The sequence below is a fragment of the Chloracidobacterium sp. genome, assembly GCA_016720705.1.
Classification (GTDB): Bacteria; Acidobacteriota; Blastocatellia; order Pyrinomonadales; family Pyrinomonadaceae; genus OLB17.
In genome coordinates, this window is sequence record JADKKB010000001.1 from 403,701 (window position 1) to 461,371 (window position 57,671).

Below are 57,671 nucleotides of genomic sequence, written 5' to 3' on the forward strand. Positions count from 1 at the left end.
GACTTCGCCGTCCTTTTCGGAGGCAGTGATCTGATAATTTTTCGCTCCGGGCAGGTTTTCTGCCAGTTCCGTTAGTTCGTGATAATGAGTCGCGAACAGGGTTTTGGCGGAGTGCTCAGGAGAGTTGTGCAGATACTCGGCAACCGCCCACGCTATCGATAATCCGTCGAAAGTCGATGTACCGCGGCCGATCTCGTCCAATAGGATCAGGCTCCGCGATGTCGCGTTATGGAGGATCGCTGCTGTTTCGGTCATCTCGACCATAAAAGTCGAACGGCCCGACGCGAGATCGTCCGAGGCACCGACGCGCGTCCAGACCCGATCAATGATCGGCAGCTTTGCTGATGCCGCAGGAACGAACGAGCCGATCTGAGCAAGGATCTGAATGAGGGCGATCTGACGCAGGATCGTCGATTTGCCGCCCATATTGGCACCGGTTATGATCAAAAGTCGATCGGTCGAGTTATTCATCAACACATCATTCGGGATGAACGACTCCTTGATAAAAGCCTCGACAACAGGATGACGGCCGTTCTTGATCTCGATGTGATCGCCATCGTGCAGTACGGGTTCGACATAATTTAGTCGGTCGGCCGTCTCAGCCAGCGAACCGAGAGCATCGAGCGTCGCGAGGGCTCGGGCGGTCGATTGTAATTTGCGTGTTTCCGAACAAACTCTTGTTCGAACATCCTGAAACAGCTCGGCCTCGAGCCTGATGATACGCTCATCGGCACCGAGCACCTTTCGCTCCCATTCCTTTAGTTGCTCCGTCGTATAACGCTCGGCATTGGCCAGCGTCTGGCGTCGCTCATAATCGTCGGGAACGCGATCAAGATTAGCCTTGGATATCTCGATGTAATAACCAAAGACATTGTTAAAACGCACTTTAAGGGTCGATATACCGCTTCGGACGCGTTCCCGCTCTTCAAAGCCGGCGATAGTCTGCTTGGCCGATGTCGACACTGACCGGAGATCATCAAGTTCGGCGTTAAAGCCGGAACGTATAACACCGCCGTCATTTAGATTGACCGGCGGTTCGTCGCTGATCGATGTTGAGATCAGTTGGCGGACCTCCGGCAGTTCGAAGATATTCTCCGCCAAAACCTGCAACAGCAATGAACGGGCATCGCCCAAGACCTCATTTATCCTCGGAGCTTGAGTAATAGAGCGGTTCAATGCGATCAGGTCGCGCGGTGACGCGGTGCCGAGATTAAGTCGCCCGATCAGGCGCTCAAGGTCGCTTACATCCTTTAGCAAAAAGCGCAGTTTGTCCCGAAAGATCGGGTCACGCAGTTCGCTCACCGCGGCTAGACGAGTTTGTATCTCACTTCGCTTGAGGGACGGCCGCAAAAGCCATTGACGCAAGAGCCGCGAGCCCATTCCGGTAATGTTTTGGTCGATCACATCAAATAGCGTGCGTTTGTCTTTTTCGCCACGAGTGTCGACGATCTCAAGATTTCGCAAGGTAACGGCGTCAAGCACCATCGAGTCGGATGCCTCGAAATAACTGATCTCAGTGATGTGTCCGGCCGTCGCCCGCTGTGTGTCGTGTGCATATTTTAGACAGGCACCGGCCGCCCTTATCGCCTCAATTCGATCGGCAAGCCCATACCCGGTGAGCTCTTTGACACCGAATTGCTCTTTCAAAAGCCGTTCGGACTCGACCGCGTCAAAATCGAGATCGTTGACGGCCGTCAGCGTAAATTGCGTACCACCGATCGGTCGTGTTCGATCATCTGAAAAGAGTGAGGTCTCCGCATTTGCGTCGAATGCCGCCGTCACGCTCGATCTGAGCGACGCCGGAAAGATCAGCTCTCGCGGTGAAATTGAATTGATCTCGTCACAGACCTTTTGCCAACTGTCGTGGGCGGTGATCTGGGTTACGGTAAAGTGCCCGGCGGAAAGCTCTAAAAAGGCCGCTGCAAACGAATCACCGCTGCCGCACACTGAGGCAAGATAGACGGTCTCTTTTGATTCGACAAGCTGTGGATCGATCGCCGTGCCCGGCGTGATAACGCGGACGACCTCACGCTTGACCAGTTTTACACCTTTTCCGGCCTCTTCCGTTTGGTCGCAGATCGCCACTCGGTAGCCGCGGCGGACAAGTCGGGCAATGTAGTTTGATGCCGCGTGATGCGGAACACCGCACATCGGAACAGGGTTTGGGGAATCCTTGTGACGGGCAGTCAGCGTGATCTCGAGTTCGCGGGAGGCAAGTATCGCATCCTCGTTGAACATCTCGTAGAAATCGCCGAGCCGAAAGAACAAAATAGTTCCCGGATAGAGTTTCTTGATATCCAGATATTGCCGAAGCATCGGCGTCACATTTTCCATGGTAAATAAGAGTAAAAGTTTATCGAAAAGACCCCGGAAATCAAAACGATTGTTTCCAAACAGTTCATTTTTTGGTATTATTTGCGTTTGCATTATGGCGGAGTATTCGCAAAAATATTAGGTACTTGTGCGGATCGTTCACCGCTATAGCCTGTAAAGCCTTTCTACAGCAGTTTTTTGGAAGGCACACATCATGTTGCATAAAATATCGATCATTTCGATCCTATTGATCATAACTGGCGTGACGGCCGTGTTCGCACAAACGCCGTCGGCACAGACCGTTGCGGCAGTCTCAGCGGACGCTCGTGACGACCGTTATCGCATCGGTTATCAGGATGTTTTGAATATTCAGGTCTTCAGGCATCCGGAACTCGGGATCGAAGCTACGGTCAATCCTAACGGAATGATCTATCTCTTTCGATTAGAAGAGCCGATCGTCGCGGTCTGCAAGACCGAGCGTGAATTGGCACGCGATATCGAAAACGCTTATAAGGTCAAATACCTTAAGAACCCGCAGGTAAATGTCATTGTTCGCGAGCAGAAATCTCAGGCAATGTCTGTGATCGGTGCGGTCGAGAAGCCGGGCAAATACTTTGTCAGCAAGCGCGTGCATTTACTTGAGTTGATCGCTCTGGCCGGTGGCCCGAATAAAGAGTCCGGCACTCGCGTAATGGTCGCCCGCACCGGCAGCACATCCAACTGTCGTATGCCCGACTCTGTCGTAAGCGATGACGTTACGGTGCTCGGTTTTAAGATGCGTGAGATCCAAGAGGGCAAACGTATGCTCTGGATGCAGCCTGGAGATATCGTATCGGTGCTCGATGCGGATATGGTCTATGTTTACGGCAATGTGATCAAACCCGGCGAGGTCAAATTTCGTGAACCTATTACCCTGAGGCAGGCGATCGCGTCTTCACAGGGACTAAAACCGGCGACCGACAAGAGCGTTGTTAGAGTGCTGCGGCAGATCCCTGACAGCATCGAGCGCAAAGAGCTAATATACAATCTTTCCGAGATCGACAAAGGACGGGGCTCGGACCCTTACCTCGAACCGAACGACATCGTGGCTGTTTCAAAGGACAGCACCAAAGCGATCTTGAACGGAGTCGTAACAACATTTACTAACGGGCTCCCGACGATCCTCTCACGGGGAATTCCGATCCCCTAAAAATCATATGAAAGAACCACGCGGGATAATGAAGTCACCGTCAGGCGAAACCACTGACCTCGAACGATCGTTCGAGGTCCCGATCGCGCCCGCCGGTCGTTACCCGGCATACCGTGACGGCGGCGGGTCTGAAGGCTTCCAATTGATGGACTATTGGCGGGCGATCAGAAAACGATTGTGGCTGATCATCGGCATTACGGTTCTGATCACGACGCTGACGGCGATCTATATGGCCCGCAAGCCTAATATCTATCAGGCGCGTGCGGTCGTGCAGGTCGATATGGAACAGACCAACCCTGATCTGGTGACAGCCGACCGAGCCCGGCCGATGGCTGCGAGCGACCCGTCGTATTTCAACACCCAGCTTCAGTTGTTAGGCAGCGAGGGCTTGCTCCGACGTGTGATCAAGGAGCACAACCTAGACGCTAATAAGGAGTTTCAGCAGGCTAAGAATGATGGATCGGTGTCGCCCTGGAGGTCCTTGCTGCGTTCCGTGGGACTTGCGAGTGACGATACGAAAAAGGACACCGGCACACCGGAATTATCCGCCAATTCGACGCTGGCGACCTCAGATGAGATCGCCGAAGCAGTTCGGCTTACGCCATTTGTGGAACTTGTGCGAAAGAATCTCGGTGTAGAACCGGTTCGTGAGGCCCGTGCCACCGTTAAGGACACGCGACTGATCGAGATATCGTTTCGTGGTACCAATCCTGAACTCGCTGCATTTGTAGTAAATGCTATTGCCGAAACATTTACGAATCAGAACCAGGAAAAGCGTTCGGGCACGAGTCGAAAGACCAACGATTTTCTGCAGGAGCGGATCGCGAACCTGCAATCGGACATTAAATCGGATGAGGAAAAGTTAGTTCAAATGACCCAGCAAGAGGGAATTTTGAAAACTGATGGCGAAACCACACTCGTTCTCGATAGATTGTCCGGACTAAATAAACAACTGCTCGATGCAGAGAATGAACGCAAAAATGCCGAGGCAAATTATGTAACTGTCAGCAATAACCCGGAACGGGTGAAGGCTTTGGCGGAGCAGGAAATGACCCGGTTTATCACTGAGCAGGAAAACACAATTCGACTTCAGCAGTCGGACCTTCAAAAGAAGATCGCGGACCTCCGCCAGACTCGTGAGTTGAGATTGCAGGAGTATCAAGAGGGAGCGGCGGAGATCAAGGAGATCGACGTTCAGATCCGGAGTTACGAAGACTCGATCGACAAGTTACTCGGCCGATTTCGCGGCGATCTCGACGCATTCAGACAACGAACGACGAAGACGATCCTAGAGAATCTTAAAACCACATATTTGCGGGCACGCGACCGCGAGGAAAAGATCCGCATTGACTTCAACCGTCAGTACAATGAAGCTCAGGGACAAAACCAAGGTGCCGTAAGCCTCAAGATCCTGCAGCAAACCATCGACACCAACAAGGGTTTTCTGGAAAATCTGCGAAAGCAGATGAGCGGAAATGACGTCGCGGCGCAGGGAACTGACAATAATATCAGCGTTACCGAGATCGCCATTCCGCCGGACATCGCTGTTTCGCCACGCCGAATGACGACGGTTGCTGCTGCACTTTTCCTTTCCACTTTATTCGGTATGGGGTTGGCATTGTTCCTGGAGTACCTGGACGACACGATCCGGACTACCGAAGAGATCGAAAATTACCTACAACTGCCGGCACTGGCAGCGATCCCGACATTCGAGCCTTCGACAAAACGGCGTCTGGCACTTGTCGGATCCGAAGAAGCGGAACAGGAGAGGGCCAATTCGGAGCTCTTGATCTACGCCGACTCGCGCTCAGCTTTGGCTGAGGCATATCGACAATTGCGAACGTCGATCCTATTGTCGACGGCGGGTCACGCTCCAAAATCGCTGCTTATCACATCGAGTCTGCCGTCTGAGGGTAAGACAACAACGGCGACCAACACCGCGATCAGCCTTGCCCAGACCGGCGGCAAAGTGCTCATAATCGACGCCGATATGCGTCGCCCGAGACTGCACGCGGTCTTTAATATCAGCAACGGCGAAGGACTTAGTACTTTGCTTTCGAGCGAATTGAGCGATGCTGAAACGCTTGCGGTCATTAAGCAAGACCCGAACACCAAACTGCATCTTCTGACGTCCGGCCCGATACCGCCAAATCCGGCTGAGTTGATCGGATCCGACCAGATGTCGAATCTGTTGAAATTCCTGTCTAAGGAATTTACCCACGTTGTTATCGATTCGCCGCCGATCGCGTCGTTTACTGACGGCGTATTGATCGCGTCGATGGTCGATGGAGTGATACTCGTCGTACACGCCGGCAAGAGCTCCAGGCAGGTTATCCGCAGATCGAGGCAGTTGCTGAATGATATCGGAGCGAAGATTTTTGGCGTAGTTCTAAACAACGCTAATTTGCGTTCGCAGGACAATTATTATTACTCGCAGAGCTATTATCGCTCGAATACTGAAAGCACTGACGACGAAGACGCGTAAGGGCACTTTGAAGCGTTAGACCACTAATGAGCAATATCACGAGAGTATTGGTAACGGGTGCAGGCGGATTTATCGGCAGCCACCTCGTAAAATATCTTAAGGAAAAGGGTTACTGGGTTCGCGGCGTTGATATTAAGCGTCCGGAGTTTGCGGAGACGGCCGCGGACGAATTCCTTGACCTCGATCTGCGGCGTTGGGAAAACTGTCTTGCTGCCACAGAGGGAATCGACGAGGTATATGCACTCGCAGCGGATATGGGCGGTATGGGCTTTATTTCCGCTCATCACGCTCAGATCCTTTACAACAATTCGCTTATAAATCTCCACACGCTCGAAGCCGCGCGCGAAAATGGTGCATCACGATACCTGTACACCAGTTCCGCTTGCGTCTATCCGGAACATTTGCAGGAAGATGCCAACGTCGTGCCGTTGAAAGAGACAGATGTTTACCCTGCGTATCCGCAAGACGCGTACGGCTGGGAAAAGCTTATCTCCGAGCGTTTGTGTATGCACTATCGTGATGACTACGGTATCGAGACCAGAACCGTGCGTTTTCATAATATTTTTGGCGAAGACGGCACGTGGGACGGCGGTCGTGAAAAGGTCCCGGCGGCAATGTGCCGTAAGATCGCACGGGCAAAACTGCTCGGTGACCCAAATGTCGAGATCTGGGGCGACGGCGAACAAACACGCTCGTTCTGCTACATTGCAGATTGTGTCGAAGGAATCTATCGTCTAATGCGTTCGGATCACTTTGAGCCGATAAATCTCGGTCAGGACCGAATGGTGTCGATCAATGAGTTGGCGGACATTGTCTCGGCAATTGCAGGTGTCGAAATTACCAAAAAGCACATAGACGGTCCCCAAGGCGTGCGCGGACGAAATTCGGATAATACGACCCTGCGTGAAGTGCTTCAATGGGAACCACAGATAACGCTCGAGGACGGACTGGCTATAACATACCGTTGGATCGAGGATCAGGTCAGGGCAGACCTCACTGAAAAAGGGCAACTCGGTTCGTCAACAGCCAATTAAGCTTAAATTTACGAGCTGACGAGCCACAGTTTTCAACTGCTACTAGGGTTTTGATTTGGCGAGTGACTAATGACCGTCGGGGCAGTGTATCGCATTGGCCCGGCTTTTGATATAGATGAACCTTTCGGATAAAAGGATATTTGTCGCGGGTTCGACCGGAATGGTCGGTAGTGCCGTGTGTCGTGAACTCGACCGTCGGGGATACGGCCACGTTCTAAAAACAAATTCGTCCGAACTCGACCTGATCGCGCAATCCGCAGTAAACGACTATTTTTTCCGTGAACGACCGCAGGTCGTAATACTGGCAGCCGCAAAAGTTGGGGGAATACTCGCCAATAACACCTTTCGAGCCGAATTTATTTACAACAACTTGATGATCGAGGCGAATATCATCAATGCCGCATTTAGACACGGGGCGGAAAAGTTGATCTTTCTCGGCAGCTCTTGCATTTATCCGAAAATGGCCGACCAGCCAATGACTGAGGAAGCATTGCTGACAGGCCCGCTCGAATTTACAAACGAGCCATACGCGATCGCCAAGATAGCCGGAATCAAGTTATGCGAGAGCTATTATCGGCAATACGGCTGTAATTTCATTTCCGCTATGCCTACCAATCTTTACGGCGAGCGGGACAATTTCGATCTGAATACCTCGCACGTCATTCCCGCATTGATACGTAAGTTTCACGAGGCAAAAATGAGCGGTGCGGCCGATGTGACGGCATGGGGAACCGGAGAGCCGATGCGCGAGTTTTTGTACGTCGACGACCTCGCTGAGGCGGTCGTGTTTATGATGGAGAATGTCGGCGCGGTGGACCTTTATGATAAAGGCATTTCGCACTTAAATGTTGGGTCGGGCCAAGACCTCCGGATCAGTGACCTCGCCGAAAGGATCCGCACGGTTGTCGGATTTGAGGGAGTTATCAAATTCGATACATCAAAGCCGGACGGCACGCCGCGTAAGCTGATGAGTGTCGACCGGATCGAAAAGCTTGGATGGAAGCATACTACTACCATCGGCGATGGGCTTGAGCGAACATATCGTTGGTTTATCGAAAATTGTTGTAAATGATCAAATTCGCGATACTTAGATCAGATGAAAAAAGCACTAATTACAGGAATAACCGGCCAAGACGGCAGCTATCTAACCGAGATTCTGCTCGCGAAGGGCTATGAGGTTCACGGCATCATCCGTAAATCCAGTTCGTTCAACACGGCACGCATAGACCACCTGTATCGGGATCCTGAGATCCTCGACAAAACGCTATTCTTGCATTATGGCGATCTGATCGATCCGAGTAGCCTTAATCGGCTACTTGAAAAGATCGAACCCGACGAGATCTATAATCTCGCGGCTCAGAGTCACGTAAAGGTTTCATTCGACGTGCCGGACTACACCGCGCAGGTCGATGCTCTTGGAACGCTGAGATTTCTTGACGCGATCCGGGAGACCGGTCTTCGCCGCGTGAAATTCTACCAAGCATCGACTTCGGAACTATTCGGAAAGGTACAGGAAGTTCCGCAAAAGGAGACAACGCCATTTTATCCACGGTCACCGTATGGCGTCGCAAAGCTCTTTGCGTACTGGACGATCGTCAATTATCGCGAGGCATACGGTATCTTTGCCAGCAACGGAATTCTTTTTAACCACGAATCGCCACGTCGCGGTAACACCTTTGTTACCAAAAAGATAACGCGTGAGATCTCACGTATTATCTCAGGTAATAGCGATCGCCTCATACTTGGAAATCTAGAAGCGAAACGCGATTGGGGATTTGCTCCGGAATATTGCGAGGGAATGTGGCAGATCCTGCAACAAGACGATCCCGATGATTTTGTTCTAGCAACCGGTGAGACTCATTCGGTGCGTGAATTTGTCGAAATGGCATTTTCGTGCGCCGGTATCGAGATCGGATGGAGCGGAACCGGTGCTGATGAAAAGGGTATTGTGCGTCACGTGGATAAGGCAAAAGTAAGTGAGCAACTTGGTTCGGACAATATCACGATCAAGACAGATGACGTGTTGGTGTGTCTTAGCGATTCGTATCTTCGCCCGACCGAGGTCGACCTTTTGATCGGTGATGCCTCAAAGGCCCGTGAAGCATTCGGATGGATACCGCAAACGGACTTTCAACATCTGGTTAAGATAATGGTCGACGCAGATTGTGCTGAGATGCGCGGCCCGGGATCGCATTTTTAGGCCGAAAATGGGTAATGTCAGGGTCGAGATCATCACTCCCGTATTCAATCGCTGCGAAGACACACTGAGGTGCCTCCGCAGTATTGCCAATTGTGATCTCGAGGGCATAGATGCTCACATGATAATTGTTGACGATGGGTCTACCGACGCTACGGCAGAACGCGTTAAAGAGGCATTTCCGGACGTGGAGATCGTTAGGGGCGACGGAACGCTTTGGTACACCGGCGGCACCAATCTTGGCCTTGAATCGGCCCTACGGCATAACCCGGACTATATCCTCGCAATCAACAATGATCAAGTATTTGACGGAAATTGCATTCGACGAATGGTGGAATGTGCGGAGCGGTATCCTCGGTCCGTGGTAGGCTCTCTGCTGTGTGAGTGGGATGTACCGCACAAGATCTTTCAGGTCTCGCCGCGTTGGGAACTGATGTCGGGTGGGTATCGACATTGGTTCAGGCAAACGGTCTGGACCGTGCCGCAGAAACCCTGGGAGGTTGAGATCATTGTCGGCAACTGCGTCTTGTACCCTGCTCAGGCAGTTCGCGAAGTAGGTTTGATGAACGCTTTGAGATTTCCTCAATATGGGGATGCGGAATACACTCCGAGGATGAAGCGACGGGGCTGGAAACTGATAATTGAACCGCGCGCAAGGGTCTTTTGTAAACCAAACGATGAGGTTAGCGGATTTCGCGGATTGAGTCTTAGATCCAAGATGACGCATCTATTTTTGAAAACGACGGGGCCATATAGCCTAAAGCGTAGATTTAATATGACAATGGCCGGAGCTCCCAATACGCTTTACGGGCTAATGGCCCTCCCGATCTTTTTCATACGACTATTTATCGGCCGTAATGCGGAAGGCTCGTGGGCTCTGACTCAGCAAGAACCGCCGCTCGCCGAGACATTTGCCTCCGCAGTTCTCGATGACTAAACCGAAAACTCAGTTGATCTTTCTCTGGAACTACGTCGAATGGGGCGGAGCTCAGATATTCCTGCTCGCAATTATGAAGGAGGCGAAGAAGAATTACGATATTCTCGTCGTCCTGCCTCGAAACTCAATGCCGACGATCCTCATTTTTCTCGATGATCTTGGTATCAAATACACGTTTTTAGACATTGCAATACAGGTTGCCGAAGCTCCGGGGATCGGCGACAAGATCCGCCGGCAATGGCGACGCATCCACGCCGAGGCGGTTAGCTTCAAGTATCTGATGAGATTTGATCTAAAAAGTGCGATCCTCCACATCGAAACCGCTCCCTGGCAATCGTGGATGCTGCTGACCGCACTTGCATTGAGGCGGGCAAACGTCTTTGTGACGATGCATAATTTTATGCCGCGGTCTTCAAAAATGAGGGAAATGCTATGGCGCGTGCGCCTCCAGTTTGTCTCCAGACTGCCTAAATTCCACATTGTCGCGTCAAATCAGGATACAAAGGATAAGTTGAAGGGCTGGGTTGAGGAAGATTTCTGGGAAAAAATGGTTGTAGCCCATACTGCGGTCAACCCGCCTGAGATCGAAGCAGCACTGAGATCTGAATTCGACAAGAGTGAGACGCGGGAACGCTTCGGGATACGCCCGGATAAATTTGTCGTGCTTTGCGTCGGCCAGTTTATTGATCGAAAGGGCCGTTGGGTATTTCTTGAGGCCGCCAAACGTGTTGTGGAAATGGCTCCGAATGTCGCGTTTGTCTGGTTGACACCAAAGCTCCCGGATCAAGCAGAAACCGCACGGATCAACGACTTTGGTCTCGGTGAGGCTTTTCGGGTGATCCTTTCTGAGAGTGTCGGTACGGCGCGCGAAGACGTTTTGCGATTCTTCCGTATTGCGGATGTTTTTGCACTGCCGAGCTTTGTTGAGGGCCTGCCTATTGCGTTGTTAGAGGCAATGGCGTTGAATATTCCGAGTATCTCGACCCGCGTCTACGCGATACCTGAGGCGGTAAAGGATATGGATACCGGCATCCTGATCGAGGCGGGCGACAGCGAAGCACTGGCAGGTGCGATACTAAAGCTTAAGAATGACCCCGAACTAGCAGATCGGCTGGCGGACAACGGCCGTCGCATCGTCCTCGAACAATTTGATGAGCGTGCAGTCGCCCGCAAGGTCATCGACAACTACGAAACATCGTTGAAAGGGAAATGAGCAGCGAAATCAAGCGCCAAAATGTCGGCAGTGTTGTGCGAAACGTGATCTACGGTTCGATGACGTGGCTATTGCCGCTTGGACTGAGCTTCGCGGCGACGCCGATAATAGTTAAGTCGCTTGGAAACAATGATTACGGCATTTACGCCCTCGTCCTTGGTTTTATTGGTTACTCATTCACTTTCAGCCTCGGGCGGCCGATAACCAAATATATTGCGGAGTACCGTGTCTCTGGCGAAAGCGAAAAGATCCGCGAAGTGATATCGGCGAGTTTGTTCTTAAACTTCGTTTTCGGGATTTTCGCGGTAGCCGTAATTTGCGGCCTCGCGAATTGGCTGGTGCATTCGGTATTTCGGATCGAAGAGGCAGCTCAAGAGCGTACGATCCACGCTTTTTATATAGCTTCGGCGATCATCTTTATGTCGATGCTCAATCAGGTGTTGGGCTCTGTCATACAAGGCGTTCAGCGATTTGATGTCTATTCCAAGGTAACCACTGCGAGCAGCTTTTCGCTTATTGCCGGCAATTTGTTGCTGGCTTACTTCGGCTTTGGGTTGACGGCCCTTTTGTATTGGAATCTAGGTACTTTGACATTGTTTTGCCTTGTACTCGCGGTCGCGGCCAAACGCCTCTTGCCCGAATTTGGCTTGAGCATTCGATTTTCGCGTTCGACCTTGAAAATGGTTTTGGGCTACAGCACGTGGAATATTGTCTATCAATTATTTGCAAATGTACTACTTTTATTCGAACGAGGTTGGATAACGCAGCGTCTTGGCGCCGACGAATTAACACATTATGTAGTGCCGATGGCTCTCGCAATGCAGCTACAGGCCTTTATTTCGAGCCTGGTACTGGTGATATTTCCGCTCGCGAGCGAGCTAAAGGATGAAAACGACAAACTTTTGGCACTCTACCTAAAGGCGACTAAGGCCATCAGCTTTATCGTGGTCTTTGCCGTTGCGAGTGCGGTCGTGCAAAGCAGAGTATTTCTCGAACTATGGATGGGTACCGAGTTCGCAGCAAGGTCATCGACAATCATGATCACGCAAATGGCGTGTTTTGGCCTGATCTCTATAATGTCGATAGCGTGGCAGATGACCGAGGGGCTCGGACACCCGCGCTTCAATGCTTTTTCGATCGCGCTCAGCACGACTATTGGTGTCACTCTGATGATCGTTTTCATCGGAGAATACGGGGCAGTTGGTGTTGCGGTCGCACGATTCACCGGATTTGTTGTCGTGTCACTCTCGGTTTTTTATGTTGAGAAGTGGTTTTTCGGTCGTATTCAAACTAGGTTTTGGCTTCGTTTGACCGGAAGTTTGGGATTTGCCGCAATTGTCGCCGTGGCAATAGAATACGGAATAAGCACGGCTCTTCCGGAAAAATGGCCCGCATTGGTCTTGTCAGTCGCGGCAGGCGGCATTGCGTATTGTATCGTGCTTTGGTTTTTGGAATTTATATCGGCGGATGAGAAACTGCTAGTTAAACGTTTGGTCGGGCGGTAGACGAGTCGGATAAGAGATGAAACTGGTTCAGCGAGTCGAATTTATTAAGCACGCGTGTGCCGGCAAAAATGTGTTGCATTTAGGCTGCACCAATTGGCCGTATACTCAGGACGCGATCGACAACAATATGCTGCTCCACTATGATCTGGCGGCTACCGCGACCTCTCTTTACGGTTTTGACTACGACCAGGAAGGTCTGGACCTGTTAGGGGCGGCCGGAACTGAAAACCTGTTTAGGGCGGACCTTGAGAACCTCAATGACGTTGCTCTCGACAAAACTTTTGACGTGATCGTTGCCGGTGAGATGGTCGAGCATCTTAATAATCCGGGGCTCTTTCTGCAAGGGATCCGCCGGTTTATGAATGCCGATACTAAACTGTTGATCACTACGATCAACGCTTATTCGGCTTTACGGTTCGCCATTTATGGTCTACGAGGCAAAGGAGGTTTGAATGAACCCGTGCACCCCGACCACGTAGCATATTATTCTTATAAAACGTTGACGCTGCTAATCGAACGGGCTAGCCTCAAGGTTTCAGAATTTTGTTTTTACGATATCGGTAGCGATCATCGAAAATTTCAGCCTTGGTATTACAATCTGATCAACGACATCAGTGTCAGCATCTCGCCGCAACTTAGTGACGGTGTCATAGCGGTTTGCGGGCTCGGAAATACCGAGCAGACTTAATAGATTATGACCCCGGAGGAAATTAAGGACCAAACTAATTGCTCGACCTCACCGGCTTCGATGGCGGCTCCCGGCACGCACGAGGCGGTCTACGAAATGGTCGGACGATATTTGCCAACAGGTTCACTTGTTGCGGACCTGGCAGCAGGTGAGGGCGCATTTTCGATCAAATTGCGCGAGCTCGGGCAAAATGTCATCGCGGTTGACGCGTCAAGTGACCATTGGAAGGTTTCGGATATCGAGCATCGCGTGATCGATCTCGACACCGAGTTTGCGGCAAACCTCGCAGGCAACGAAGGCAGATTTGATGCCGTTGTCGCGATCGAGATCATCGAACACCTTGAAAATCCGTTCAGCTTTGTCCGCGAATGTGCCAAACTATTGCGGCCCGGCGGGATGCTGTTTGTCACTACGCCAAATGTTGAAGCCGTACATTCGCGTTTGATATTTTTATATACCGGGCGATTGAACGCCTTTGGTGCTTACGAAACGGTTCGCCCGGCTCATATTACGCCGATCTTTAAGTGGAAGCTTGATATGATATTGGGCGAGGCAAAGTTTGAGACCGTCGAAGAGGTATTTACGCCACAAGCATTTGCAGCCGGTACTAACCTAAAGGTCAAGCTGACCGTCAGGTTTGCCAAGTTGCTAGAACGATTCGTAAAAGGTTCGAAAGGCGACGCCGGACGCATAATCGCCGCACGATTGAACGATAGATAATGTCATCACAAAGAATAGACAATCTGGGGCTCCAACCCTCAGGACGAGGCAACAAACTGATCCCGATCTTATTGATCTGGGGCGTGGCGTTGTTGCTGCTTGTGACATTTGTCTGGTATGAAAACGGCCTCAGTGATTCGATCAAAGGGTTTTATTTGGTCCCGTGGATCTTATTCGCGGGCATCGCAGTGCTGGCACCAACCGCGTGGCTGACCTACAAGGGCAAGTTCGATCCGTTTCATCCACTGATCTTTGCTGCGTGGTCATATGTGTTTCCGGCGTTTGTACTGGGCGGAGTTATTATTGCGTTCGATTGGGTCAACCCGTTCTTTATGTCTTTCATCGATGACCCGAAAAGCCAGCTTCCTCTCAGTTTGGTCTACGTCGGCGTTGGCTTCATCGGATTGACGGTTGGTTTTGCTCTACCGATCGGACGCTATATCGCTGAGAAATGTGAACCGCGGTTACCTAATTGGGACTGGGAGGCAAATCAAGTATGGGTTCCGGGAATTATACTTCTTTTTGCCGGGATCGGCGTAAACTTGGTCGGCTTTGTTCAGGGAATTATGGGATTCCAACGACTGACCGAAGTCGGAATATTTGATGCCTCGCTCTACTTCCTGTTGACGCTGCTTTCCGAAGGCACAATGCTTTTGTGGCTGGCAGTTTTCAGCACTAAAGAAAAGAAGGGGATCTACTACCTCGTTTTTGCGTTGTTGCTGTTGATGCTCCCGCTCCGAATGGCACTGCTCGGAAGTCGGAGCAGTCTGCTGATCAGTATCTTTCCGATCGCGATGGCATTTCAATATTCCGGCCGCAAATTGAAATGGCAATACACGGCAGTGCTTGGTGTCGTTCTACTATTTGCGGTCGCGATCGGTGTAACTTACGGGACATCATTTCGAAACATCAAGGGCTCAGAGTCGAGAATGGACGCTGGCGATTATATAGGTCAGATCGGAGCTACTATCGATTATTTATCGAACGAAGACCCCGAGATCCTGCTCAGGAACAGTGCTCAGGCGTTGGCCGATCGTGTTGAAAACCTCAGTTCTTTGGCAGTGGTCGTTGCAAACTACGAACGCCTTGCTCCATATGAAGAGAGCTACGGCCTTGAAAATAACATCATTAATGACACACTGACTTCATTTATCCCTAGAGTTGTCTGGAACGATAAACCGCCGACCTCGGACGCTCGGGCATATAGTGATCTATATTTCAATTACGGTGAAAACTCGTTTGCTATCTCGCCGTTCGGTGATCTGGTAAGAAACTTTGGACCAGTCGGTGTGCCCTTGGGGATGCTTCTATTGGGGATCTATTTGCGTGTGATCCACGCCGGCTTGATCGATACGCCACATCCGGCATTATGGAAGAAAGTCGCATATTTTCCGCTTTTGACACTTGTATCCTATGAGGCATTCTACGCCACGATCTTTCCGTCGATCGTTCGAACGGTGTTTATACTTGCGGTGAGTTTGTTTTTGGTAAATTTGATCGCGAAACAGATCAGGAAGAGTAGGGCATAATGGACGATAACGAAAGTGTTTGGGAATATTTTGGCGAGAATGACCCTTATTTTGGGGTTAATACCATCGCTGAAATGCGGTCGGACAAACTGGACGACGTTGCCCGCAACGTATTCTTCAAAAGCGGCGAAGATTACATTGACCGTATCTGGAACGAGATCGAGGACAATTTCGAACGTGGATTCAAGCCTGATCGTGCTCTCGATTTTGGATGTGGCGTTGCCCGGATCACGTTACCGATCGCCAAGCGAAGTGGGGCGGTCGTAGGCGTCGACATTTCGACCGGGATGTTGGAACTTGCGCGCAAGAACGCTGCTGAATTCAATATTGAAAACACGACATTCATAAAGGGCGACGACGAACTCTCGAACGTTCCGGGCAAATTCGATCTCGTCCATTCATTTGTAGTTTTCCAACATATCGAACCGAAAAAGGGTGAGCGAATATTCACCCGAATAGTTGAAATGCTTGATGAGGGCGGGATCGGCGTACTCCACGTCGAATATGCCAACACGGTCTCGACACCGATCCAGAAACTGCGGTTTTGGGCATATCGTGATCTGCCTCTTGTTTACAGATTTCGCAATTTATTGCTCGGAAAGCGTAAGGAACCGCTTATTCCAATGTACCTTTACGATCTAAACCGCCTGTTACTGATCCTACAGCAAAATGATTGTCACAAGGTGCAAGTCCGTTTTAGCAAACACGGAGTCGATGGAGTAGTACTCATTTTTAAGAAAGAAAAGTCCGAATTGTATTAGGAACTCACTCTGATGCAGAATATGCCAAAAGTTGTCTTTACCAATGGATGCTTCGACATCATTCACCCGGGCCACGTTGACCTTTTGCGCCGAGCCCGAGAGCTTGGTGATAAGTTGATCGTCGGAATAAACAGCGATGCTTCAGTTCGAAGGATAAAGGGTGATGGCCGGCCATTTATGGATCAGGAATCACGCCGGGCGGTGTTGCTCGGGCTCGATTCAGTCGATGAGGTAGTCGTGTTTGACGAATCGACACCGGCGGAGATCGTAAAGCGTATAATGCCGGATGTGCTGGTAAAAGGCGGTGATTGGGCTCCGGATGAGATCATTGGGGCAGATATTGTTAACGCCAATGGCGGGGAAGTTCATTCTCTCCCGTTGGCCGGCGGATATTCGTCAAGCTCGATAGTTGAATCAATTCGGCTTGAACGACCGGAGGCTGATATAGTCGATCCGATCGACAATATTGGCCGTTCGCTGCAAGAACATTTGGAGTTGTTCGAAGACATTCTACGCTCCCAAACCGCTGTCATTCGTGAATGTGCGGAACTGCTTTTCCAGACATTCGCCGCCGGGAAAAAGGTTTTGGTTTGCGGAAACGGCGGAAGCGCCGCCGATGCCCAGCACATTGCCGCCGAGTTTGTCGGGAGATATGAGACGGAGCGAATCGCACTGCCGTCGATCGCACTTACGACCGATACTTCGGCCTTGACAGCGATCTCAAACGATTACGGATTTGAAAGCGTATTCTCAAGGCAAGTTGAAGCCCTCGCTGTCGAAGGTGATTGTCTGATCGCGATCACGACCAGTGGAAATTCGCCAAATGTTATCGCCGCCGTGCTTGCCGCCCGCGGTCGCGGCTGTACGGTGATCGGTCTGACCGGAAAGAACGGGAAAAAGCTCGCAGGGCTCTCGGACGCGTGTGTGCTGGTCCCATCCACTCGAACGGCGCGAATACAGGAAGCACATATAACAATTAGCCATATCTGGTGTGAGGCCGTAGACCGTGCCTATGCCGAACGTGAGTCGACGGGAGAATAATTCTGGATCTGAAAGACGTAAAAATAATGGTCGTCGGTGATCTGATGCTGGATCGCTATTGGTGGGGTTCGGTCGAACGTATCTCGCCGGAGGCTCCGGTGCCGATCGTCAAACTACAGAGGACGAGCGCCGCCGCGGGTGGCGCCGCCAACGTTGCCGCAAATATCGCTGGATTGGGCAGTAGGGCCGTGTTGATCGGTGTTACCGGATCGGACACTGAAGGCAATTTGTTGCGAAACGTCCTTGCCGAGATTCCAAATGTTGAACTGCGGGCGATAGCACTCGAATCACGTCCGACCACCGTTAAAACTAGAATAATCGCTCACAGTCAACAGGTAACGCGGCTTGATCACGAAGATTCGGCTCCGATCTCCGGCGGCGAGGAAGCGGCCGTTCTCGAACAGATACTGGGACTTATCGACGCAGTAGATGTACTCGTAGTTTCGGACTATGCCAAGGGCTTGCTTACAGATAACGTTCTCAACGGCTTGATCGCGTCCGCACGTCTAAAAGGGAAATTGGTCTTTATCGATCCGAAAGGTAAGGATTATTCGAAATACCGCGGAGCGACGATGGTCACGCCAAACCATCACGAAGCGGCAGACGCCTGCGGCCTCAGCTTCGACGACCCCGAACTTGTCGCCCACGCCGGTCGCCGTTTGATCAAAGAGCTGGAACTTGAAGCTTCGCTGATCACCGAAGGGGCAAATGGAATGACACTTTTTGAGTCAAACGGTCCAAGCACCCATCTCAACGCGCGTGCCAGAAAGGTATTTGACGTCACGGGTGCCGGCGATACCGTCATCGCAACTCTCGCTGTAGCAGCTGCAGCCGGAAATTCGTTGGCCGATTCGGCGCAATTGGCGAATATCGCTGCCGGTATTGCAGTCGGACAGGTCGGAACCGCCATCGTTTCAAGCAATGAGGTACTCGCCGCTTATAATTTGCTCGTCAATTGAGTTTAGGCAGGGTAAGCTCCGAATATGATGACCCGAATCTTGTTTGTCGAACGAAAGCGATCCCATTTCGTGAGCCTCGAAAATGTTTTTCGACAGATAGCACGCGGACTCGATAGCGAGGAGTTTGAAACGGAGTTTCAGCAGGTATCGTTCTCAAATGATCTGCTGAGTATGATCAAGAATCTACTTCTATTCAGACCGAAAGCGGCGGACATATTTCACATCACCGGACACATACACTACATCACTATGCTGCTACCGCCTGCATGCACCGTTTTGACGATCCACGATGTCGCATTTCTGTATACTCGGAGCGGAATCAGGCGATTTGTTCTGAAGAAATTGCTACTTGATTGGCCATTGAAGAGACTCAGATATGTCACGGTGATCTCACAATTTACGAAAGACGAGATCGTTCGGCAAACGGCAGTCGATCCACGAAAGATCACTGTAATTGAAAACCCATTAGGCGAGCATCTTAAGCCGCGGCCGAAAATGGAATTCAACGCTGAGTGTCCGACCATTTTACAGATCGGAACGATGGACAACAAGAATATTCCGCGGCTCGCGGAATCACTCGCGGGTGTCACCTGCAAGTTGCGTGTGATCGGGCCGATGACCGATCACCAGATCGAGTGTCTTAATAATCACGGCGTTGACTATGAAAATTTGTCCGGACTGGACGACAACCAGATGGTAGAGGAATATCAAAAGGCGGATATGCTTGTCTTTTGTTCGACCTACGAGGGCTTTGGCCTTCCTATCATCGAGGCTCAACGAATGGGAACGCCCGTGATAACCAGCAATTTGAGCCCTATGAAAGAGGTCGCGGGTGACGGTGCATTACTCGTCGATCCGACTGATAGCGACAGTATTCGAGATGGAATCATCACGCTGATCGAAAATGCTGGATTGCGATCGTCGCTTGTAATAAAGGGGACTGCAAACGTGAATAGATTTGATGCCGAGACGATTTCAGGACAGTTTGCCGAATATTACCGCCGAGTACGCAACTAACTCGATGTTAGCCCGCCTTTCAGGTAACATCTCTTAATAGGATACATTAATTACGTGGCACTATTGTTCTGATGAAACAGGACTTAGTTGCATTATTGGGAATACGGGAGCTTTATGAGAATTCTTATTTTTGGGGCCGGCGGAATGCTTGGCCACAAGTTGATCCAACAGCTTTCGCCGAAATTTGATACCTGGGGGACGATCCGCGGCGATTACTCATCAGTTGAGCGATACAACATTTTCGACAAAGAAAGGATAGTTGAAAGCGTTGACGTCGAAAACGCCGAATCGGTCGAAAATGCGATCAGTCGGGTACATCCAAATGTTGTTATCAACGCCGTCGGTGTGATCAAGCAGCTCCCGACATCCAATGACGTCGTCAAGACCTTGATGACCAACGCGATATTTCCGCATCGCGTCGCCACACTCACCGGCAAATATGGCTTTAGATTGATTACCGTTAGCACCGACTGTGTATTCGATGGCGCAAAAGGCGGATATACTGACGGCGACGTTTCAAATGCAACTGATCTATACGGCAAAAGCAAGTCGCTTGGCGAGGTCAACCTCGAAAACTGCCTGACGATCCGCACATCGATAATTGGTCGTGAGCTTGGGACACAACATAGTCTGGTCGAATGGATTCTATCGAACCGGGGAAAGCAGATCAAGGGTTTCACAAATGCAATATATAGCGGCTTTCCAACGATCATCTTTGCCGATATAATTGCAAATTTGATCGTAAACCAGACGAATTTGACCGGTATATATAATGTTGCGTCTGAACCGATCAATAAGTTTGATCTGGTTAGCCTTATAAATAAACAGTATAACGCTGGTATTGAGGTGATCCCGGACGGCGAATTGAAGATCGACCGTAGCCTCGACGCTACGCGATTTAATCAACTTACGGGGTTTCGGCCTCAACCGTGGAGTGAGATGATCTGGAAAATGGCATCGGACACAACGCCATACGACAATTGGAAATAATGAACGAACTTGAAGGAAAACGAATTCTTGTCACCGGCGGAACCGGTTCGCTCGGCCAAACGCTGGTAAAGCGCATCTTGTCCGGCGAAATGGGAAAGCCCGCCTCGATCACGGTCTTTTCGCGAGACGAAGCCAAGCAGCATTATATGCGGCTCGATTTCTTGGATCAAAACGCCGCTACAGATGACATCATCTACCAAAACTCTCAGGACCTCTTAAAATTTCGGATCGGTGATGTTCGCGATTATTCGGCCTTGCTGGCGGCAATGCGTGAATCAGACGTCGTTTTTCACGCAGCGGCATTAAAACAAGTGCCGTCGTGTGAATATTTCCCTTACGAAGCCGTTCTGACGAATATCGGCGGAGCCGGCAACATTGTCCGCGCAATTCGTGAAAATGACTTACCGACGACCAAGATCATCGGTATTTCAACCGATAAGGCGTGCAAACCGATCAACGTGATGGGTATGACCAAAGCCTTGCAGGAACGCGTCCTGCTCGAGGCCAATCGTGACTCCAAGGTTTCGATCAGTTGCGTCAGATACGGGAACGTCATCGCTTCGCGCGGGTCTATCATCCCGCTTTTCGTCGAACAGATCGAAAAGGGACAGACCGTTACTGTCACTTTACCGGAAATGACAAGATTCCTGCTCAGTCTCGATCGCGCGGTAGACACCGTTTTCGAAGCCATACGAAGTCAGAGGCGTGGTGCCACTTTTGTCCCAAAGGTTCCGGCGGCACTGATCACCGATGTTGCCAAAGCCTTGATGGGCGACAAAAATGTGCCGATCAAATTTACCGGCATCAGGCCCGGCGAAAAGATACACGAGATAATGGTCTCTGAAGAAGAGTGCTTCCGAACCATCGACGAAAATGGTTACTATGTGATCCTGCCGGTTCTGCCCGAGATCCGAAATGATCATAACCTTACGCCGGCGTTAACCAGCGAATATTCATCGAAAGACGACACGATATCGGTAGACGATCTAAAGATGCTGCTCGGCGGAGCCAGTACCGAGATCGACAGATTTATCAACGGCGACAAATAGCAACCCGCGCAAAAAAAGTTTATGAAGGTAATGACCATTTTCGGCACCCGTCCGGAGATCATCAGGCTCAGTCTGGTGATGAAGGTGCTAGACCAACATTGTGACCACGTCACCGTGCATACCGGGCAGAACTACCACGAATCACTCAGCGATATATTTATTCGTGACCTCGGCGTCCGCACTCCGGACGAACATCTCGGTATCAGGTCGGCGTCGTTTGCCGAACAGATCGGGCAGATCGTGTCAAAGTGTGACGAGGCTATTGAGCGGCACGCTCCGGATCGCATCCTGATACTGGGCGATACGAACAGCGCTCTGTCAGCGATCACTGCAGCGCGTCGTCAAATTCCTGTTTTTCATATGGAAGCAGGGAATCGCTGCTACGACGATCGTGTTCCCGAAGAGGTCAATCGCCGGATAATCGACCATTCGAGTGCGGTATTGCTACCGTACACTGAACGTAGCAAAGAAAATCTCGTTCGCGAAGGCATTGAGCGCGACAGGATATTTGTCACCGGGAATCCAATAAAGGAAGTTTTAGACTTTTTCTCGCCGCAGATCGAGGAGAGTGAGATCCTCAAGACCTTGAATGTAAGGCCGTTCGACTACTTTTTGGTGACGCTCCACCGAGCGGAGAATGTAGATATTCACGAGCGATTGGTTGGAATATTTAAGGCGTTTACTGCCATCAGTGAAAAATTTGGAAAAGAGATATTGATCAGCGTGCATCCGCGAACGGCGGAAAAGATCAACCAGTTCGGCATTGCTCCGGGTTCCAGTAAGGTCAGACTGCTTGATGCATTCGGATTTTTCGACTTTGTGAAGTTGGAAAAGAACTCTTTGGCCGTAATGACCGATAGCGGCACAGTGCAGGAAGAATGTGCGATATTCGGCATTCCAAATGTCACACTCCGTGACGTGACCGAGCGGCCCGAAACGATCGAGTGCGGTAGCAATATTCTTAGTGGCGCAGATCCGGACACTATCGTCCGGGCGGTCGAATTGGCGATGTCGCAACCGGCGTCGTGGACCGCACCGCGCGAGTATTTGGCTGAAAACGTGTCTCAAGTGGTAAGCAAGATAATGCTCGGATATTCGAGTCTCCGGCGACATCGATAGATCGACAAAATACGTTCCCCCCAGCTAATGAAGAAGATACTGGTCTTTTGCGATTACTATCGTCCGAGCCTCAACGCCGGCGGCGGTATGTGGACGGTCGCAAATCTGGTCGATAGATTTTGCGACCGTTATGAGTTTCATATTGTCACGCGTAACTACGACAGCCCCGGCGACACGACGCCGTACACGAGCGTTAATACCGGCGAATGGAATGATCTCGGCAATGCAAAGGTCTATTATGCTGCGAGCAGCGACCTGACATCTGCAAAGTGTGCGGCACTGGCCAACGATATTCGTCCGGATGTAGTTTATCTGAATTCTGTTTTCAGCACTCCGGTCGTGAAATTTCTGATCGCACGCCAAAAGCATCTGACTCCGGACGTCGCCGTCATACTTGCTCCGTGTGGCGAACTATCTGAAGGTGCTTTGCAAAGCAAGAGCCTAAAGAAGAAACTCTACCTTACCTATGCAAAGTCCAAAGGGCTTTATCAGAACGTAATGTGGAAGGCTACGACCGAGCTTGAGGCAAATGAGATCAAGCGAGTATTTGGATCGCACCTTAGTCCGATGCTCGCTCCGGACCTGACCCCTTTAACGATCTTGCCCGAGTTTGACGTTGCCCAAAAGCCTTCGAAACGGCACGGTGCGGCACATTTCATATTTCTTTCCCGGATCGTCCCGAAAAAAAACCTTGCATATATTTTGCGAGTGTTCGGTCAGGTAAAGGTGGGCGAAATCGTCTTGGACATTGTGGGCCCGATCGAGGACAAAACATATTGGAGAGAGTGCAAAAGGTTGATCAAGATGCTGCCATCGAACGTGACCGTGAATGTCGTTGGCGGGATAGATTATGCAACAGGACTCCGGAAACTGGTCGAGAGTCACTTTTTTGTGCTGCCGACCCTTAATGAGAATTTTGGATACGTCTTTATTGAGAGCCTTGCCGCCGGGACACCGATCTTGATCAGTGACCAAACGGTTTGGGGAGCCGTAGCGGACGAAAAAGCCGGATGGGTCATCAGCCTCGCCGAAGAGGATCGATGGCTCGATACTATAAATGAGTGTTTAGATATGAATCAATCCGAGTTTAGCCAGACTTCAAATCGGGCGAGGTCATTCGCTGTCAATTGGTTGGCAAATAGCGAGTATGAGAATGCGACGGCGAAAGTGCTCGATTCGGCGATCCATACAAATTCAGTTACCTAGATGAATGGTCAATCCGACATTTCAACTAAGTCCGAGAGCGTGGCCGTTCGCCCGACGCTATGGGTCGTAAGTGAATTGTACTATCCGGAAGAAACCTCGACCGGCTACTATATGACCCGAATCGCCGAAGGACTGACGGATACCTTTACGGTTAAGGCTCTATGTGGGCAGCCGAATTACTCGTCCCGCGGAACCAAAGCCCCGAAACACGAATTTCGCCGAGACGTTGAGGTCTTTAGAGCGGCGGGAACTACGCTCAACAAAAACATTATATTGTTTCGATTGATCAATATGATGACGCTCAGCCTGTCTACGTTTTTAAAGGGAATGATCAGGTTCAAGTCCCGAGATCAAGTCCTGGTCGTTACGACCCCGCCGTCGCTGCCGTTCGTAGTTGCCCTCGCCGCACTTATAAAAGGGGCGACGTACACACTCGTAATTCACGACAACTATCCCGAGATCTTGTTTGCGGTCGGCAAAATGCGTGAAGATTCCGCATTTGCGACGATACTGAACTTCAGCAATCGCTGGCTCTACAAACACGCTCGTAAGCTGATCGCTGTTGGCCGCGATATGGAGAAATTGCTTGAGCGGAAATCCGAAGGCTTAGATATTCCGGTTGCGGTAATTCCGAATTGGGCCGAACTCGAGGCCGTGCATCCGGAACCACGCGGATCGAACCAATTGCTCAAGGAGCTAGGAATTGAGGATAAATTCGTATTCCTCTATGCCGGCAATATGGGACACCCGAACGATGTCGAGTCAATCATCGAAAGTGCCCGCCGGCTGAAGGACAGGCCGGAAATTCATTTTGTGTTTTTAGGTACGGGCGTTAAAGAAAGCTGGATCAGGTCGGCTGTCGAGGAGCACGGGTTGGCAAATGTGGATGTTATCAGTCCAAAACCGAGGTCCGAACAGGTCGTATTCCTCAATGCGTGTGACGTCGCACTCGTATCGCTGGTTGATAAAATGCTTGGAGTATCGATGCCGAGCAGGACGTACAATATCCTTGCGGCCGGTAAACCAATGCTCGCTCTGACCGATCCTGACAGCGAACTCGCAATGGTGATAGATGAGGATCGGGCGGGTTGGCACGTAAGGCCGGGAAATGTCGATGAACTCACTTCGACAATAGTTGAGATATACGAGTCTCGGGCGAAATTGCCGTCCTTCGGCGAGCGTGCCCGGACATCTGCATTAAATAAATATTCGCTTGATGCGGCGATCAAGATGTATCGTCGCGAGCTTGGAATGTAGGATCACAAAGTGCTGGAATTGACGCTTTTTTTCGGATGTTTTCTGGTGACATATTTTGGGGTCCGGGCATTTCGCGCGTGGACACTAAGACGCGGCGTGCTTGACCACCCTAACGAACGCAGCTCACACACGGACCCGACGCCCCGCGGAGGCGGTCTGGTGGTCGCTGTCGTCGTATTGGCCGCTTATGTGATCGCTGCCGGTCTCGTGGGATTCGAGATCTCTTGGGGGTTTCTCGCAGGCTCAGTCATCGTGGTCGCAATCAGTTGGTTGGACGACATTTACTCGGTCTCCTTCATTTGGCGATTGTTAGCCCATTCTGTTGCGGCTATCTGTCTTTTGTTGGATTTGGGCTACTTGTCGACGATCGTGATGTATGACACTACAACACCATTGAGTATCGGCATAATCGGTGCCGTTGTCTCGTTTGTATGGATAATTTGGCTGATCAACGCTTATAACTTTATGGATGGTATCGACGGTATCGCCGGTACTCAGGCAGTTGCGGCGGCGATAGGCTGGCTGCTTGCGGGATTGGCAAACGGTTCGCCGGCGACGATGGTGCTTGGCGGATCTGTCCTCTTCGCGGCATTGGCGTTTCTACTTCACAATTGGTCACCGGCACGGATATTTATGGGCGATGCCGGAAGTGCGTTCCTCGGGTTCACATTTGCATCCTTACCGTTTATTTTCCGGGGAAGTCTGACATCGGATTCTGGAATTTCAGCGACTATCGGTGTGTTATTTGTCTGGATGTTTGTTTTCGACTCGGTCTTTACACTTATTCGGCGGATCCTGAATGGTGAAAAGATATGGACGGCACACCGCCAACACTTATACCAAAGGCTGGTGATCTCGGGATATTCGCACCAAAAGACCACGTTGATCTACGGTACGTTCTCATTGCCGATCGCGATCCTAGCCGGACTGTCGGCCGGAGAAGATACGAGAGTGCCGATATATGTGCCGATCATTGCCGCGGTCGGTTGCTCAATAGTCTTACTGGTCATTTGTCAGAGCCGAAAATGCCTTTTCGGGGGAACCGAACAAAATGCTTGAATATAATTTTACATTTGAGTCGTTCGGCGTTCGCGTCACCGTCGAAAGCAACCGGCAAACGGTCGTCGATCGCGTTCGCGATATTGCAAACTATGCGTTACTTGGCCGCTTGACCGAGATCGACCCGTTGCTTGCAGAACATCGATTGCAGATCATCGAGATCGACAACATTTATCGAGCTGCTCTCGGAGACGAAGATTTTGGCGACAATCCCGATCTCAATTCGCTGCTTAAGTACATCGGCTCACGGATCCGAATACTTGTTGCCGAGTACACTCGAGAATTCGTATTTGTACACGCCGGGGTCGTTGAGTGGAATGGGAAGGCGATCGTTTTGCCCGGACAGAGCTTTAGCGGAAAAACTACGCTTGTCGCCGAACTCGTCAAACTAGGAGCAACTTATTTCTCCGATGAGTACGCACTATTTGATGAAGACGGCAACGTACACCCGTTTCCGAGACCCTTGGCTATCAGGGATAGCTTCGATTCCGCCATCCGCGAAGACGTCAATGTCGAAGCACTCGGCGGCGTCCCGGCGACCCGATCTGCACGCGTCGGAATGATGTTTTTTGGCAAATATCGCAGTAAAGCTCGTTGGAAACCAATTTTTATCAGTCCCGGTGTCGGAATTATTGAATTAATTACGCATACTATTCCGATGAGAGTAAATAGTGAGTTTGCGATCAAGGCCCTGACCAATGCCGTTCGCGGCGCCAAGATCGCTAAGTCCGCAAGGGGCGAGGCGGATATTAGTGCAGAAAAACTTTTACATTTCGTTGACATTAACAACAACTAATGTACAATTATCAGGTCGCTCTGGTGTTTTTTTACTTTGGAGGAGAAGATGAATAATTCGCAGAAACCAGTAGCCCGAAATTCTGGACTTGTAGTCCAGGAAATGCCGGGTGAGGTATTGGTTTATGATATGGATAGCAACAAGGCTCACTGTTTGAATGAAACAGCGGCGCTAGTATGGCGATCTTGTGACGGTGTGAACACTGTCGAAGACATCGTCAAGTCGTTTGAGCAAAATGGTGGAACGAAAGTTTCCGAGGATTTTGTATGGCTTGCTATCGATCAACTTAATTCCAACGGATTATTGGTCGGAGCGATCGATTCGAAGTTTGCGGGCCAAACGCGTCGAGATGTTCTGAAAAAGATCGGCTTTGCGTCCGTCGTCGCCCTACCGGTGATTGCATCGCTCGTCGCCCCCCAGAGTGTTTTGGCGTTTACATCGTGCACGTGTAGCTCAAAGCCCAATTGTGTAGCTCAGCCTACGTGTCCTCAAGGCAACTGCACTGGAAATACTTGCGTCGCGTAATAGTTCCGAGTCTGGAAGCAAACAAAATTTTGGCGGACAAAGGACAATGTCTCCTTTGTCCGCTTTATTTATGATTGACCTCCCGGTTCCCAGATTTGACTCCGATCTCGAGGAAGATCCCTGTAAATGGGGATTGCTCCAAAATGCCGCTCAACGCAAAATTGCGGCATTGGTAATCGAAACGTTCCTACAAAACGGCATTAAACCCATCATCATCAAAGGCATTGCGGTAGCCCGCTATTACCCTGAAGGTCAATGGCGAAAGTTCACGGATATAGATCTCGCAGTGTCCAGTAGTGATTTTGGTCGTGCTGATGCGGTCAAGATCGAAGCCTCGAATAGCTTTCAACCCGTTGACCTGCATTGCGAACTTCGGCATCTTGACACTGTCCACTGGGCCGATCTCTTTGAGCACTCCACAGTTGAGAACATCGAAGGAACCAATATTCGCTTCCTGTGCCCGGAAGACCACCTTCGGGTCATCTGTGCACACTGGCTCACCGATGGCGGAGCGTATAAGCATCGACTTTGGGATATCTACTGGTCGGTACAAAATAGACCGAAAGACTTCGATTGGGAACGATGCCTGAATATTGTTAGCCCGAATAGACGTAAGTGGGTCATATATACGATCGGACTGGCAAATAGATATCTCGACCTCAGGATCAACGATCTGCCGTTTGCCGATGAAGCACGTGAGATCCCCCAATGGCTGATCCGCAGTCTGGAAAGGGAATGGCGGAGCACGACACGCCTCCAACCGCTTGTACTGTTTACGCGTGACCCGTTCGGACTTTTCAGGCAAATATTGAAGCGTTTGCCGCCAAATGCCATACAAGCGACGATCGATATGGACGGTAGTCTCGACGCTCGGACTCGTTTACACTATCAAATTGGTGATATTTACACGCGCTTTGTACGTGCGGTGAGGCTCCGCTTTCACCGTTGACGATAGCTTTATGGTCCAAGGTTCACAGAATATGCTAGCCATCGAATCCGCCATCGGCGGCGGAAGTATTGCTCTGTACTCCAATGGAGAGCGGATTGACGGGATGATCGGCTCGACCGCGATGTCACGGGCCGAAGATCTACTCCCCAATATTGATCTGCTCTTAAAACGTAACGCGCTGTCGATTTCGGATGTCAATGAAATCGTGGTATCTAATGGGCCGGGGAGTTTCACGGGGATCAGGATCGGGCTTGCAACAGCGATGGGTTTGGCCGCCGCCGGAAAGCTCAGGCTACGCCGAGTTTCGGCACTCGAGGCGATTGCGTGGATCGACGGTCCTCAAGGTGAATTTTCCGTAGTATTGCCCGTCGGGCGAGAAACGGTTTGCATACAGACGTTTGTTAGGTCGAATGACGGTCTGACTAGCGTCACGGGCCCGGAACCATTGGGCATCGCAGAACTCATCGAAACAACAAATGACGACGTTATTCTTTTAGTTCACCCGTTGGTCCAGAATATGCTGCCGAAAGGGAACTCAGACAAGCTATTTCGCATAGAAAGTGATATTTCTAACTATCTGGCGCAGGCGGCGACCAAACACCCGATCCGCGAATCAAACGAACCGCTTTTTGTCGGCAAACGCAAATAGTAGATAATTGGCTTAATGGCTCAATCGCTGATACGCCCGATCGACACCTCGCACATTGCCGACCTGATCTCAATCGCAAATGAGACCAACCTGAACCATTGGTCCGCTACCGGTTATCTTGACGAATTAAAAAACCCGCTTTCGATAATGCTCAGGCTTGCTGATGACGAAAATCAAACTATTGGTTTTATTGTCGGGCGCATCGTCGCTGCGAGCGATAATGACACCTCAGTTGACGGCGAGATCTATAACATTGGTGTCCGCGAGTCGCGTCACGGTCACGGATTCGGGCAGATGCTTTTAGATTCATTCACCGCCAAATGCCGGGAACACGTAGCTCGTTCTATCTGGCTCGAGGTTCGGTGCTCCAACTCGCGGGCCATCCGGCTTTACGCTAGAAACGGTTTTGAAAATGTTTCCATCCGCACTGATCTGTATTCTGATCCGCGCGAAGACGGCATTTTAATGCGTCGTATGCTGTGAGAACAAAAGTGGATCGTTTAATCTACCGTTCGCTTGATAATCCCCATAACTTTCGGCTAATATTAGGTTACACCCGTTATGAAAATAACAAGTTTTCGGCGACGGGTGGATATCATTGAAAAGTGAGGAAAAAAACGCCATGGACATGTCAATAGCTGATCCGGTTAGAGACGAATTGATCAAGAGCAATTCGGCATTTAGAGAACTGGTGCATCAGCACGAAGATTACGAAAAACGTTTAGTTGAATTAGCCCATCTTACATATCCCAATGACGACGAGCAGTTAGAAGAGGTAACCCTCAAGAAAAAGAAGTTATTGATCAAAGACGAGATCTACGCGATTTTGAATGAGCATATTACATCTCACTAGGTGAGTGACCCGCTTTATTGAATTTTTTTTTGATGGCCCGGATGCTACATTCCCGGGCCATTTTGCTTTACCGTTGGGCATCCGCCGACTGCATAGCCGTAGATTATGCCCCCCGTTGACACTACTATCCTATTCGAGTCAATAACCGCCGAATCGATAACGCTTTCACCGTCGGTGAATGGTATTTGACCGGCAATGCGGCCGTTTTTCGTATTTATCAGCACGATATTTCCATCGCCCAACGGTTGCACGAGCAAAAGGTCCTGACCGACCATTCGCAATGCTGACACGCGGCCCGCAACGCGGCGTTTCCAGAGGCGGGCACCGTTGTAAGGTGCGAATGCGTAGACGAAATTATCATTTGACGAGGTGATGATCTGGTGGTCCGCGACCAGAATATCCGAAATGGCTCCACCACTCTTAAATTGCCAAATTATTTTTGAGCTTGTGCCGTCTAGCCGAACCAAAATGCCGCGATCGTTGCCGTAATACAGCTCATCATCTCCGTTCGACCGGAGTGCCGTGATTGCAAAATCTGAACGCCCGCGAACCATCGGAGTTTGGCTACCCTCGATCGATATTATCTCCCGTTCATTGGTCGCTCCGATCGTGTTTACCCCAAGGACAGACGTACCCAATCTTACCGGCGAAATCAACTTTCGGCTTGACGTAACTGTTCCATCAGAACTTGATACGACCCAAAGACTTCCGCTATCCGAGAGTGCGACTATGCCCGTCTTGGTTATCGCAAGTCGGTGATCACCGTCCGCGCCAAGAGATCGTTGCCAGCGGGTGATACCCGAGTTTGCACTAATTGCGATCAGATCAGCTTCGGGCTCCGCACCTTTTGCTCCGCCGGCACGACGGACAAAGTACACGCTGACTCCATCTGACACGAGATCAGACACGACCGTACCGCCCACGTCATTTGACCAGAGCAATTTTCCGGAGTCTCCCGCGATCGCTTCGACAACTGAGCCTTCGCGTATAGAAAATATGGTTTCGCCGAATACCCGCAGATTCGACAGACTGTCAGAACCCGCACTATGTTCCCAGCATTTCTGAACCTGGACCTCACCATCCGAGGCACGCTGTGTGAAAACGGTACTTGTCGTGACAAAAAACACACAAAACAACAAGCGGACCATCGGCCCGCGTAGCTTCGTGAGGAATTTTAATTTACCGCTTGTCATTAACCCCGGTGTCCATCGAGCGACATACCTTGCCGAAGAGAAAAGAGGATTTTATCACAGCACAAAGGCCGTGTTATATTGATGACTGTTCTAAACATTTAGTTCGAATAAATTACACAAAACGCGAGGATACATCCATGTCATTTAACAAGATCATTATCGTCGGCAACTTAGGCCGCGATCCGGAATTGCGGTACACCCCACAGGGAGCGGCGGTTTGCAGTTTTACAATGGCCACCAACGAAAAGCGACGCGACAAGTCGGGCGAGCTTCAGGACATTACGACATGGTTCAAGATCACGCTCTGGCGTCAGCAAGCTGAGAATGCCGCGAAATATCTGACCAAAGGCTCACCTGTTTATATCGAAGGGCGGTTAAAGATCGAAGAATGGACTGACCGCGACAACAATAAGCGATATACGCTGGATGTTCAGGCTACCGATATGCAGTTCATTGGCTCCCGCGGCGAAGGCGGCGGTGGTGGCGAATACAGCGGCGGACACGACGACCACGACTCCGGCTATACGGGTGGCTCCTCGGCTCCATCTAGCGGTGGAGGCGGTGGCAGTAGCAGTCCGACGCCACCCGTTTCGACGCCTGCGGCGGACGACGATATACCGTTTTAACCGGTAATAAAGATCGCGCATATTAAAAGGGCAAACAACGGATTTTAAGCCGTCGTTTGCCCTTTTTTAGGTATTTGGTTGGGATGGTCAGACTCTCAACAATTTAGTTAGACCCATTCACCCATTTGTCGAAATTTCTCGTATCTTTCCCGCACGAGTGTTTTGGGGTCTTTAGCGATCAATTCTGTAAGCGAGGCCGTTATCCGCCCTTTCAACGATTCAGCGATCTTGGTAAAAGCTTCGCCACGTTTATCATTGCTATCGTCGGTGATCGTCCACGAAACAGGTTCCGGAATGATCTCGTCGATGATATTAAATTGTTTCAGATTATCGGCCGTGAGCTTTAGGCCTTCGGCCGCATCCGGAGCTCTGCCCGCATCTTTCCAGAGGATCGCGGCGCATCCCTCAGGCGTGATGACCGAATACACGGCGTTCTCCATCATCAAGACCCGATCACCGATGCCGATCGCCAGAGCACCGCCGCTACCGCCTTCGCCAAGTACGACCACCACGATCGGCACCTTGATGGCTGCCATCTCCCGAAGGTTAAATGCGATCGCCTCCGCTTGGCCACGCTCTTCCGCGTCGATGCCCGGATATGCTCCGGGTGTATCGATGATAGTCACGATAGGACGACCAAATTTCTCAGCCATCCGCATTACCCGAAGGGCTTTGCGGTATCCCTCAGGCTTTGACATCGCAAAATTGCGATAACGCCGTTCTTTGATATCTCTACCTTTCTGTTGCCCGATCACCGCGACATCGATCCCGCTGATCTTGGCAAATCCCGTGACCATCGCCGGGTCGTCAGCAAACCGACGATCACCGTGTATCTCAACAAATTCAGAAAAGACCTCGCCAAATAGGTCCATCGCATACGGTCTGTCCGGATGCCTCGCAGTTTGCACACGCTCAAAAGCTGTTGTCGTCATAACTCTAACAATAATACTTTGTTTTCTCAGTGAGCCCAATCGACCCGGCAACCTTTGGATTCAAGTTCGCGTTGCAAGAGGCGACTGCCGGCCACGCGTGTCCCCGGTGCCAACACCTTTACGAGTGCATCATCGGCTGAAATGGTCAGATACACTTCGCAACGGCCGTGATGCGAGCCTAGTGTCACAAAAATGTCCTCCACAAATTCCTGATCGAGGTGTCGGGCGGGAAGTGTGATGTTTATCGAACGAGAAGCGGCGGCGACGGAATCGTCAAGCGATCTTACTTCGCTAACGATTAAGGTCGGTTCCTGGCCTTCGCCGGCTTCGATCTTGCCGCCGACGATCACCATTTCATCGTCTCTTAAAAACGTCGCAAATGACTGAAACGCCTCACTCCAGGCGATCGTTTTGATCCCACCGGCACGGTCTTCGACGCGAAATAAACAAAACCTATTTCCTTTCTTGCTCGTCCGTACCTGAAGACCGGAGATAATACCGGCAACAAGTACCATATCTCCTGAATTAAGCTCGGTCAGATCATTAAAATTATGCAGATTTAGTCCGTTCAACATTCCCGCGTAATTATCGAGCGGGTGAACCGATAGGTAGAAACCGATCGAAGCCTTTTCGTGCTGAGATATCTCGGTTTGTGACCACGGTGTGGCGAAGGGAATGGCTTCTTCAGACGCCACATCGTCGGCGTCAACGGCTCCGAAAAGCCCGCTCTGCCCGCGTTCACGGTCGGTGGCCGCACGTTGGCCGTGCTGCAGAGCACCGTCGATCGCCGCCGTTAACCGAGCACGCCACTCACCGGCAAACGATGTCTCAGGCATCAATGTATCGAATGCACCCGCCGCGACCAAACTCTCCAGTCCCCGTCTATTGACTGCTCCTGCACCTAACCGCGAGCAAAAATCGTGCAATGATGTGAATTTAGTATTCTTTCGGGCCTCGACGATGGCTTGGACACTGGCCGAACCCATACCTTTGATAGCGGTCAGACCGTAGCGAACGGCACCATCGCCGGGCGTAAAGCCCTCATCTGATTCATTTATATCCGGCGGTAGCAATTGGAGGCCGAGCGAGCGCAATTCCGTCGAGTATTTATACACCTTCGCACTGTCCTGGGCTTCGTGCGAAAGTACGGACGCATAGAAATGTGGCGGATAATGGGCCTTTAAGTAAGCAGTTTGAAAGGCAAGCACAGCATAAGCCATCGAGTGACTACGATTAAAGCCATAGTCTGCGAATTTGGACATCAAGTCAAAGATCTCTTTGGCGGTTTTCCTTTCGATCCCGCGCTCGACAGCACCCGAAACAAACTTTGTTTCGTGCGTCAACATTTCTTCGACCTTTTTCTTACCCATCGCCCGCCGCATAAGGTCGGCCTCACCGAGACTGTATCCGGCGAGCTTCTGAGCAAGCTGCATGATCTGTTCCTGGTAAACCAGCACTCCAAAAGTGTTTCCGAGAATATCTTCCATTTCCGGAACGATATATTCTACGGGCTTGACCCCTCTATGACGGTCGATAAAATCATCGATCATCCCGCCGTCAAGCGGTCCCGGACGGTAGAGAGCGTTGAGTGCACTAAGGTCTTCGAGTTCCTTTGGTTTCAAGCGACGGCACATATCGGCCATCCCGGACGATTCAAACTGAAAGATGGCTTCCGTTCGGCCCTCGCCGAATAGCTGCATTGTCTTTTCTTCGTTATTGGGAATGCTAGTCCAGTCAATTGTTTCACCGAGCCTCGCTTTGATCGACGCCAGACAATCGGCGATCACCGTTAGCGTTGTAAGGCCGAGAAAGTCCATCTTGAGCATCCCGACCTTTTCGAGGTCGTTCATTGGATACTGGCTCGTGAGTTCGTCCTTGGACATTGCAACCGGCACAAGCTCTTGCAACGGCCTCGGGCTGATCACAACACCTGCCGCGTGGACCGAAGTGTGACGGGCGCACCCTTCGATCCGCAATGCGAGTTCGACAAGGTCATTTACTCTTGGGTCGGCATTCATTGCCGCACTGAGTTCAGGTACCTCTTTTAATGCCTGTGAAATACTGACGTTTCGACCGCGCACCGGTGGCGGTATCATCTTTGCGATACGCTCGACATCGCCGTACGGCATATTTAGGACCCGTCCAACGTCCTTGATCGCCGCTCTCGAGGCCATCGTTCCAAATGTCACGATCTGACACACCGATTCGCGTCCATAGAGTTGCGTTACGTGATCTATCACCTCGCCGCGGCCGCGTATGCAAAAGTCGATGTCAATATCAGGCATCGAAACACGCTCTGGATTTAGAAATCGCTCAAATAGCAGTTCGTGCTGCAGCGGATCGACATCAGTTATACGCAGACAATACGCGGCGAGCGACCCGGCGGCAGAACCGCGTCCCGGCCCGACCGGGATACCCTTTTCTCGGGCGTATCGTATAAAATCCCAAACAATGAGGAAATAGCCCGGAAACCCCATCTTCTTGATCGTCGCGATCTCAATGGCCAACCGTTCCCGATACTCCGTTATGCTGTGCTTCAACCTTCCATTCGCTAACAACGGATCCCATTCGGACCGCTTCCTTTCATCAAATCCGTCGTTTAAGACCTTAACGAAGTATTCGTCTTCGTCCATCGACGTATATTCGGGCGGGATCGGATATTTTGGAAGTTGTCGATGTTCGTCGCCTTGCGGCATTTCAAACTCGATCATTTCCGCGATCTTGACTGTGTTTGTCAGTGATTCCGGCAACTCGCCACCAAAAATATCCCACATCTCTTCAGCAGACCTGAGATATCGTAGTGACGTTTCCGGCGAAGTCCGTGAATTCTCACCGAGAGTGCGCCCGTCCGCCAAAGCGATCAATGCCTGTTGGGCTCGAGCGTCTTCGCGGTTCAAATATTGGACGTCGTTTGTGGCGACAATCGGCAGATCGGCGGTCTTAGAAAACTCGATGATCTTACGAGTAGCAGCGATGAAGTGGGGCTCACAGTGATCTTGTATCTCCAGGTAAAAGCGATCTTTACCTAGAATTTCTTCAAGTGATTTAGCAACCTCAAGTGCTCTCTTATCATTTCCTGTATTCAGGTAGTGGCCGACAATTTCTTCGGGGCCGGAGGATAAGCCGATCAAGCCTTCCGAATTCTCAGCCAAGAGCTCAAAATCGATGCGGGGGCGGTGCAGGAATCCCTCGGTAAATGCCTTTGATGCTAGCATCGCGAGATTCCTATATCCGGCGAGGTCCTTGGCCAAAAGCACTAAGCGATAGAAGGGCTTTTCGCCTGGCGCCAAGGCCGAACTTCGCTCGTGTCTGCTCCCCGACGTCACATACGCCTCGTAACCGATGATCGGCTTGATGCCGATACCAGCCATTGTGTTAAAAAACGTAACGGCACCGTACATATTGCCGTAATCTGTGAGAGCACAGGCCTTGAGGTCGAGTTCCTCGAGTCTATTGGCCAGTGGCTTCAGTTGGATTGTGCTTTGCAACAGGCTATAATCTGAATGCAAATGAAGATGGACGAAATCCTTGGCTGAAAACGGCTTGAATTTGGTTTCGTTTGGCATGTTATGAAAAAAGTTTATCTCGAAACCTACGGCTGTCAAATGAACGTATCTGATTCGGAACGTATCTCGACGACGCTTGCCGGCCGCGGTTACGAAATGACTAACGACGAGGCTCAAGCGGACGTTGTGATCCTAAATACCTGCTCGGTTCGCGAAAAGGCCGAACAGAAGCTTTATTCACGCGTCGGCCGTATTCGGCACGCTGATCGCCCAAAGCCGATCGTTGGCGTTATGGGCTGTGTGGCCCAATTAGAGGGCGAAACACTTTTCTCCAAGATCGAGGGCCTAGATTTTGTCGTTGGCACGCAAGCTGTAGGCCGTGTTGCGGACGCAATTGCCAGGACGTTATCCACCGATGAAGCCGTAGTCGATCTTGGCAGCCGCGAGGTCAATTATGACTGGACAGTCGCCGAGAACCAAAGACATTCGCCATATATAGCGTTTTTGCCGATCATCGAGGGATGTAACAAGTTCTGCACGTATTGTATCGTGCCGTTTGCACGTGGGCGGGAACGAAGTCGTTCAGCATCTGAGATAGTCCGGCAAGTGCTCGAATTACGTCGAAATGGCGTTAGGGAAGTTCATCTGATCGGGCAAAACGTCAATAGCTATAAGCCTGAAAGCGAATCCGGCCTCGAACAATTCGAAGGGAAGTCGGCCTTCTCCAGACTCTTGAGAGCGGTTGCGGCGACCGGAATCGAGCGTGTAAAGTTTGCCACGTCATTTCCCCGTGATTTTAATGACGATATTGTGGATGTGATCGAGTCACACGACAACGTTTGCAATTGGGTCCATCTGCCGGTTCAATCGGGCAGCTCCAGGATCCTCGCCGCAATGAAGCGCGGTCATACTATCGAAAAGTATCTTAAAAAGATCGATCGGATCAAATCGTCGACAAAAGACATCTCGCTTACCACAGATATTATCGTGGGATTTCCGGGCGAGACGGAAGACGATTTTCAAGCGACGATAAAAATGGTCGAGTATTGCGGCTTTGACAGTGCCTACATCTTCAAATACTCGCCAAGGCCCGGCACGCCCGCATTCGAAATGGCCGACGATGTAAGTCCGGAGGAAAAGACACGTCGTTTTATCGAACTTGAGAATACCCAGAAACGCATACAGAGCAACAACTTGCAGCGATATCTTAACAAAGTGCTTAAGGTCCTGGTCGAACGCCCGTCGACTCGGACTGACGGTGGCCTCACTGGCCATTCGACGTGCCAGAAACTTGTCAATTTCGTTGGAACCACAGATATGATCGGTCAAATCGTGGATGTGCGTGTGACACAGATCAAGACCAATTCGCTATTTGGCGTACCCGTATAAGATGAATATGCAGTCTGACCCCTCATTGGTCGAAGTAAAGATCGGGGCCCTGATAATGGACCCGAACACAAATACGCCGATCGTCGTCTTAAAAGGCGTCGACAGCGAGGCCGTACTCCCAATTTGGGTTGGTGCGTTCGAAGCAAATGCGATCGCTCTAGAGATCGAAAAGGTTGCTCCACAACGCCCAATGACGCACGATCTGCTGAGGAACGTGATCATAGAGTGCGGCCTTTTGGCATCAAGCGTAGTCGTTACAGACCTTGCGGAAAATACGTTTTACGCACGAATCGAGCTTTTGGACAAAAAGGGTGACGCGGTGTTCTTTGACGCGCGGCCGTCCGACGCGATCGCATTGGCTTTGCGCCTCGATTGTCCGATCTTCGTCGAACAGAAAGTTTTAGATCTTTCGAGCACATCTAATCCGATCACGGAACATTCTGACGACGACGAGATAACCCCGGGCGAGGACTGGCCGGAGCTGATCGGGTGATATCCGCGGATGTACCTGCCGTATTTATTACATAATCTCTATTATCAGACGCAAGGACTGATTGTGAAACGGCTAACGCGATTCCGCTCCGTCTTTGGATAGTTCCCCCCGCTTAAACTCTGTTACGTTCGCGTATGCTTTATCCCGAGTACATCTCTCGGAGCTCCCCCAAGACGTTCTGTTCTTATAACATCGCCCGTCGATCGTCCCCGCATAGGCGTGCCGCGTATTGTCACGAGGTGTTGCCCAACGGATTCACTTTGACACCGGGGCTGCAACGTTTTATAATTCTCGTTTTGTTATCTGAAGAAGATTCCAATTAGTAGAACCTGATATAAGGAGTTACGTAAACAATTGAGTAACGGAAATTTTCTATTCACGTCTGAATCGGTCACCGAAGGCCACCCGGACAAGATCGCCGATCACATATCGGACGCGATCCTCGACGCGATCCTCGAGCAAGACCCGCAAGCGCGCGTCGCTTGTGAAACTCTGGTAACGACCGGATTGGCCGTAGTAGCAGGCGAGATCACCACAACCGCCAAGGTTAATTATAAACAGATCATTCGTGAGACGATCGAAGAGATCGGCTACAACGATGCGGAATTTGGGTATGACTCGAATACTTGCAGCGTGATCGATGCGATAGGCACCCAATCGCCTGATATTTCTCAGGGTGTTGATACCGGCGGTGCGGGCGACCAGGGCTTGATGTTCGGTTATGCCTGCAATGAAACGCCGGAACTGATGCCGATGCCGATCCAACTTGCTCATAATCTTACACGAAGATTGTCGCAGGTTCGTCGCGACGGCACGATTCCCTATCTTCGTCCTGATGGCAAATCACAGGTTTCGATCGAGTATCGCGACGGCCGTCCGTTCCGCGTCGAGGCAGTTGTTATTTCATCGCAAACTGCTGATCTCGACATCGAAGATATTCGTGCAGACATAATGGAGCACGTCATTAAGCCCGTCATTCCGGCGGATATGATCGACGACAACACCAAATATCACATCAATCCTACCGGAAAGTTTGTGATCGGCGGCCCGATGGGCGATGCCGGTGTTACGGGTCGAAAGATCATTGTCGATACCTACGGCGGCTATGCTCCGCACGGTGGCGGTGCTTTCTCGGGCAAAGACCCGACAAAGGTCGATCGCTCCGCGGCATATATGGCCCGCTACATCGCTAAGAATGTGGTTGCAGCCGGACTGGCAGACAAATGTACGGTACAGTTGGCCTATGCTATCGGAGTCGCCGAGCCGGTATCGGTCTTGATCGATAGTCACGGCACGGGTACGATCGATGACGAACAGATCGCGGACATCGTAAGGGAGAATTTCACCCTTACGCCTGCGGCGATCATCGAGACACTCGATCTGCGTCGCCCGATCTATAAACAAACCGCTCGTTTTGGACATTTTGGCCGAAAGAACGACGAATTTACTTGGGAAGTTACGGACAAGGCTGCTGCATTGAGAACCGCGGCAGATAATCATAGAGGTATCGGTACAAATGGCTAATCCTGGAACATCAATGGAATACGACATCAAAGACATAAACCTTGCACCGCAAGGCAAACAGCGAATTGAGTGGGCCGACCGCGAAATGCCGGTGCTCCGGCTCATACGCGAGCGTTTTGAGGCTGAAAAGCCGTTGGTCGGCGTTAAGCTCATCGCTTGTGCCCACATCACAACAGAAACAGCGAATCTTGCTCGTACACTTCAGGCCGGCGGTGCCGAGTCACTCTTGATCGCGTCGAACCCGCTTTCGACCCAGGATGACGTCGCTGCTTCCCTCGTAGCCGATTGGGGCATTCCCGTGATGGCTCATAAGGGTGAATCTACGGAAACGTATGTCCGCCACGTCAAAGCCGCTCTCGACACCAATCCGAATCTTATTATCGATGACGGTTCGGATGTCGTCGCGACAATGATCAAAGAAAAGCCGGAGCTTATCGCTACCTTGATCGGAACGACTGAAGAAACAACCACCGGGATCGTCCGCCTTCAGGCGATGGTCAAGGCCGGCGTACTCACGTTCCCTTCGATCGCGGTAAACGACGCACAGACGAAGCACTTTTTTGACAACCGTTACGGCACCGGACAATCGACGCTTGACGGCATCATCCGTGCGACCAATATCCTGCTCGCAGGTAAAACGCTCGTCGTGGTCGGCTATGGTTGGTGCGGAAAGGGCGTCGCGATGCGTGCCCGTGGAATGGGTGCCAACGTGGTCGTCACCGAGATCGACCCGATCAAAGCGATCGAGGCGGTTATGGATGGAATGCGTGTGCTGCCGATGAACGATGCGGCAAAGGTTGGCGATTTCTTCGTCACCGTAACGGGCAACCGTCACGTTATCGATAAAGAGCACTTTGAGGTGATGAAGGACGGAGCGATCGTTTGCAACAGCGGTCACTTTGATCTCGAACTCAATCTGGATGCACTTCGTGAAATGTCGGCTGAAGCAGTCAAACGTCGCCCGTTTGTCGAAGAATACATAACCCACAAGGGCCGCAGCGTGATCGTGCTTGGCGAAGGCCGACTGATCAATCTGGCCGCCGCCGAAGGCCATCCTGCTTCGGTAATGGATATGTCATTTGCTAACCAGGCTCTGTCTGCCGAATTCTTGGTGAAGAATCACGGTAAGCTTGCCGCCGGCGTACACATTCTACCTAAGGAAGTCGATCAGGAGATCGCATCGCTCAAGCTACGTGCAATGGGCGTATCGATCGACGAATTGACACCTGAAATGCTCGAATATATGGGTAGCTGGGAGTCCGGAACCTAGTCCCCAATTCCCTTCTCGATCAATATAAGAAGCCCGGCGATCGCCGGGCTTCTTATTTGTTCGGCCGAATTTTATGCATCCTACGTGCGGACCTTTGAAACTAAATAAACGCCAAGCATCGAAAATATCACGATCGGGCTCCAAATAGCCGAGACCGGCCCCAACACACCGTTCATCCCCATCTGCTCAAAGACGTTTGTCACGCCCGTGTAAACGAGCCAGAGGCCGACAGCGTACCCAACGGTTATCACCTTGCCCTTTCGACTGAGCGACAGCGAAAACGGGGCTGTGAACAACGCGATAACAAATGGTAACAGCAACAATGAATGACGCTTTTGTAGAGCGACTGCAAAACTGCGTGATTCGACATCAGAATCGCTCGTCTTCACGCGTTCTGAGATCTCCGCCGAGGTCATATGACTGGGCTTAGCGATAATTTCGATGAACGGATTTTGCACTTCTGCCAAAGCCATTTCGCTCAGGTCCTGTTTCGTTACTCGGCCATCGATAATATCCAAGCGTTCGACCTTACCGAAAAGCCGAACGTTTCCACTTGAATATTTCCCCTTTTGGGCGTGGTACACGGTTTGCAATTTGGTTTGGTCACCCACAAACTCGTAAACTACCACGTCCGACGCACAACGATCCGAGCATTGGGCATCACTCTCCTCGTTATCAGACGCAAAGATGAGTGATCCTATCGTCGTCGGCCCCGGATATGCTGCGGCCAACCAGGTCCCGGCACCCTGTCCTTGAGATCCGCTACCTGCCGTTACGTTATCAGACGCTGCCCGGTCACTAACGGGGCCGGATAGGCACTGCTTCCCCGCCTTAGCATTGATTCCACCATCACCTGTTCCGTTATCAGACGCAACGTGGAGCGGCGACTCGTCAACAGAATAACTTTGCCCTGTTGCGGGTGACGTCATTTCGAATGAATATATCCGATTGCCGTTTGCCACCCAATATCTTCCACCCGCCGCCGACTGCAACGGCCCTTTTCTGATCTGGTTTCGAATCGAATCTTGGATCTGATTCGAAACCGGTGCGATCCGTTCCTGGATCACCCAGTTTAGTCCGCCCACCAGGAGCATCAACAAAAAGCACGGAACCAATAATCGATATGCGCTTTTGCCCGCGGAGATCCACGTCACGATCTCGTTTTGTCGAGATTTGATCACGTATGTCGCCAATATTGCGACCATCGCGGCAGAAGGAGCAAAGTATAGATATAGAAATGGTGAAAGATAAAAAAGATATTTCATCAGCAACCAGATCCCGCCATCCATAACGCCGGCAAATCGCCAGAGTTCAAATGCCGTAAAAACGGCCGATATGATCAATAGAAAGACAACGGTAACGACAAAATATCGAAGTAAATTAACCAGCAGGTCGAAATCGCCCAGTCCCGTCGTTAGATCAACAAATAGATTCCGCGACTGTAATTTTTCTTTGGGCCTGACGAATGAGTGCCAAAAGCCGGCGCTTCGCTCGCCCCAACCGCTTAGGTAACTTACGCGTCGCGAAACGCTTAGCCATACGATCGCTGCAACGCTACCGGCAATGGGCAGAATGCCGGCGGCAATGACCGAAACTCGGCCTGTACGAGCTAATTGCTCGCCTAAAAACGCAAGCAGATAGTACCCGACCAACCCCACGATCGACAGAAAAACGCCGAAGCCACGCCCGCTTCGGTTGAAGCGAATCACCATCGCAGTTCCCAGCAAACAAAACAAAAGTGGTGAGATCGACAGGATTATCCTTCGTTGCCACAATAGTTCGGCTTCAATTCGGTCCTTCCCTTCTTTGTTCTTTGCATATTCCGAGAGTTCCGACAATCCAAGTTCTTCCGGTGTGCTATCTGATCCGCTGAGACGCTCGATCAATTCACTTCTTTTGGTGCGAATTGCCAATCGAACTTCTCCAATATTCTCGGTTGCGAATTTACCTGTAACCGTGTCGCTCGGGATCGTCGTCACCGTCGCGTTCTGCAAAACTAACTCGGACAATTGCCCGGAGACGTCTATTCGGCCGTCGCCTGACGTTATCAGACGCATATCACCCGAGCCGGGCTGTTTTTGAAAGATAAAAAGGTTCTTCCACGTTCCTTTCTCCAGATCCCCGTCCTTAACGTAGATCGTGTATCCCGCTACTTCGGAGTTGAACACGCCCGGTTCGATCGGCGACTCAAGCTTTCGGATCGATGTTTGGAGGGCGACGCTGCGGACTAACGCGGCTGCCATCGGGACGCCGCGTAGATTTACCAGAAAGGCAAACAGTGACAATAACAACCCAAGGATCACGATTGGCACCATAACCTGCAGATTGCCGACCCCGGCCGCCCTGATCGCGGTCAGTTCGCTGTCACCCTGCATTTTTGAAAGGCCGATGATCGTGCCGACAAGCATAGCCATCGGACAGGTAAACGCGATCACGTTCGGAATAAGCGCGATCGTCAGTTGCCATATTAGGTTGACCGGAATATTCACACTAAAGAATATGTCCGAGAACCTGCCGGCCTGCTGGACAAATAGGATCACACTCAACACAAGCCACGAAAATACAAAGTACGGCAGTATCGCCTGCACCAAATATTTAGATATAAGCCAGCCTATCTGTTTCATTTATCGTGAGTTGTATATAGAAAAGGCTTGTTCGGTTGATACTTCGCGGCCGATAGCCTGTGAGATTATCCGCTTTAGCACCACCGATAACTCGGCAAGGTGTGTGCGCTCGTTGCCGTGGGCCAAAGTGAACTTTTCCGGCGATAACCGCTGAACGGCCGTATATATTGTTCTGTGCGATTGATCGATCGTGCGGCCCGACGACGCACGGCGGCAGTTAGTACACAACAGTTGAAAATTGGCCGAGAGATCTGTGATCTCACCATCTAGAAATTCACGTTCGCAGACACTGCATCGCCGCCATTCGGGAAGTAAACCAGTCAGACGCAGCAACCAGATCTCAAAGTAAACTCCGATGGCAAGCAGTCGTGCATTATCGACTTCAGCAGTTTCAAGACAGGCTTTGACCATTCGGTAAAGCGTTTCATTCGGGTCATGAGGCGGCGAAAGTGCGACGATAAGGTCTGCGAGATACGTGAACTTAATTAAGAATTCCGGGTCACTTGCCGCTGCGAAATATGATCTGAGCAGTTCGATGTTTTGGACTGAAACCAATTCAACGCCTTCCTTTTCAAAATAGGTGATGCGAACGATCGAAAAGGGTTCCAATCCGCTGCCAAACTTGCTCTTAAGGCGCTTGGCTCCCTTTGCGACAGCTCTAACGACCCCGTGATCCTCCGTAAAAAGCACAACGATCTTGTCGGCTTCGGCTAGGCTGTAGCATTTCAGAATCAGGCTTTCCGTTTCGATCAACGCCATCCATTTACCAGGGAATAAAATACAAGATCCAGGCCATTACCAGACTCACGACGACAAATTGAAGAAAGGTTTTGCCGGCATATATGATGCGTTCACGATTTGTTCCGTCGAGAAAAGTACCGAATGCGATCGACACAAGCAGTGCAAATCCGATCAGATAGAGAAAATGGATCATTTTTTCCTCCCAAGCGAAATGTCGACGGCATCAAGCATAGCCAGGAAGTTAAGTAGTCCGGCAACCTCGAGAAATCTCCCGCCGTACTCAAACGTGGCGAGTGCAGCAATGTTTGGCGCGGGCCTTGACGCAATTATCCAACTGATTATTGCACCGAGCCCGTTGCCTAACCGTGCGAACGAATTGAGCAGATACAATAGTGTGCCGTCCTTAAAGTCAAAGCCGGGATAATGTGCCCCGCCGCTCAATACAGCGACAATAAAGAGTGTCCATATCACCGCAGCGATGATGATCCCGCGCGTCGAACGCTTCTGGATCAAGTGTCCGCTGCCGGGTATAAACCAAGATATAAGGCCGATTATTACTGGATTATCCATTAAGTTTATGTGTCAGGTTGCCGAATTTCTCTAGTTATTCTGCATTGATGTTCTACTTTAACTCACTATCGCTATCTATCTGACTCCATAGATATTATGACTCGCCGCTTTTTACCCTTTGATGATCATTACCGACCATCGGCGAAGCTCGCTTCACGGTTGTGACAATTAGCCACAAACCGTTCAAATATCATTCGCGATAGCTCATCGCTCGCCCAAGATAGTTCGGGGTGCCATTGCACGCCCAGTACAAATCGACCACTCCGTGTGTCTTGTACGCTTTCGACGATCCCGTCCGGAGCAAATGCGACTGCCTCCAGGCCGTCGCCGATCCGCCCGATCGCTTGATGGTGATGCGAATTTACTCTAATCGACGATCGCGATGTTAAATGGTCCGCGGTTTCGCCCAGTAACCAGTTCGGTGCGTACGTTATCGTGTGCGACCCACGAGCAAGAGGCATCCCTTGTTCGTGCTTTATCGGGTCTGCGATCTGCGAGTCGATATCCTGCACAAGGCTTCCGCCGCGTGCAACGTTAAGTGCCTGCATTCCGTAACAGATAGCAAGCATAGGTAAATGTAGTTTCTCAGCTACTTCAATGACTAGACGCTCTGTTTCGTCCTTTTCCGGCACTACTCTTTTAAGGTTTCGATGGGGCTCTTCGCCGTAGTATTGCGGATCGACGTCAGTATCGCTGCCGGGCAGCAATATTCCATCTAGATCTTTAAGCGTCGATTCTATATATTCCCTGCGAGGAATCAGCCCGATATGGACAGGATCGCCGCCTGCCGCCTCGATCGCTTCGGAGTAGTCACGGCCAAGATAGAAACGCCGGGTTTCGATCTCGAGCCGCATTGTTATACCTATCTTCGGACGATTGCTCATAAACTCTTTAATGTTCAATCAAATACACCAGCGATGTCAATTTGAGCATTTGAAATTAAACCCTTATCATTAAGGTTTAATGATCAACTCAGAACAATCGCGTATTCGATCTACTACGGTACTGCTTGTGAGGCGTGACGGCAAAGCCGCTATGGCAGGCGACGGCCAGGTGACGCTTGGCGAGACTGTGATAAAGGGAAATGCCAGAAAGGTACGGCGGCTTTTCAACGGCAAGATCCTGACGGGCTTTGCCGGTTCGACCGCCGACGCCTTTTCCCTGCTCGCTCGCTTTGAGACTAAACTCGAACAATTTCAAGGACAACTTGAGCGCTCGGCGATCGAATTGGGCAAGGATTGGCGAACCGACAAGTATTTACGAAATCTAGAGGCCCTGCTGATCGTCGCCGATTCGACCGATGCGTTCCTGATATCGGGAAAGGGCGATGTTATATCATCTGACGACGGTTTGCTCTCGGTGGGCTCGGGCAGTATGTACGCTCTTGCAGCAGCCAGAGCGTTGATCAAGCACACTTCCCTGTCCGCTCGCGAGATCGCCGAGGAATCGCTCAGAATCGCCGGCGAGATCTGTATCTATACAAATTCCGACATTACTCTCGAAGAAATTTAGATGGCAATATATTTAGGTGGTGAAACTGCCCCCAAGGGGCCAAAGCTTGACGATCTCACACCTCGACAGATCGTGGCAGAACTCGACAAATATGTCGTCGGCCAGACAGCGGCCAAAAAAGCTGTGGCCGTGGCACTGCGCAACAGGATCCGCAGGCAAAAACTGTCGCCGGAAATGGCGGCGGACGTGTTGCCGAAAAATATTCTGATGATCGGCTCGACCGGCGTCGGAAAGACTGAAATTGCACGGCGCCTTGCACGCCTCGCCAATTCGCCGTTCATCAAGATCGAAGCGTCGAAATTTACCGAGGTCGGTTATATGGGCCGGGACGTCGATTCGATGGTTCGCGAACTAGCGGATGTCGCCGTCGATATGGCTAAGCAAACCGCTTTCGAAGACGTAACGACGCGCGCCGAGCAAAATGTCGAAGAACGCCTGCTCGACATCCTCTTGCCGCCGGTGCATAGCTTCGACGACCTCTCGGAGGACGGCGGTGACACTGACGAAAAACCTTTGGCACGAACGCGTGAGAAACTCCGTGAGCAACTGCGTCGCGGCGAACTTGACGATCGCTTGATCGACTTTGACACTCAGGACCGCTCAAATGCGTCGATCGACTTTATCGGCGGCCAGGGAATGGAGGAAATGGGCGTCAATATGCGTGATATGCTCGGGAATCTGTTTCCGACCAAGACAGTCAGCAAAAAAATGCCACTCGCCGAAGCCCGCGAGTATATGCTCCGCGACGAACAGGAATCGCTCGTCGATATGGATCAGATCACCCGCCAGGCCCTCGAAAAGGCACAGCAGTCGGGCATTATCTTCTTGGACGAACTCGATAAGATCGCCGGCCGCGAGTCAGGCGGCAATCCGGCAGTTTCCCGCGAGGGCGTCCAACGCGACCTTTTGCCGATCGTCGAGGGCACGAACGTCAACACAAAATACGGTATGGTCAGTACCGAACATATTTTATTCATCGCCGCCGGGGCGTTCCACGTTGCAAAGCCTTCAGACTTGATCCCCGAACTTCAAGGACGGTTTCCGATCCGGGTCGAACTAGAGTCGCTAACGATCGATGACCTTAAACGCATACTTGTCCAACCAAAGAATTCGTTGATAAAGCAGTATCAGGCACTTTTGAGTACCGAGGGGATCAACCTTGAGTTCACCGGCGATGCCATTGACCGCCTTGCGGAGTTAACCGAAGAGATCAATAAAAATACCGAAAACATCGGAGCTCGGCGACTGCATACTCTGGTTGAAAAACTCCTGGAAGAGATCAGCTTTCTCGGCGGCGAACTCGAAGAGAAAACGCAGATCATCGATGCCGCGTACGTCAACGATAAGTTGGGCGAACTATCAGCCGACCCGAACCTTCGACAATACATCCTCTAAAGTGGACCAAATGTTGCTCAACTTTGCTAAAAGTTCGTCGTTTCAGAAGTTTACCGACCGTTTCGGCGGCCGCACTCTAATTCTGCTTTGCGTCGCTACGACACTCATACTTAGTTTCGGCTGCGGCAAACGAAAGCCGCCGACCCCGCCGAAGGAACGTGTGTCTCAGCGGGTTGAACTGAGCGGATTTCAAAGAGGTAATCAGGTGATCCTTAATTGGAAAATGCCTGCCCGAAACGCCGAAAGGACGAGCGTTCTTAATATCGACCGGATCGATATCTATCGGTTCGCCGAGCCATCGTCGGCACCACAGACGCTTTCTGAAGAAGAATTTGCCTCGAAAAGCACTTTGATCGCCACGCTTTCGATAAAAGATTCGGACTTTGGGCTCAAGACACTTTTCCATACGGACAACCTTGCGTTTGCGGGACAACCCGCAAGACTCCGTTACGCAATGCGTTTTGCCAATGCATCCGGACAAAAGGCGGCGTTTTCCAACTTCTTTATGATCGAACCGGCATCAAAGGTTGCCGATGTTCCGTCCGGGCTTGTCGCAGTCCTTTCGCAGGACTCGATCAGCCTAAAATGGCAGCCACCCACAACAAATATCGACGGCACGACGCCCGTCAGCGTGCTCGGATACAATGTCTACCGGTCGATGTCTGAAACAGATCCCGGAAAATTGCTGAACAAATCACCGATCACAACGACTGAATACACGGACGATTTCTTTGAATTTGGAAAAACGTATTTCTATTTCGTTCGTGCGGTATCGGTCGGAAAGGATGCAAACCCCATCGAGAGCCTCGAGACCAATATCCTAAAGCTGAAGCCGATCGATAGTTTTGCTCCGAGTGCTCCGGCGGCAATAACGCTAGCCGTTGGGCAGAAACAGATCTCTATCTTCTTCGCGATCAATCCGGAAAAGGATATTGCCGGATACTCAGTATATCGATCAACAGATCGCGATACGCCTAAAGAGAAATGGCAACTCCTAACGCCTACGTTGTTGAAAACAAATACGTTCCAAGACACGACAGTCGAGGCGGCAAAACAATACTTTTATTACTTGACCGCGACGGATACCACGGGCAACGTTAGTCTTCCGTCCGAGGTTGTGACCGAAACAGTTAGATAGACATTTATGAAGATATGCAGATTTAGCTACAACGGCGAGACCCATATCGGGGTGATCGATCACGATCGGGTGCATCTGTTCGGCGATATTTTGACCGATCACGTTGCGAGCTTCGATCTGAATGAAGTCACGATGCTTCCGCCGGCATCGCCGTCGAAAATCGTTTGTGTCGGCCGAAATTATGCGGACCACGCCAAGGAACTGGGAAACGATGTGCCGTCTGAACCGCTTTTGTTCCTTAAAGCTCCGTCGGCGATCATCAATGACGGCGCCGCTATAGTAATACCTACACAATCAGATCAGGTTGAACACGAAGGTGAACTCGCAATCGTTATCTCTAAGAAATGTAAAGGACTTACGGAGCAGGACGTCGCAGTGGAATACGTCTTTGGATACACCTGCCTCAATGACGTGACTGCCCGCGATCTTCAGCGAAAGGATGGCCAATTCACGCGGGCAAAATCATTTGACACATTTTGCCCGATCGGTCCGTTCATTGAAACTGATCTGGACACCACTGATCTGTCGGTAACGACACGAGTAAACGGCGACGTGCGACAGCAAGGCCGAACGTCGCAAATGGTATTCTCCGTCGAGTTTCTGATACGATATATATCAAATATGATGACGCTCAATGCTGGGGATGTTATTGCGACCGGCACACCGTCCGGCGTGTCCAAGATGAGTGCCGGAGATATCTGCGAGGTTGAGATCGAGGGCATCGGAATACTCACAAACCCTGTGGTTTAAGCACGTCGTTACAGTTTTTCTTGCACTGAAATCTAAAAGGTAAATATGAAATTTTTTATTGACACGGCAAATCTAGCCGAAATCAAAGAAGCCGCCGAACTGGGAATGATCGATGGCGTTACCACCAACCCATCACTTGTCGCCAAAGAAGGCGATGTCGACTTTAAGGAACACATCGCCGCGATCTGCGCTATCGTCGATGGCGACGTGTCCGCTGAGGTGACGGCACTCGATACTGAAGGTATGCTTCGCGAAGGACGCGAATTGGCAAAGATCGCTCCGAATGTAGTGATCAAATGCCCTTTGACGCTCGAAGGCCTTAAGGCGACGCGCATCTTCCGTGCTGAGGGCACGAAGGTGAACGTCACGCTATGCTTCTCGGCCGCTCAGGCCCTGCTAGCCGCCAAGGCCGGTGCGAGCTATATCTCACCGTTCATCGGTCGTCTTGACGATGTTGGTCAAGAAGGAATGCAGGTCGTTCGCGATATTGTACAGATCTACGATAACTATGGATTTGCTACCGAGGTGCTGGCAGCCTCGATCCGTAGCCCCATGCATATCGTCGATTGTGCTCTTGCCGGAGCAGACGTCGCAACGATCCCATTCAAGGTGATACAGCAATTGGTCAAGCATCCGTTGACCGATAAGGGACTCGACGGGTTTATGTCGGACTGGAAGAAGAGCGGCCGCAGTTAGTTGCCTGAGCATACATTAGTAATGGCGGAAGCGTGCTATACGCTTCCGCCATTTGTTTGGGTGCCCGCATTTGCGGCTTCAACTTTGTCGGATAACTAAACTAAGACAAAGACGATCGCAGTTCGGCCTGCAGTCCCGCCACGTCAGGGTATTTCTGCACGGCGTTTCGGTACTTAGCCCGAAAATACTCATCTTCTTCCGTCATTTCGACGAGCTCTGAGATCATTACCAGATTCGCATTGACCAGATCATCCGGAACACCGTCTTTGGCGACAAACATCTCATCGATCTCCACGATCAACATCGAGAACTTTCGAAGCCAAGCAAAGTCTGCATTTTCCAAAAGGATATTCAAAAACTCGCTCGCTTTAAGCGGTCCGTGGATCTCCTCAAACAACTCACGTTCGCGATCGATCAATGACTTATGCAGTTTAAGTAGGATATTACGTGCGTTCTTGAGCTTTTCAACATTTTCCATATATAAATCTTAGCGTACTTTGGATACTTTCTAAATAACGAGTACCGTGCTAATCTTTGATTATTAGCACGCTAAGTAACTTTAATTAGCAGGCTATTAATCTCTGTGTAGCCCGCTACGGGTTGATTATTAGCCAGCAAATTCCTTGCTTAAGGTAATAGGAGCTCTCACATAGATGGAAGATCTCATTAAATTTGAAGACACTGTAAGCTTCGTTCTTGCCAAGGTTTCGACCGGATTCCGCACCGCCCTCGAACATAGGATGGGTCTGATCGGGCTGCACGGCGGCCAGATTTTCGTGCTATTCGAATTGTGGAAAAAAGACGGCCAACGTCAGGTCGACCTCGCTAAAAAATTGGATATCGCAGCTCCGACCATACATAAAATGGTCAATGGCCTGATCGAGATAGACCTGGTCACACGTGCAAAGTACGAAAATGATGCTCGTTCGACACGGATATTTATTACACCGGCCGGTATCTCGAAGCGCCCCGAAATCGAGGCTCAGTGGCTCGAACTCGAAGCAAATTGCCTAAGTTGCCTTAATGCAACAGAGCGAGCGGTTGCATTCGGCATACTCAATAAACTCCGGAGCAATTATGCCGGCCGCCCTGCTCCGGAAGACGGCGACTAGAAATTGCAATTCGCTTTTTGGTTAAAAATAGCTAGAATACGGTTATCCGAAATTGATCGACATAACCACGGAGGCTCTCTTGAAGATACTACTTGCAACCGACGGAACTAAATACAGCGAAGCTGCGGCCGATATGGTCGCGAAATTGAGACTCGACAATGAGGATTCTGTAAGGGTCGTCAGTGTCGTCGATATGGCGGTTCCGCTTGCCGTTGATATTTACGGCGGCTATCTGCCTGACACGACCGAACTCGAAAAGACCGCTCGCGAATCCGCCGCAAAGGTAGTGGAAGACGCGATGGCCAGACTGACCGCAAAGCTCCAACCCGACGGAGTAACCATCGACGGAGACGTGCTATACGGGTCGCCCGACAGCAGGATAGTCGAGACCGCAGAGGACATTCACGCTGATATGATCGTGATCGGTTCCCACGGCTATAAGCGTTGGGAAAGACTATTGTTGGGCTCGGTTTCGAATTCGGTAGTTCATCACGCGCATTGTTCAGTGATGGTCGTGCGGACTGACGCTGCCGAATAATGTCGGATCCCTCGATAACTGTCAATTCTCGCAAATTTGACGGATCGATCAGCCGAACGTGGCATTGCCAGCCCGTTGAGATCACAACTGATTCAGTAGTCCTTGTCGGTCAGTTTGAAAAGGACGTAGTCCATCCTGATCTGGGGACAATATCTGCGGGCACGATCTCTTACGAATTTTTTTGGCCCAGACGTTGGTACAATGTTTTTCGGTTTCACCAACCGGACGGATCGATCCGCAACTACTATTTCAATATATCGATGCCGTATTCGTTCGAGTCCGGCCAACTGGACTTTATAGATATGGATATCGACGTTATCGTATGGCCTGACGGGACACTACAAGTCGTCGATCTGGACGAGTTTGAGAAAAACAAGGTCAAATACCAATATCCGGAAAACGTAGTAGCAACGGCGAAACAGACCCTCGGCGAAATAACTAGATCCATTCGCGACGGCGTTCATCCCTTCAAACAGGTTCAAAGCAGTCACTTACCAATTCGTACCTAGTCCTCTATCACATCATTTTGGTTGGATCCGCAAGATATAACTACAGATGTTAAGCGGTGCTCCAGGTGCTATCGCAAATCGCCGGCCGGCCGGCAGTTCATAATTATTGACCGCTGCCGGATTTCGGCCCTCGTTGACCACCCAGAAATTCCCTGCGCCATCAGTGATCATCGTCAAATGTCGGCGGCTTATCTCGACATCGCCGGCGAGTGGTATATCAACCGGCTTTGATTTCGACCCTCGGCCAATTACGATCTCTTTTTGATAGATCGGCACCACGTTCTGCCGCACATTTCCACGCCACACCTCGAGGCGATAAAGTTCCGTTGCTCGGGCAGCAACGTGAGTCATTTCTTCACCTTCTTCAGGTGGCAACGGAATAGCCCTTTGAATACTCGCGTTCGGCAATGTCGGTGGCGTTTGAGCAATCGGTGTCCGTGCTTGCGGAGGCGACACGGCCGTTGGCGGATGAAGATTCGGATCGGTCGGGACTGCGGCCTTTACAGGCACCGCGGCGATCGCGGGCATCTGCTTTGGACGAGTCAGAACGCCGGTCTTGTTTGCGTTCGAATCTTCCCAACTGTGCTGAACACGCACTTTTCCCTTTTCCATTGTCGCATCGATGCGCAATTCGATCACAAATGATCGAGTTTCGAGCTTTTTCTTACCGGCGATCTCTTTCGCCCTTTCAGCGAGGATATGGTACAAGCCCTGTTCGAGTCCCTTGCGTTTTACGCCCTGCCATTCCTTGTCGTCATCGGCACTCAGAAAGATCGTATATTCGCTCGGTATAATGGTCGTTCCCTGCGGCAGCGGCACCATCTCGGCCTGCATTACAGACTCGACCGACTTGGCGATCTGGACGATAAATTCCTCGGCCTTGCTGCGCGGTTTGACCTGAGCATCCCGTGCCGCTTGCTCGAGAACAAGTTCGGCTGTGTCGCCGTCGATCCATCGTCTGACTTTATCTAAAACGCTCACAGTTTCTATCCTCGCTTAATTGCCGTCGATATCCAGATACTTGCCATAAAGCCAACCGCGAGTCGCCGTGGCTGGAAAATTACCTACGCGGCCCTGCTCGACCACTTCCACTTGATACCAATTATTTTGCGCATTTACAACACGAACCTTTGATTTCTTGGTCACAAGGCCGATCGGGTCATTATCCGTGTTGGGCGTAGAACGCAGAAATATGTCCGTATTCGCCACCGCGGTCTTGGTGCCGAATGGGTTTAGGATCGCAGGCAAAATGCCGAGCCCGCTCATATACGAGTGAGTCCCGTAAAGAATTCCGGTAAAAAGGATCAGGAATATTCCAAATGTTGCCAGTCTCCGCAACGCCTTGCGCCGTTTGGGCGGGGTAAGTGCAATTGGGGGGTTAGGCCTGATTGGGTTCACCGACGATGGCGTTTCAATCTCGGCTTTCGGACTTGGCGGCACAAAGGCCGACGGCTGTCGCGGCGGCATCAAAGGCTGCATACGATCTGAACTTGCCGCCACTCGCAGTGCAGGATCCGAAACCGGTTCAAACTGCGGTTGAGGCGGGACGATCGGCGTATAACCCCGTGCAACGTGGGCTTGCGGTTGCTCGGGCCGAGTCCGAACAACGGTGCTCACTTCCCCGTCTTCCACGATCTGCCTGAAGGCCGCGAGGTCGTTCCAAAATTCGTCGACACTCTGGTGTCGCTCGATAGGTTCATCCGCAGTCGCTCGGCTCAAAACCCTGAGCAGATCGTCTGACCATTCGTCGTCGCGGAAATCGTCCGGCAACGCCGTGATCCGGCTATTGGCAAACGCTCTTGGAGCCTCGCCGGTGATCAGCGTATATGCCGACTTTGCAAGCGAATAGACGTCAGCGGCCAGCGTTAATCGAGCAGGTTCGTCTGAGCGGCCCTGAACGATCGAGAGCGGGCTGTGCTCGGGCGGTGCGTAAATATTAGTGCCGACGCGAGTGATCGGAGCGTCATTGAGGTTAATGCGTGCGACGCCGAAATCAGCGATCTTGACAGTTTCGTGATCGGCCGTTAACAGTAGATTTTGCGGTTTTATATCCCGGTGAATTATGCCGCGAGAATGAGCGTGAGCGAGCCCTGCACATACTTGCTCGATATATCTGATCGATCGCTTGAGCGGAATTCGGCCGCGTCGCACCGCGTTCTGCAGATCTCCTCCGGGCAGATATTCGAGTACAAGATAGTGAAAGACAGTGCCTTTGAGATCTCGGGCGGTACCGTGGCCGATCCGGCTTATCACATTCGGGTGCCGCACGCGGTCAAGGGCGATCGCTTCGTTTTGAAAGTTTTCTACCAGAGTACGTTCGAGATCGGCGTCCAGGTCGTCCTGCAGAAAGACGTTCAGGGCCTTTATGACCACCGTACTGTGAGGCGACTGAGGCGAAGCAAGCGTGTCACGGGCAACAAAGATCTCCGCATAGCTACCGCGCCCGAGTCCGTCACGGATGTCGTATCGCTTATCCAATCTGCAATTATTAAGCGAAAGCTCTCTCATCGTATCCCGTCAAGCGAATCGGGCGTCCCAAGTCCTCGAATCAAATACGATATTACATTGCGTAAGTTCAAAAAACGAATAGATATCGCTACGAGTGCCGCCAATCGGCCCGAACTCCGTCACGGTCACCGACGCCCGGACCGCAGGCACCATCCGATCCGGACGTTGAGTTCGCGAAGACAACGTCGAATGTCAATGATCGTAGTAAAAGAAAGGCCGCGTGCAGATCAGTGCTCGCGGCCTTTTTAATTGTGGAACCGGACGTTTTAATTAACCCTTTGGAATCCGGTCATTTGGATATTCTGGAAATACGGCGTTCCCGGCGGCAGGCGATTGACGTCGAGGAATGTCGCGTCGAAAACCCAGTTACGTTCCGGCGGATCATAGACGTTGTTACAACATTTGAACGCTCCATTATTGTTATGCGAATTATAGAGATTGATCAGAGAACCTGCGTAGTTTAGGCGGGTACCCCAATTTTCTAAAAATCGCATAAAGTTATGGACGCCGCCATTCATCCGTAGATCGCCGCCGCCCTGATTAGGCGAACCGCTTAGCGACGTTATGGTGTCTCCACCGAGCATCGCAAAACGTTGTGTGGTTTCGCTGGCGGCCCTACTGGAAAGCGTGAACGGATAAACAAAGCTCTCGCCGTCAGTCCAGGCATTTGAAAGAATGGTTATCGCGTCGCCCGCAACCGATGCGGGAATGTGACTCGATGTCCCTTGCGGAAGATAAAGGTTAGATGCAGTCGGCGTTCCAACCGATGAAATTCCGGTTGCGTTGAAATTCCCTTGAATATACACGCCATTCTCAGATGCAAACGTAATCCCTCGCGTATTTGACGGAGTGGCACTGTCGTAAATTCCGGGAGGCAGTGTGCCGTTTTTCAGACGGACTCCGCGGCGGTAGAATTTGTGATTAAAGACTGCGGCGATGTCCCGGGGAGCACTCGCTCCGGTGCCGGTGTATCGGATCGCTTCGTTGGTATAGTCAGCCTGGAGATTACCCGAGCCGTTAAAGTCTTCACTCGGCTGCATAATTCCGTCGTTGGCGCCAAAAATATCCTCCATATCGTATTCGCCATCGAAGTCAAAATCGCCTCGACGATCCGAAACATAAATCACCCAGCCATTATTCTGGGGGATGTCACTCGAACGCAGCACGTGCCCGGAAGCAGTGTAGTACGGCGTTCCGGTCGGCATCTTGGCGTCCCACGTTCCGTCTAAAAACTTCTTTAAGTTTGCAACGTCAATGTCCACAATACTCATCACGCCTGCCCACGGAACAGCCGTTCCATAACCGGGAGCCGTGCCGCTTTTCGGATTGAATACGGAGGACGTGTCGTTATATAGCCCTTCGCGGGTGTCGAACATATTGATCGGAAACGGTACCACACACGGTATCTTGCCCGTAATGCCCGTGACGGTGGCGCTCCGCATTACGAAACGCTGATCTCCGCTAAAATTATTTGGAAAGTAACTGGGTGATCCGGTGATAGTTCCAATATCTGCTCCTGTTGTCGTAAGAGCGTCCACGCCACTGGTGCAACTCTTTCCGGTAGCGACCGTGCCCGGCATAATGTAGTTGTACGAGTTCGCTCCTGTTCCGACGGAGGAAATATATCCGGTATTTGGAATATTCGGCCCAGTGATAATAAATCGCTGGAGTTCGAAGACCGATCTGCCATCAATACCGTTTGTGTAGTAATTTGCGTCGGCAATTTTGAATGTCGTGTCATTCGCCGGGACGTCGGTGACACCCAACGCAAGCATATCCTGCGTGATGTCCATCGTGTCGTACGTGATCGTTGCCGGGTTAAAGACTACCGTTTCGATCTTGATCCAGTTTTCACCGCCTCCCGCATTTCCCGTGGCAAACCGATTTCCGTTAACAGCAGTTGCCTGATATGCCGGTGTTCCGGTCATTGCTCGGGGCACGTAACCACGATTTCCGGCAATTGCTCCCGACACTAGTCCCGTCGCGTCACCGTCGAGCCTAATGCCGCACGGTGTTGTGACCGCCGTGCCTAGTGTGGTCGCACATCCCGGCAATTTTACTTTGCTGTCAGCAAGTGAAACGCGGATTCCGGTTTTGTTGTAATATCTCTCGGCCGCCGTAACCTTGTCATCTTCATTGGCGGCGGTTACCGCAGCGAGGCTCGGGCTTGCGACCGTGCCTGTACCGTTATTCCAGATATCGCCTATCTTCTTTCCACGTTTGATGACCTCGACCAGGTCCAAATTCTGAAGCGAGATATCGCTATTGATCTTGAGCGGTAGTTGCAGCGGCTTTGTGTTCGCGAGAAGATTACCCTGGAAAAGATTCATATTTGATTTCCAGTTAGCCGATTTGTAGGTTGTCGGCAACGGACTGGTCGTCGCCGGAGCACCGACCGCCGGGTTCGTTAAAACACTGCCCATATTGTATGCGAGCTTCGTGAAAACGCCTGATGCGTTCTTAACAAATACGTTGTCGCCCCACGCTGTATAAGCATTGCCGTTCTTAGCTACGTCGGTGACGACATGGTTCGCCGCGGATACTTTTGACGAAAAGTAAAGCCCGGTACTTGCGGCTAGAAATATCGAGCCGTTTGAATGGACGC

Annotated in this window: 53 protein-coding genes (2 of these 53 cut by a window edge); 40 read left to right on the top strand and 13 right to left on the bottom strand. The window is 51.0% G+C overall.

Annotation, left to right across the window (positions count from 1 at the left end; all coding sequences use genetic code 11):
• Positions 1-2,334, bottom strand: the 5' portion of a protein-coding gene (mutS, locus tag IPQ00_01975; protein ID MBL0239332.1) for a DNA mismatch repair protein MutS. The gene continues 324 nt to the left of window position 1, outside the view; the window shows 2,334 of its 2,658 coding nt (coding positions 1-2,334); it begins with the start codon at positions 2,332-2,334; its stop codon lies off the left edge, out of view.
• A gap of 193 nt (positions 2,335-2,527) precedes the next feature.
• On the opposite strand from mutS, the gene IPQ00_01980 reads away from it, so the two are divergent.
• The 27 genes from IPQ00_01980 to IPQ00_02110 all read left to right on the top strand — a co-directional run bounded on the left by IPQ00_01980 (position 2,528) and on the right by IPQ00_02110 (position 30,040).
• Entirely contained in the window at positions 2,528-3,502 is a 975-nt protein-coding gene (locus IPQ00_01980; protein ID MBL0239333.1) for a polysaccharide biosynthesis/export family protein, read from the top strand.
• Positions 3,503-3,509: 7 nt separating this feature from the next.
• Positions 3,510-5,987 (top strand): polysaccharide biosynthesis tyrosine autokinase, encoded by a 2,478-nt coding sequence (locus IPQ00_01985; GenBank protein MBL0239334.1) that lies wholly within the window; start codon positions 3,510-3,512, stop codon positions 5,985-5,987.
• Positions 5,988-6,013: 26 nt separating this feature from the next.
• Entirely contained in the window at positions 6,014-7,021 is a 1,008-nt protein-coding gene (locus IPQ00_01990) for an NAD-dependent epimerase/dehydratase family protein (protein ID MBL0239335.1), read from the top strand.
• A gap of 115 nt (positions 7,022-7,136) precedes the next feature.
• Positions 7,137-8,093: a GDP-L-fucose synthase gene (locus tag IPQ00_01995; GenBank protein ID MBL0239336.1), complete on the top strand. Its 957-nt coding sequence runs from the start codon at positions 7,137-7,139 to the stop codon at positions 8,091-8,093.
• 24 nt (positions 8,094-8,117) lie between these two features.
• The gene (gene gmd / locus IPQ00_02000; GenBank protein MBL0239337.1) at positions 8,118-9,221 is read left to right on the top strand and encodes a GDP-mannose 4,6-dehydratase; all 1,104 of its coding nucleotides are present in this window, start codon (positions 8,118-8,120) and stop codon (positions 9,219-9,221) included.
• Positions 9,222-9,228: 7 nt separating this feature from the next.
• Entirely contained in the window at positions 9,229-10,155 is a 927-nt protein-coding gene (locus IPQ00_02005; protein MBL0239338.1) for a glycosyltransferase family 2 protein, read from the top strand.
• The gene (locus IPQ00_02010) at positions 10,148-11,368 is read left to right on the top strand and encodes a glycosyltransferase family 4 protein (GenBank protein ID MBL0239339.1); all 1,221 of its coding nucleotides are present in this window, start codon (positions 10,148-10,150) and stop codon (positions 11,366-11,368) included. The genes IPQ00_02005 and IPQ00_02010 overlap by 8 nt, the downstream gene beginning before the upstream one ends.
• A complete protein-coding gene (locus IPQ00_02015; GenBank protein MBL0239340.1) occupies positions 11,365-12,873 on the top strand; it encodes a polysaccharide biosynthesis protein in 1,509 nt (502 codons plus the stop codon). Before IPQ00_02010 ends, IPQ00_02015 begins: the two co-directional genes overlap by 4 nt.
• Before the next feature lie 16 nt (positions 12,874-12,889).
• Positions 12,890-13,561 (top strand): methyltransferase domain-containing protein, encoded by a 672-nt coding sequence (locus IPQ00_02020; protein ID MBL0239341.1) that lies wholly within the window; start codon positions 12,890-12,892, stop codon positions 13,559-13,561.
• Between the two features lie 6 nt (positions 13,562-13,567).
• Positions 13,568-14,281: a methyltransferase domain-containing protein gene (locus IPQ00_02025; GenBank protein MBL0239342.1), complete on the top strand. Its 714-nt coding sequence runs from the start codon at positions 13,568-13,570 to the stop codon at positions 14,279-14,281.
• Positions 14,281-15,810 carry a hypothetical protein gene (locus IPQ00_02030; protein ID MBL0239343.1) on the top strand — a complete coding sequence of 510 codons (1,530 nt, stop codon included), beginning with the start codon at positions 14,281-14,283 and terminating at the stop codon, positions 15,808-15,810. The genes IPQ00_02025 and IPQ00_02030 overlap by 1 nt, the downstream gene beginning before the upstream one ends.
• Positions 15,810-16,571 (top strand): class I SAM-dependent methyltransferase, encoded by a 762-nt coding sequence (locus tag IPQ00_02035; GenBank protein ID MBL0239344.1) that lies wholly within the window; start codon positions 15,810-15,812, stop codon positions 16,569-16,571. The genes IPQ00_02030 and IPQ00_02035 overlap by 1 nt, the downstream gene beginning before the upstream one ends.
• 12 nt (positions 16,572-16,583) lie before the next feature.
• Positions 16,584-17,612 carry an SIS domain-containing protein gene (locus tag IPQ00_02040; GenBank protein ID MBL0239345.1) on the top strand — a complete coding sequence of 343 codons (1,029 nt, stop codon included), beginning with the start codon at positions 16,584-16,586 and terminating at the stop codon, positions 17,610-17,612.
• Between the two features lie 26 nt (positions 17,613-17,638).
• A complete protein-coding gene (gene rfaE1, locus IPQ00_02045) occupies positions 17,639-18,571 on the top strand; it encodes a D-glycero-beta-D-manno-heptose-7-phosphate kinase (GenBank protein ID MBL0239346.1) in 933 nt (310 codons plus the stop codon).
• 24 nt (positions 18,572-18,595) lie between these two features.
• Positions 18,596-19,588, top strand: coding sequence for a glycosyltransferase family 4 protein (locus IPQ00_02050; protein ID MBL0239347.1), 993 nt, complete (start codon positions 18,596-18,598; stop codon positions 19,586-19,588).
• Between the two features lie 114 nt (positions 19,589-19,702).
• Positions 19,703-20,578, top strand: coding sequence for an SDR family oxidoreductase (locus IPQ00_02055; protein ID MBL0239348.1), 876 nt, complete (start codon positions 19,703-19,705; stop codon positions 20,576-20,578).
• Positions 20,578-21,627, top strand: coding sequence for a polysaccharide biosynthesis protein (locus IPQ00_02060; protein ID MBL0239349.1), 1,050 nt, complete (start codon positions 20,578-20,580; stop codon positions 21,625-21,627). Before IPQ00_02055 ends, IPQ00_02060 begins: the two co-directional genes overlap by 1 nt.
• Positions 21,628-21,648: 21 nt before the next feature.
• Positions 21,649-22,746, top strand: coding sequence for a UDP-N-acetylglucosamine 2-epimerase (non-hydrolyzing) (gene wecB, locus IPQ00_02065; protein ID MBL0239350.1), 1,098 nt, complete (start codon positions 21,649-21,651; stop codon positions 22,744-22,746).
• Between the two features lie 27 nt (positions 22,747-22,773).
• Positions 22,774-23,952, top strand: coding sequence for a glycosyltransferase (locus IPQ00_02070; protein ID MBL0239351.1), 1,179 nt, complete (start codon positions 22,774-22,776; stop codon positions 23,950-23,952).
• The gene (locus tag IPQ00_02075) at positions 23,953-25,209 is read left to right on the top strand and encodes a glycosyltransferase family 4 protein (GenBank protein ID MBL0239352.1); all 1,257 of its coding nucleotides are present in this window, start codon (positions 23,953-23,955) and stop codon (positions 25,207-25,209) included. It abuts the gene before it with no gap.
• Between the two features lie 9 nt (positions 25,210-25,218).
• A complete protein-coding gene (locus IPQ00_02080) occupies positions 25,219-26,268 on the top strand; it encodes a glycosyltransferase family 4 protein (protein MBL0239353.1) in 1,050 nt (349 codons plus the stop codon).
• Complete coding sequence (locus IPQ00_02085) at positions 26,261-27,064, top strand: hypothetical protein (protein MBL0239354.1); 804 nt, start codon at positions 26,261-26,263, stop codon at positions 27,062-27,064. Before IPQ00_02080 ends, IPQ00_02085 begins: the two co-directional genes overlap by 8 nt.
• Positions 27,065-27,112: 48 nt before the next feature.
• On the top strand, positions 27,113-27,589 hold the full coding sequence (locus IPQ00_02090; GenBank protein MBL0239355.1) for a PqqD family protein: 477 nt from the start codon (positions 27,113-27,115) through the stop codon (positions 27,587-27,589).
• Between the two features lie 70 nt (positions 27,590-27,659).
• Positions 27,660-28,538 (top strand): nucleotidyltransferase family protein, encoded by an 879-nt coding sequence (locus tag IPQ00_02095; protein ID MBL0239356.1) that lies wholly within the window; start codon positions 27,660-27,662, stop codon positions 28,536-28,538.
• Positions 28,539-28,569: 31 nt separating this feature from the next.
• Positions 28,570-29,187 carry a tRNA (adenosine(37)-N6)-threonylcarbamoyltransferase complex dimerization subunit type 1 TsaB gene (tsaB, locus tag IPQ00_02100; GenBank protein ID MBL0239357.1) on the top strand — a complete coding sequence of 206 codons (618 nt, stop codon included), beginning with the start codon at positions 28,570-28,572 and terminating at the stop codon, positions 29,185-29,187.
• Between the two features lie 15 nt (positions 29,188-29,202).
• The gene (locus tag IPQ00_02105) at positions 29,203-29,670 is read left to right on the top strand and encodes a GNAT family N-acetyltransferase (protein MBL0239358.1); all 468 of its coding nucleotides are present in this window, start codon (positions 29,203-29,205) and stop codon (positions 29,668-29,670) included.
• Between the two features lie 139 nt (positions 29,671-29,809).
• The gene (locus tag IPQ00_02110) at positions 29,810-30,040 is read left to right on the top strand and encodes a DUF465 domain-containing protein (protein ID MBL0239359.1); all 231 of its coding nucleotides are present in this window, start codon (positions 29,810-29,812) and stop codon (positions 30,038-30,040) included.
• 44 nt (positions 30,041-30,084) lie between these two features.
• Here IPQ00_02110 and IPQ00_02115 read toward each other — a convergent pair whose 3' ends face one another.
• Complete coding sequence (locus tag IPQ00_02115) at positions 30,085-31,233, bottom strand: PQQ-binding-like beta-propeller repeat protein (protein ID MBL0239360.1); 1,149 nt, start codon at positions 31,231-31,233, stop codon at positions 30,085-30,087.
• 137 nt (positions 31,234-31,370) lie between these two features.
• Between IPQ00_02115 and IPQ00_02120 the strand changes: the two genes are divergently transcribed.
• Positions 31,371-31,859 (top strand): single-stranded DNA-binding protein, encoded by a 489-nt coding sequence (locus IPQ00_02120; GenBank protein MBL0239361.1) that lies wholly within the window; start codon positions 31,371-31,373, stop codon positions 31,857-31,859.
• Positions 31,860-31,966: 107 nt separating this feature from the next.
• On the opposite strand, the gene IPQ00_02125 is transcribed toward IPQ00_02120, so the two are convergent.
• Both IPQ00_02125 and dnaE read right to left on the bottom strand, forming a co-directional pair.
• Positions 31,967-32,791, bottom strand: coding sequence for an acetyl-CoA carboxylase carboxyltransferase subunit alpha (locus tag IPQ00_02125; protein ID MBL0239362.1), 825 nt, complete (start codon positions 32,789-32,791; stop codon positions 31,967-31,969).
• Positions 32,792-32,817: 26 nt separating this feature from the next.
• Complete coding sequence (dnaE, locus tag IPQ00_02130; protein ID MBL0239363.1) at positions 32,818-36,357, bottom strand: DNA polymerase III subunit alpha; 3,540 nt, start codon at positions 36,355-36,357, stop codon at positions 32,818-32,820.
• A 39-nt stretch (positions 36,358-36,396) separates the two neighbouring features.
• On the opposite strand from dnaE, the gene miaB reads away from it, so the two are divergent.
• The 4 genes from miaB to IPQ00_02150 all read left to right on the top strand — a co-directional run bounded on the left by miaB (position 36,397) and on the right by IPQ00_02150 (position 40,973).
• Positions 36,397-37,686 carry a tRNA (N6-isopentenyl adenosine(37)-C2)-methylthiotransferase MiaB gene (gene miaB / locus IPQ00_02135; protein ID MBL0239364.1) on the top strand — a complete coding sequence of 430 codons (1,290 nt, stop codon included), beginning with the start codon at positions 36,397-36,399 and terminating at the stop codon, positions 37,684-37,686.
• A gap of 7 nt (positions 37,687-37,693) precedes the next feature.
• Positions 37,694-38,179 (top strand): bifunctional nuclease family protein, encoded by a 486-nt coding sequence (locus tag IPQ00_02140; protein ID MBL0239365.1) that lies wholly within the window; start codon positions 37,694-37,696, stop codon positions 38,177-38,179.
• Positions 38,180-38,533: 354 nt separating this feature from the next.
• Entirely contained in the window at positions 38,534-39,703 is a 1,170-nt protein-coding gene (locus IPQ00_02145) for a methionine adenosyltransferase (protein MBL0239366.1), read from the top strand.
• A complete protein-coding gene (locus IPQ00_02150) occupies positions 39,696-40,973 on the top strand; it encodes an adenosylhomocysteinase (GenBank protein ID MBL0239367.1) in 1,278 nt (425 codons plus the stop codon). Before IPQ00_02145 ends, IPQ00_02150 begins: the two co-directional genes overlap by 8 nt.
• Before the next feature lie 80 nt (positions 40,974-41,053).
• Here the strand turns inward: IPQ00_02150 and IPQ00_02155 are convergent, their stop codons facing one another.
• The 5 genes from IPQ00_02155 to IPQ00_02175 all read right to left on the bottom strand — a co-directional run bounded on the left by IPQ00_02155 (position 41,054) and on the right by IPQ00_02175 (position 45,792).
• Positions 41,054-43,597, bottom strand: coding sequence for an LptF/LptG family permease (locus tag IPQ00_02155; protein ID MBL0239368.1), 2,544 nt, complete (start codon positions 43,595-43,597; stop codon positions 41,054-41,056).
• Positions 43,598-44,356, bottom strand: a complete 759-nt coding sequence (gene recO / locus IPQ00_02160) for a DNA repair protein RecO (GenBank protein ID MBL0239369.1) — start codon at positions 44,354-44,356, stop codon at positions 43,598-43,600.
• Positions 44,357-44,360: 4 nt separating this feature from the next.
• Positions 44,361-44,531, bottom strand: a complete 171-nt coding sequence (locus IPQ00_02165; GenBank protein ID MBL0239370.1) for a hypothetical protein — start codon at positions 44,529-44,531, stop codon at positions 44,361-44,363.
• Complete coding sequence (locus IPQ00_02170) at positions 44,528-44,908, bottom strand: hypothetical protein (GenBank protein MBL0239371.1); 381 nt, start codon at positions 44,906-44,908, stop codon at positions 44,528-44,530. Before IPQ00_02170 ends, IPQ00_02165 begins: the two co-directional genes overlap by 4 nt.
• Positions 44,909-45,036: 128 nt before the next feature.
• Complete coding sequence (locus tag IPQ00_02175; GenBank protein ID MBL0239372.1) at positions 45,037-45,792, bottom strand: gamma-glutamyl-gamma-aminobutyrate hydrolase family protein; 756 nt, start codon at positions 45,790-45,792, stop codon at positions 45,037-45,039.
• A gap of 79 nt (positions 45,793-45,871) precedes the next feature.
• Between IPQ00_02175 and hslV the strand changes: the two genes are divergently transcribed.
• The 5 genes from hslV to fsa are packed head-to-tail and all read left to right on the top strand — an operon-like array spanning position 45,872 to position 50,399.
• A complete protein-coding gene (hslV, locus tag IPQ00_02180) occupies positions 45,872-46,420 on the top strand; it encodes an ATP-dependent protease subunit HslV (protein ID MBL0239373.1) in 549 nt (182 codons plus the stop codon).
• Complete coding sequence (gene hslU / locus IPQ00_02185; GenBank protein MBL0239374.1) at positions 46,421-47,815, top strand: ATP-dependent protease ATPase subunit HslU; 1,395 nt, start codon at positions 46,421-46,423, stop codon at positions 47,813-47,815.
• Positions 47,816-47,825: 10 nt separating this feature from the next.
• Positions 47,826-48,953 (top strand): hypothetical protein, encoded by a 1,128-nt coding sequence (locus tag IPQ00_02190; GenBank protein MBL0239375.1) that lies wholly within the window; start codon positions 47,826-47,828, stop codon positions 48,951-48,953.
• Between the two features lie 6 nt (positions 48,954-48,959).
• Entirely contained in the window at positions 48,960-49,703 is a 744-nt protein-coding gene (locus IPQ00_02195; protein MBL0239376.1) for a fumarylacetoacetate hydrolase family protein, read from the top strand.
• Between the two features lie 45 nt (positions 49,704-49,748).
• Positions 49,749-50,399 (top strand): fructose-6-phosphate aldolase, encoded by a 651-nt coding sequence (gene fsa, locus IPQ00_02200; GenBank protein ID MBL0239377.1) that lies wholly within the window; start codon positions 49,749-49,751, stop codon positions 50,397-50,399.
• Positions 50,400-50,499: 100 nt separating this feature from the next.
• Here fsa and IPQ00_02205 read toward each other — a convergent pair whose 3' ends face one another.
• Positions 50,500-50,877: a hypothetical protein gene (locus IPQ00_02205; protein ID MBL0239378.1), complete on the bottom strand. Its 378-nt coding sequence runs from the start codon at positions 50,875-50,877 to the stop codon at positions 50,500-50,502.
• 175 nt (positions 50,878-51,052) lie between these two features.
• Between IPQ00_02205 and IPQ00_02210 the strand changes: the two genes are divergently transcribed.
• Genes IPQ00_02210 through IPQ00_02220 form a run of 3 tightly spaced genes read left to right on the top strand, consistent with a single transcriptional unit; the run spans position 51,053 to position 52,558 of the window.
• Positions 51,053-51,511: a winged helix-turn-helix transcriptional regulator gene (locus IPQ00_02210; protein MBL0239379.1), complete on the top strand. Its 459-nt coding sequence runs from the start codon at positions 51,053-51,055 to the stop codon at positions 51,509-51,511.
• Positions 51,512-51,563: 52 nt separating this feature from the next.
• A complete protein-coding gene (locus IPQ00_02215; protein ID MBL0239380.1) occupies positions 51,564-52,049 on the top strand; it encodes a universal stress protein in 486 nt (161 codons plus the stop codon).
• Positions 52,049-52,558, top strand: coding sequence for a DUF402 domain-containing protein (locus tag IPQ00_02220; GenBank protein MBL0239381.1), 510 nt, complete (start codon positions 52,049-52,051; stop codon positions 52,556-52,558). Before IPQ00_02215 ends, IPQ00_02220 begins: the two co-directional genes overlap by 1 nt.
• Positions 52,559-52,570: 12 nt before the next feature.
• Here the strand turns inward: IPQ00_02220 and IPQ00_02225 are convergent, their stop codons facing one another.
• From IPQ00_02225 to IPQ00_02235, 3 genes are all read right to left on the bottom strand, one after another.
• Positions 52,571-53,539, bottom strand: coding sequence for a DUF3662 domain-containing protein (locus IPQ00_02225; GenBank protein ID MBL0239382.1), 969 nt, complete (start codon positions 53,537-53,539; stop codon positions 52,571-52,573).
• A 15-nt stretch (positions 53,540-53,554) separates the two neighbouring features.
• On the bottom strand, positions 53,555-55,066 hold the full coding sequence (locus tag IPQ00_02230) for a protein kinase (GenBank protein MBL0239383.1): 1,512 nt from the start codon (positions 55,064-55,066) through the stop codon (positions 53,555-53,557).
• 266 nt (positions 55,067-55,332) lie between these two features.
• Positions 55,333-57,671, bottom strand: partial view of a pilus assembly PilX N-terminal domain-containing protein gene (locus tag IPQ00_02235; protein MBL0239384.1) — the 3' portion only. It continues 592 nt past the right edge of the window; only the last 2,339 of its 2,931 coding nucleotides appear in the window; the start codon falls outside the window, past its right edge; the stop codon is at positions 55,333-55,335.

What these genes read in the sequence shown, in the direction of transcription:
- IPQ00_02070 (MBL0239351.1), top strand. Translation starts at nt 22,774, where the DNA reads ATGAAGAAGATACTGGTCTTTTGCGATTACTATCGTCCGAGCCTCAAC.
- IPQ00_02120 (MBL0239361.1), top strand. Translation starts at nt 31,371, where the DNA reads ATGTCATTTAACAAGATCATTATCGTCGGCAACTTAGGCCGCGATCCG.
- IPQ00_02060 (MBL0239349.1), top strand. Translation starts at nt 20,578, where the DNA reads ATGAACGAACTTGAAGGAAAACGAATTCTTGTCACCGGCGGAACCGGT.
- IPQ00_02075 (MBL0239352.1), top strand. Translation starts at nt 23,953, where the DNA reads ATGAATGGTCAATCCGACATTTCAACTAAGTCCGAGAGCGTGGCCGTT.
- IPQ00_02055 (MBL0239348.1), top strand. Translation starts at nt 19,703, where the DNA reads ATGAGAATTCTTATTTTTGGGGCCGGCGGAATGCTTGGCCACAAGTTG.
- tsaB (MBL0239357.1), top strand. Translation starts at nt 28,570, where the DNA reads ATGCTAGCCATCGAATCCGCCATCGGCGGCGGAAGTATTGCTCTGTAC.
- IPQ00_02230 (MBL0239383.1), bottom strand. Translation starts at nt 55,066, where the DNA reads ATGAGAGAGCTTTCGCTTAATAATTGCAGATTGGATAAGCGATACGAC.
- IPQ00_02115 (MBL0239360.1), bottom strand. Translation starts at nt 31,233, where the DNA reads ATGACAAGCGGTAAATTAAAATTCCTCACGAAGCTACGCGGGCCGATG.
- IPQ00_02040 (MBL0239345.1), top strand. Translation starts at nt 16,584, where the DNA reads ATGCAGAATATGCCAAAAGTTGTCTTTACCAATGGATGCTTCGACATC.
- rfaE1 (MBL0239346.1), top strand. Translation starts at nt 17,639, where the DNA reads ATGGTCGTCGGTGATCTGATGCTGGATCGCTATTGGTGGGGTTCGGTC.
- IPQ00_02090 (MBL0239355.1), top strand. Translation starts at nt 27,113, where the DNA reads ATGAATAATTCGCAGAAACCAGTAGCCCGAAATTCTGGACTTGTAGTC.
- IPQ00_02010 (MBL0239339.1), top strand. Translation starts at nt 10,148, where the DNA reads ATGACTAAACCGAAAACTCAGTTGATCTTTCTCTGGAACTACGTCGAA.
- IPQ00_02035 (MBL0239344.1), top strand. Translation starts at nt 15,810, where the DNA reads ATGGACGATAACGAAAGTGTTTGGGAATATTTTGGCGAGAATGACCCT.
- IPQ00_02025 (MBL0239342.1), top strand. Translation starts at nt 13,568, where the DNA reads ATGACCCCGGAGGAAATTAAGGACCAAACTAATTGCTCGACCTCACCG.
- IPQ00_02015 (MBL0239340.1), top strand. Translation starts at nt 11,365, where the DNA reads ATGAGCAGCGAAATCAAGCGCCAAAATGTCGGCAGTGTTGTGCGAAAC.
- IPQ00_02005 (MBL0239338.1), top strand. Translation starts at nt 9,229, where the DNA reads ATGGGTAATGTCAGGGTCGAGATCATCACTCCCGTATTCAATCGCTGC.
- gmd (MBL0239337.1), top strand. Translation starts at nt 8,118, where the DNA reads ATGAAAAAAGCACTAATTACAGGAATAACCGGCCAAGACGGCAGCTAT.
- IPQ00_02140 (MBL0239365.1), top strand. Translation starts at nt 37,694, where the DNA reads ATGCAGTCTGACCCCTCATTGGTCGAAGTAAAGATCGGGGCCCTGATA.
- IPQ00_02105 (MBL0239358.1), top strand. Translation starts at nt 29,203, where the DNA reads ATGGCTCAATCGCTGATACGCCCGATCGACACCTCGCACATTGCCGAC.
- fsa (MBL0239377.1), top strand. Translation starts at nt 49,749, where the DNA reads ATGAAATTTTTTATTGACACGGCAAATCTAGCCGAAATCAAAGAAGCC.
- IPQ00_02210 (MBL0239379.1), top strand. Translation starts at nt 51,053, where the DNA reads ATGGAAGATCTCATTAAATTTGAAGACACTGTAAGCTTCGTTCTTGCC.
- miaB (MBL0239364.1), top strand. Translation starts at nt 36,397, where the DNA reads ATGAACGTATCTGATTCGGAACGTATCTCGACGACGCTTGCCGGCCGC.
- IPQ00_02050 (MBL0239347.1), top strand. Translation starts at nt 18,596, where the DNA reads ATGATGACCCGAATCTTGTTTGTCGAACGAAAGCGATCCCATTTCGTG.
- IPQ00_02175 (MBL0239372.1), bottom strand. Translation starts at nt 45,792, where the DNA reads ATGAGCAATCGTCCGAAGATAGGTATAACAATGCGGCTCGAGATCGAA.
- IPQ00_01980 (MBL0239333.1), top strand. Translation starts at nt 2,528, where the DNA reads ATGTTGCATAAAATATCGATCATTTCGATCCTATTGATCATAACTGGC.
- IPQ00_02165 (MBL0239370.1), bottom strand. Translation starts at nt 44,531, where the DNA reads ATGATCCATTTTCTCTATCTGATCGGATTTGCACTGCTTGTGTCGATC.
- IPQ00_02110 (MBL0239359.1), top strand. Translation starts at nt 29,810, where the DNA reads ATGGACATGTCAATAGCTGATCCGGTTAGAGACGAATTGATCAAGAGC.
- IPQ00_01995 (MBL0239336.1), top strand. Translation starts at nt 7,137, where the DNA reads ATGAACCTTTCGGATAAAAGGATATTTGTCGCGGGTTCGACCGGAATG.
- IPQ00_02085 (MBL0239354.1), top strand. Translation starts at nt 26,261, where the DNA reads ATGCTTGAATATAATTTTACATTTGAGTCGTTCGGCGTTCGCGTCACC.
- IPQ00_02150 (MBL0239367.1), top strand. Translation starts at nt 39,696, where the DNA reads ATGGCTAATCCTGGAACATCAATGGAATACGACATCAAAGACATAAAC.
- IPQ00_01990 (MBL0239335.1), top strand. Translation starts at nt 6,014, where the DNA reads ATGAGCAATATCACGAGAGTATTGGTAACGGGTGCAGGCGGATTTATC.
- hslU (MBL0239374.1), top strand. Translation starts at nt 46,421, where the DNA reads ATGGCAATATATTTAGGTGGTGAAACTGCCCCCAAGGGGCCAAAGCTT.
- IPQ00_02220 (MBL0239381.1), top strand. Translation starts at nt 52,049, where the DNA reads ATGTCGGATCCCTCGATAACTGTCAATTCTCGCAAATTTGACGGATCG.
- IPQ00_02030 (MBL0239343.1), top strand. Translation starts at nt 14,281, where the DNA reads ATGTCATCACAAAGAATAGACAATCTGGGGCTCCAACCCTCAGGACGA.
- IPQ00_02095 (MBL0239356.1), top strand. Translation starts at nt 27,660, where the DNA reads ATGATTGACCTCCCGGTTCCCAGATTTGACTCCGATCTCGAGGAAGAT.
- IPQ00_02170 (MBL0239371.1), bottom strand. Translation starts at nt 44,908, where the DNA reads ATGGATAATCCAGTAATAATCGGCCTTATATCTTGGTTTATACCCGGC.
- IPQ00_02190 (MBL0239375.1), top strand. Translation starts at nt 47,826, where the DNA reads ATGTTGCTCAACTTTGCTAAAAGTTCGTCGTTTCAGAAGTTTACCGAC.
- hslV (MBL0239373.1), top strand. Translation starts at nt 45,872, where the DNA reads ATGATCAACTCAGAACAATCGCGTATTCGATCTACTACGGTACTGCTT.
- recO (MBL0239369.1), bottom strand. Translation starts at nt 44,356, where the DNA reads ATGGCGTTGATCGAAACGGAAAGCCTGATTCTGAAATGCTACAGCCTA.
- IPQ00_02020 (MBL0239341.1), top strand. Translation starts at nt 12,890, where the DNA reads ATGAAACTGGTTCAGCGAGTCGAATTTATTAAGCACGCGTGTGCCGGC.
- IPQ00_02195 (MBL0239376.1), top strand. Translation starts at nt 48,960, where the DNA reads ATGAAGATATGCAGATTTAGCTACAACGGCGAGACCCATATCGGGGTG.
- dnaE (MBL0239363.1), bottom strand. Translation starts at nt 36,357, where the DNA reads ATGCCAAACGAAACCAAATTCAAGCCGTTTTCAGCCAAGGATTTCGTC.
- IPQ00_01985 (MBL0239334.1), top strand. Translation starts at nt 3,510, where the DNA reads ATGAAAGAACCACGCGGGATAATGAAGTCACCGTCAGGCGAAACCACT.
- wecB (MBL0239350.1), top strand. Translation starts at nt 21,649, where the DNA reads ATGAAGGTAATGACCATTTTCGGCACCCGTCCGGAGATCATCAGGCTC.
- IPQ00_02155 (MBL0239368.1), bottom strand. Translation starts at nt 43,597, where the DNA reads ATGAAACAGATAGGCTGGCTTATATCTAAATATTTGGTGCAGGCGATA.
- IPQ00_02125 (MBL0239362.1), bottom strand. Translation starts at nt 32,791, where the DNA reads ATGACGACAACAGCTTTTGAGCGTGTGCAAACTGCGAGGCATCCGGAC.
- IPQ00_02205 (MBL0239378.1), bottom strand. Translation starts at nt 50,877, where the DNA reads ATGGAAAATGTTGAAAAGCTCAAGAACGCACGTAATATCCTACTTAAA.